Origin of the sequence: Hyphomicrobium denitrificans 1NES1, from assembly GCF_000230975.2 — a bacterium.
GTDB lineage: Bacteria > Pseudomonadota > Alphaproteobacteria > Rhizobiales > Hyphomicrobiaceae > Hyphomicrobium_B > Hyphomicrobium_B denitrificans_A.
The window spans coordinates 861,169-915,992 of record NC_021172.1; the positions used below are offsets into that span (position 1 = coordinate 861,169).

Annotated in this window: 60 protein-coding genes and 1 tRNA gene (2 of these 61 only partly in view); 30 read left to right on the plus strand and 31 right to left on the minus strand. The window is 59.9% G+C overall.

Translation table 11 applies throughout. The features are described from left to right. A protein-coding gene (locus HYPDE_RS04010; protein ID WP_015597086.1) for a hypothetical protein crosses the window boundary here: on the plus strand, positions 1-277 show its 3' end. The gene continues 935 nt to the left of window position 1, outside the view; 277 of the gene's 1,212 nt are visible here — the last part of the coding sequence; its start codon lies off the left edge, out of view; its stop codon occupies positions 275-277. 30 nt (positions 278-307) lie between these two features. On the opposite strand, the gene HYPDE_RS04015 is transcribed toward HYPDE_RS04010, so the two are convergent. Together HYPDE_RS04015 and HYPDE_RS04020 are read right to left on the minus strand one after the other, a co-directional pair. Continuing rightward, positions 308-988: an SOS response-associated peptidase gene (locus HYPDE_RS04015; protein ID WP_015597087.1), complete on the minus strand. Its 681-nt coding sequence runs from the start codon at positions 986-988 to the stop codon at positions 308-310. 281 nt (positions 989-1,269) lie between these two features. Then, on the minus strand, positions 1,270-1,674 hold the full coding sequence (locus HYPDE_RS04020; RefSeq protein ID WP_015597088.1) for a hypothetical protein: 405 nt from the start codon (positions 1,672-1,674) through the stop codon (positions 1,270-1,272). Positions 1,675-2,110: 436 nt separating this feature from the next. On the opposite strand from HYPDE_RS04020, the gene HYPDE_RS04025 reads away from it, so the two are divergent. From HYPDE_RS04025 to HYPDE_RS04035, 3 genes are all read left to right on the plus strand, one after another. Further along, positions 2,111-3,121 carry a hypothetical protein gene (locus HYPDE_RS04025; protein ID WP_144061183.1) on the plus strand — a complete coding sequence of 337 codons (1,011 nt, stop codon included), beginning with the start codon at positions 2,111-2,113 and terminating at the stop codon, positions 3,119-3,121. Positions 3,122-3,147: 26 nt separating this feature from the next. Continuing rightward, on the plus strand, positions 3,148-5,124 hold the full coding sequence (locus HYPDE_RS04030) for a hypothetical protein (RefSeq protein WP_144061184.1): 1,977 nt from the start codon (positions 3,148-3,150) through the stop codon (positions 5,122-5,124). A 404-nt stretch (positions 5,125-5,528) separates the two neighbouring features. Further along, positions 5,529-6,254, plus strand: coding sequence for a hypothetical protein (locus HYPDE_RS04035; protein WP_144061185.1), 726 nt, complete (start codon positions 5,529-5,531; stop codon positions 6,252-6,254). Positions 6,255-6,323: 69 nt separating this feature from the next. Here the strand turns inward: HYPDE_RS04035 and HYPDE_RS19045 are convergent, their stop codons facing one another. After that, positions 6,324-6,569, minus strand: a complete 246-nt coding sequence (locus tag HYPDE_RS19045; RefSeq protein ID WP_144061186.1) for a pilin — start codon at positions 6,567-6,569, stop codon at positions 6,324-6,326. A gap of 288 nt (positions 6,570-6,857) precedes the next feature. Continuing rightward, positions 6,858-7,796 carry a helix-turn-helix transcriptional regulator gene (locus tag HYPDE_RS19050; RefSeq protein ID WP_144061187.1) on the minus strand — a complete coding sequence of 313 codons (939 nt, stop codon included), beginning with the start codon at positions 7,794-7,796 and terminating at the stop codon, positions 6,858-6,860. Between the two features lie 165 nt (positions 7,797-7,961). On the opposite strand from HYPDE_RS19050, the gene HYPDE_RS04055 reads away from it, so the two are divergent. Then, complete coding sequence (locus tag HYPDE_RS04055; RefSeq protein WP_015597094.1) at positions 7,962-9,662, plus strand: ShlB/FhaC/HecB family hemolysin secretion/activation protein; 1,701 nt, start codon at positions 7,962-7,964, stop codon at positions 9,660-9,662. A 9-nt stretch (positions 9,663-9,671) separates the two neighbouring features. Continuing rightward, positions 9,672-13,814: an MBG domain-containing protein gene (locus HYPDE_RS04060; RefSeq protein WP_015597095.1), complete on the plus strand. Its 4,143-nt coding sequence runs from the start codon at positions 9,672-9,674 to the stop codon at positions 13,812-13,814. A 31-nt stretch (positions 13,815-13,845) separates the two neighbouring features. Here the strand turns inward: HYPDE_RS04060 and HYPDE_RS04065 are convergent, their stop codons facing one another. Continuing rightward, complete coding sequence (locus HYPDE_RS04065) at positions 13,846-14,301, minus strand: hypothetical protein (RefSeq protein WP_015597096.1); 456 nt, start codon at positions 14,299-14,301, stop codon at positions 13,846-13,848. Positions 14,302-14,833: 532 nt separating this feature from the next. Between HYPDE_RS04065 and HYPDE_RS19055 the strand changes: the two genes are divergently transcribed. Beyond that, positions 14,834-15,193: an HNH endonuclease gene (locus HYPDE_RS19055; RefSeq protein WP_144061188.1), complete on the plus strand. Its 360-nt coding sequence runs from the start codon at positions 14,834-14,836 to the stop codon at positions 15,191-15,193. Between the two features lie 51 nt (positions 15,194-15,244). Here the strand turns inward: HYPDE_RS19055 and HYPDE_RS04075 are convergent, their stop codons facing one another. The 9 genes from HYPDE_RS04075 to HYPDE_RS04120 form a co-directional block, all read right to left on the minus strand. Beyond that, positions 15,245-15,517, minus strand: a complete 273-nt coding sequence (locus tag HYPDE_RS04075; RefSeq protein ID WP_015597098.1) for a type II toxin-antitoxin system YafQ family toxin — start codon at positions 15,515-15,517, stop codon at positions 15,245-15,247. Next, positions 15,514-15,795 carry a type II toxin-antitoxin system RelB/DinJ family antitoxin gene (locus tag HYPDE_RS04080; protein ID WP_015597099.1) on the minus strand — a complete coding sequence of 94 codons (282 nt, stop codon included), beginning with the start codon at positions 15,793-15,795 and terminating at the stop codon, positions 15,514-15,516. Before HYPDE_RS04080 ends, HYPDE_RS04075 begins: the two co-directional genes overlap by 4 nt. A gap of 212 nt (positions 15,796-16,007) precedes the next feature. Beyond that, positions 16,008-16,553: a hypothetical protein gene (locus tag HYPDE_RS04085; RefSeq protein ID WP_144061189.1), complete on the minus strand. Its 546-nt coding sequence runs from the start codon at positions 16,551-16,553 to the stop codon at positions 16,008-16,010. Positions 16,554-16,569: 16 nt separating this feature from the next. Beyond that, positions 16,570-16,962, minus strand: a complete 393-nt coding sequence (locus tag HYPDE_RS04090; protein WP_015597101.1) for a DUF3768 domain-containing protein — start codon at positions 16,960-16,962, stop codon at positions 16,570-16,572. 54 nt (positions 16,963-17,016) lie between these two features. Beyond that, positions 17,017-17,223, minus strand: a complete 207-nt coding sequence (locus HYPDE_RS04095; protein WP_041319965.1) for a hypothetical protein — start codon at positions 17,221-17,223, stop codon at positions 17,017-17,019. 485 nt (positions 17,224-17,708) lie between these two features. Further along, positions 17,709-18,110, minus strand: a complete 402-nt coding sequence (locus tag HYPDE_RS04100) for a hypothetical protein (RefSeq protein ID WP_144061190.1) — start codon at positions 18,108-18,110, stop codon at positions 17,709-17,711. Between the two features lie 727 nt (positions 18,111-18,837). After that, positions 18,838-19,548 carry an ABC transporter ATP-binding protein gene (locus HYPDE_RS04110; protein ID WP_015597105.1) on the minus strand — a complete coding sequence of 237 codons (711 nt, stop codon included), beginning with the start codon at positions 19,546-19,548 and terminating at the stop codon, positions 18,838-18,840. A 1-nt stretch (position 19,549) separates the two neighbouring features. After that, positions 19,550-20,752: an ABC transporter permease gene (locus tag HYPDE_RS04115; protein ID WP_015597106.1), complete on the minus strand. Its 1,203-nt coding sequence runs from the start codon at positions 20,750-20,752 to the stop codon at positions 19,550-19,552. Next, the gene (locus HYPDE_RS04120; protein ID WP_244437772.1) at positions 20,749-21,876 is read right to left on the minus strand and encodes an efflux RND transporter periplasmic adaptor subunit; all 1,128 of its coding nucleotides are present in this window, start codon (positions 21,874-21,876) and stop codon (positions 20,749-20,751) included. The genes HYPDE_RS04115 and HYPDE_RS04120 overlap by 4 nt, the downstream gene beginning before the upstream one ends. Before the next feature lie 122 nt (positions 21,877-21,998). Here HYPDE_RS04120 and HYPDE_RS19550 point away from each other — a divergent pair, with 122 nt between their 5' ends. Further along, positions 21,999-22,190, plus strand: coding sequence for a hypothetical protein (locus tag HYPDE_RS19550; RefSeq protein ID WP_144061191.1), 192 nt, complete (start codon positions 21,999-22,001; stop codon positions 22,188-22,190). A 134-nt stretch (positions 22,191-22,324) separates the two neighbouring features. Here the strand turns inward: HYPDE_RS19550 and HYPDE_RS04130 are convergent, their stop codons facing one another. Then, a complete protein-coding gene (locus HYPDE_RS04130) occupies positions 22,325-22,933 on the minus strand; it encodes a TetR/AcrR family transcriptional regulator (RefSeq protein WP_015597109.1) in 609 nt (202 codons plus the stop codon). A 244-nt stretch (positions 22,934-23,177) separates the two neighbouring features. Here HYPDE_RS04130 and lexA point away from each other — a divergent pair, with 244 nt between their 5' ends. From lexA to HYPDE_RS04145, 3 genes are read left to right on the plus strand one after another with little or no spacing between them, the layout of a single operon-like run. After that, entirely contained in the window at positions 23,178-23,822 is a 645-nt protein-coding gene (lexA, locus tag HYPDE_RS04135; RefSeq protein ID WP_015597110.1) for a transcriptional repressor LexA, read from the plus strand. A 1-nt stretch (position 23,823) separates the two neighbouring features. Continuing rightward, the gene (locus HYPDE_RS04140; protein ID WP_015597111.1) at positions 23,824-24,969 is read left to right on the plus strand and encodes an SAVED domain-containing protein; all 1,146 of its coding nucleotides are present in this window, start codon (positions 23,824-23,826) and stop codon (positions 24,967-24,969) included. Continuing rightward, entirely contained in the window at positions 24,966-26,501 is a 1,536-nt protein-coding gene (locus HYPDE_RS04145) for a nucleotidyltransferase (protein ID WP_015597112.1), read from the plus strand. The genes HYPDE_RS04140 and HYPDE_RS04145 overlap by 4 nt, the downstream gene beginning before the upstream one ends. Before the next feature lie 57 nt (positions 26,502-26,558). Here HYPDE_RS04145 and HYPDE_RS19305 read toward each other — a convergent pair whose 3' ends face one another. Continuing rightward, positions 26,559-26,714, minus strand: coding sequence for a hypothetical protein (locus tag HYPDE_RS19305; protein WP_187290864.1), 156 nt, complete (start codon positions 26,712-26,714; stop codon positions 26,559-26,561). Between the two features lie 165 nt (positions 26,715-26,879). Then, positions 26,880-27,614 (minus strand): DUF2726 domain-containing protein, encoded by a 735-nt coding sequence (locus HYPDE_RS19065; RefSeq protein WP_015597114.1) that lies wholly within the window; start codon positions 27,612-27,614, stop codon positions 26,880-26,882. Between the two features lie 178 nt (positions 27,615-27,792). On the opposite strand from HYPDE_RS19065, the gene HYPDE_RS04155 reads away from it, so the two are divergent. The 3 genes from HYPDE_RS04155 to HYPDE_RS04165 all read left to right on the plus strand — a co-directional run bounded on the left by HYPDE_RS04155 (position 27,793) and on the right by HYPDE_RS04165 (position 29,371). Continuing rightward, the gene (locus HYPDE_RS04155; protein WP_015597115.1) at positions 27,793-28,176 is read left to right on the plus strand and encodes a hypothetical protein; all 384 of its coding nucleotides are present in this window, start codon (positions 27,793-27,795) and stop codon (positions 28,174-28,176) included. A 376-nt stretch (positions 28,177-28,552) separates the two neighbouring features. Then, on the plus strand, positions 28,553-28,915 hold the full coding sequence (locus HYPDE_RS04160; protein ID WP_041319970.1) for a DUF3768 domain-containing protein: 363 nt from the start codon (positions 28,553-28,555) through the stop codon (positions 28,913-28,915). Between the two features lie 111 nt (positions 28,916-29,026). After that, entirely contained in the window at positions 29,027-29,371 is a 345-nt protein-coding gene (locus HYPDE_RS04165; protein ID WP_244437773.1) for an SHOCT domain-containing protein, read from the plus strand. Between the two features lie 13 nt (positions 29,372-29,384). Here the strand turns inward: HYPDE_RS04165 and HYPDE_RS04170 are convergent, their stop codons facing one another. The 9 genes from HYPDE_RS04170 to HYPDE_RS04210 form a co-directional block, all read right to left on the minus strand. Next, positions 29,385-30,731, minus strand: a complete 1,347-nt coding sequence (locus HYPDE_RS04170) for a type IV secretory system conjugative DNA transfer family protein (protein ID WP_015597119.1) — start codon at positions 30,729-30,731, stop codon at positions 29,385-29,387. Between the two features lie 1,056 nt (positions 30,732-31,787). Next, positions 31,788-32,360 (minus strand): Fic/DOC family protein, encoded by a 573-nt coding sequence (locus tag HYPDE_RS04175; RefSeq protein ID WP_015597122.1) that lies wholly within the window; start codon positions 32,358-32,360, stop codon positions 31,788-31,790. 9 nt (positions 32,361-32,369) lie between these two features. Then, complete coding sequence (locus tag HYPDE_RS04180) at positions 32,370-32,591, minus strand: hypothetical protein (protein WP_015597123.1); 222 nt, start codon at positions 32,589-32,591, stop codon at positions 32,370-32,372. A 732-nt stretch (positions 32,592-33,323) separates the two neighbouring features. Continuing rightward, a complete protein-coding gene (locus HYPDE_RS04185; RefSeq protein WP_015597124.1) occupies positions 33,324-33,566 on the minus strand; it encodes a cysteine rich repeat-containing protein in 243 nt (80 codons plus the stop codon). Between the two features lie 62 nt (positions 33,567-33,628). After that, entirely contained in the window at positions 33,629-34,879 is a 1,251-nt protein-coding gene (locus HYPDE_RS04190; protein WP_015597125.1) for an FAD-dependent oxidoreductase, read from the minus strand. Positions 34,880-34,888: 9 nt separating this feature from the next. Then, positions 34,889-35,263: a c-type cytochrome gene (locus HYPDE_RS18445; protein WP_015597126.1), complete on the minus strand. Its 375-nt coding sequence runs from the start codon at positions 35,261-35,263 to the stop codon at positions 34,889-34,891. 178 nt (positions 35,264-35,441) lie between these two features. Continuing rightward, positions 35,442-35,846, minus strand: coding sequence for a hypothetical protein (locus HYPDE_RS04200; RefSeq protein WP_015597127.1), 405 nt, complete (start codon positions 35,844-35,846; stop codon positions 35,442-35,444). A gap of 72 nt (positions 35,847-35,918) precedes the next feature. Further along, on the minus strand, positions 35,919-36,635 hold the full coding sequence (locus HYPDE_RS04205) for a hypothetical protein (RefSeq protein ID WP_144061192.1): 717 nt from the start codon (positions 36,633-36,635) through the stop codon (positions 35,919-35,921). 195 nt (positions 36,636-36,830) lie between these two features. Then, a tRNA-Gln gene (locus HYPDE_RS04210) sits at positions 36,831-36,904 on the minus strand. Between the two features lie 274 nt (positions 36,905-37,178). Here HYPDE_RS04210 and HYPDE_RS04215 point away from each other — a divergent pair. Together HYPDE_RS04215 and HYPDE_RS04220 are read left to right on the plus strand one after the other, a co-directional pair. After that, positions 37,179-38,441, plus strand: coding sequence for a Ppx/GppA phosphatase family protein (locus HYPDE_RS04215; RefSeq protein WP_144061193.1), 1,263 nt, complete (start codon positions 37,179-37,181; stop codon positions 38,439-38,441). After that, on the plus strand, positions 38,438-39,169 hold the full coding sequence (locus HYPDE_RS04220; RefSeq protein WP_432263861.1) for an RlmE family RNA methyltransferase: 732 nt from the start codon (positions 38,438-38,440) through the stop codon (positions 39,167-39,169). The genes HYPDE_RS04215 and HYPDE_RS04220 overlap by 4 nt, the downstream gene beginning before the upstream one ends. Here the strand turns inward: HYPDE_RS04220 and HYPDE_RS04225 are convergent. Further along, complete coding sequence (locus HYPDE_RS04225) at positions 39,157-39,510, minus strand: hypothetical protein (protein WP_244437774.1); 354 nt, start codon at positions 39,508-39,510, stop codon at positions 39,157-39,159. The two genes, HYPDE_RS04220 and HYPDE_RS04225, sit on opposite strands and share 13 nt — an antisense overlap. A gap of 262 nt (positions 39,511-39,772) precedes the next feature. On the opposite strand from HYPDE_RS04225, the gene guaB reads away from it, so the two are divergent. From guaB to HYPDE_RS04245, 4 genes are all read left to right on the plus strand, one after another. Further along, complete coding sequence (guaB, locus tag HYPDE_RS04230; RefSeq protein WP_015597132.1) at positions 39,773-41,284, plus strand: IMP dehydrogenase; 1,512 nt, start codon at positions 39,773-39,775, stop codon at positions 41,282-41,284. A 36-nt stretch (positions 41,285-41,320) separates the two neighbouring features. Beyond that, positions 41,321-41,743, plus strand: a complete 423-nt coding sequence (locus HYPDE_RS04235; protein ID WP_015597133.1) for an MAPEG family protein — start codon at positions 41,321-41,323, stop codon at positions 41,741-41,743. 11 nt (positions 41,744-41,754) lie between these two features. Continuing rightward, entirely contained in the window at positions 41,755-43,050 is a 1,296-nt protein-coding gene (locus HYPDE_RS04240) for an RsmB/NOP family class I SAM-dependent RNA methyltransferase (RefSeq protein WP_015597134.1), read from the plus strand. 305 nt (positions 43,051-43,355) lie between these two features. Continuing rightward, positions 43,356-43,943: an SET domain-containing protein gene (locus HYPDE_RS04245; RefSeq protein WP_041319975.1), complete on the plus strand. Its 588-nt coding sequence runs from the start codon at positions 43,356-43,358 to the stop codon at positions 43,941-43,943. Between the two features lie 10 nt (positions 43,944-43,953). On the opposite strand, the gene HYPDE_RS04250 is transcribed toward HYPDE_RS04245, so the two are convergent. After that, positions 43,954-44,352 (minus strand): SET domain-containing protein, encoded by a 399-nt coding sequence (locus HYPDE_RS04250; protein ID WP_015597137.1) that lies wholly within the window; start codon positions 44,350-44,352, stop codon positions 43,954-43,956. Positions 44,353-44,421: 69 nt separating this feature from the next. Here HYPDE_RS04250 and HYPDE_RS04255 point away from each other — a divergent pair, with 69 nt between their 5' ends. The 3 genes from HYPDE_RS04255 (at position 44,422) to HYPDE_RS04265 (ending at position 48,128) form a co-directional block, all read left to right on the plus strand. Beyond that, complete coding sequence (locus HYPDE_RS04255) at positions 44,422-44,871, plus strand: TspO/MBR family protein (RefSeq protein ID WP_015597138.1); 450 nt, start codon at positions 44,422-44,424, stop codon at positions 44,869-44,871. 134 nt (positions 44,872-45,005) lie between these two features. After that, a complete protein-coding gene (gene guaA / locus HYPDE_RS04260) occupies positions 45,006-46,553 on the plus strand; it encodes a glutamine-hydrolyzing GMP synthase (protein WP_015597140.1) in 1,548 nt (515 codons plus the stop codon). Between the two features lie 294 nt (positions 46,554-46,847). Continuing rightward, complete coding sequence (locus tag HYPDE_RS04265) at positions 46,848-48,128, plus strand: tyrosine-type recombinase/integrase (protein ID WP_015597141.1); 1,281 nt, start codon at positions 46,848-46,850, stop codon at positions 48,126-48,128. On the opposite strand, the gene HYPDE_RS18685 is transcribed toward HYPDE_RS04265, so the two are convergent. Further along, a complete protein-coding gene (locus tag HYPDE_RS18685) occupies positions 48,058-48,354 on the minus strand; it encodes a helix-turn-helix transcriptional regulator (RefSeq protein ID WP_015597142.1) in 297 nt (98 codons plus the stop codon). The two genes, HYPDE_RS04265 and HYPDE_RS18685, sit on opposite strands and share 71 nt — an antisense overlap. Positions 48,355-48,612: 258 nt before the next feature. Further along, on the minus strand, positions 48,613-49,452 hold the full coding sequence (locus HYPDE_RS04275) for a hypothetical protein (protein ID WP_015597144.1): 840 nt from the start codon (positions 49,450-49,452) through the stop codon (positions 48,613-48,615). Positions 49,453-49,623: 171 nt separating this feature from the next. Here HYPDE_RS04275 and HYPDE_RS04280 point away from each other — a divergent pair, with 171 nt between their 5' ends. Continuing rightward, complete coding sequence (locus HYPDE_RS04280) at positions 49,624-50,628, plus strand: LysR family transcriptional regulator (RefSeq protein ID WP_015597145.1); 1,005 nt, start codon at positions 49,624-49,626, stop codon at positions 50,626-50,628. 119 nt (positions 50,629-50,747) lie between these two features. Here HYPDE_RS04280 and HYPDE_RS04285 read toward each other — a convergent pair whose 3' ends face one another. Continuing rightward, entirely contained in the window at positions 50,748-51,041 is a 294-nt protein-coding gene (locus HYPDE_RS04285) for a hypothetical protein (protein ID WP_144061194.1), read from the minus strand. Positions 51,042-51,120: 79 nt separating this feature from the next. Here HYPDE_RS04285 and HYPDE_RS04290 point away from each other — a divergent pair, with 79 nt between their 5' ends. From HYPDE_RS04290 to HYPDE_RS04315, 6 genes are all read left to right on the plus strand, one after another. Beyond that, a complete protein-coding gene (locus HYPDE_RS04290; RefSeq protein WP_144061195.1) occupies positions 51,121-51,477 on the plus strand; it encodes a hypothetical protein in 357 nt (118 codons plus the stop codon). A 128-nt stretch (positions 51,478-51,605) separates the two neighbouring features. Continuing rightward, positions 51,606-53,039, plus strand: coding sequence for a multicopper oxidase family protein (locus HYPDE_RS04295; protein ID WP_144061196.1), 1,434 nt, complete (start codon positions 51,606-51,608; stop codon positions 53,037-53,039). Further along, positions 52,970-53,728 carry a c-type cytochrome gene (locus HYPDE_RS04300; RefSeq protein ID WP_244437775.1) on the plus strand — a complete coding sequence of 253 codons (759 nt, stop codon included), beginning with the start codon at positions 52,970-52,972 and terminating at the stop codon, positions 53,726-53,728. The genes HYPDE_RS04295 and HYPDE_RS04300 overlap by 70 nt, the downstream gene beginning before the upstream one ends. Positions 53,729-53,772: 44 nt before the next feature. After that, entirely contained in the window at positions 53,773-54,231 is a 459-nt protein-coding gene (locus HYPDE_RS04305) for a DUF411 domain-containing protein (RefSeq protein WP_041320839.1), read from the plus strand. Positions 54,232-54,243: 12 nt separating this feature from the next. Then, positions 54,244-54,540: a hypothetical protein gene (locus tag HYPDE_RS04310; RefSeq protein ID WP_015597151.1), complete on the plus strand. Its 297-nt coding sequence runs from the start codon at positions 54,244-54,246 to the stop codon at positions 54,538-54,540. 1 nt (position 54,541) lies between these two features. Next, positions 54,542-54,824 carry the 5' portion of a hypothetical protein gene (locus tag HYPDE_RS04315; protein ID WP_015597152.1) on the plus strand. The gene runs 2 nt beyond the window's last position, so 283 of the gene's 285 nt are visible here — the first part of the coding sequence; the start codon lies at positions 54,542-54,544; the stop codon is cut by the window's right edge — 1 of its three bases falls inside, at position 54,824.

The following is a 54,824-nucleotide window of genomic DNA, read 5'->3' on the forward strand; positions in this document are numbered from 1 at the left end:
AATTCACGGGACCGGCGCTAAGATCGAAACCTTGCTTGAATTTGCCGTCGCGTCAGCTGAGCGGAAAGCTGGGTCGCCTTCATCTTTGCTCTTACCTGCGAGTTTTGCGAAATACCTGCGGGATCGACCTTTCGCGCACTTCGATCCGAGCGTGGGCTTGGCGCATGCGAGTTCCAGACATGCCGTAGGACATGGTATGGCTGCGCCCGCAACCTACACCAAGGTCGGCGCGCTCCAGGTACTGCTTACGCTCGATCAACTCGCTTTTGCGCTTTGAGAATCGAGAACTGCAGGCCGATTAGGGGTGCTAGATGCCCACGGCATCAAGGATCTCCGGATCATCATCGACCGGCTTGTTCACGCGCGACGAGATCGGCCACATCGTCATCGGCTCGGCAGGGTAAGGCCGTAAGAGATCACGCGGGTCCGGCTCGTCGGGCGAGAGCCAGCGGGCGTAGTCGGCCGGTCCAATGATGACGGGCATGCGATCGTGAATCGGACGCATGAGATCGTTCGCTTCCGTCGTGATAATCGTGAACGTGCGCACCCATTCCTCTGTGCTCGGCCGCTTCCAGTTCTCCCAGATGCCAGCGAGCGCGAACGGCGCGCCGCTCTTCATGCCGATAGCGTAGGGTTGCTTGTAGGCGCCCTTGATCGCCTTCCATTCGAAGAAGTTGTCGATTGGGACGAGGCAGCGACGCTTCTTGTATCCGTCGCGAAAAGAGGGGAGTGACGCGATCGTCTCGGCCTTGGCGTTGATCGGTTTGCGATCACCCTGCGGATCTTTGCACCAGTGCGGAATGAGGCCCCACCAGAGGCGGTCGAGCGAATACGCGTGCGTCTCCGGTTGTTCGCGGATCACCCAGTGCTCCTGTCCAGGCGAGCCATTGTAGCGCGGCGGAGCGACGCCTGGCACAACGTGGTCGGCGCTCGCAAGACCAAGGCCGAGCTTCTTCGCGTTGCTTTTCTGCGTGATGCGTCCGCACATGCGGCGAGATATAGAATGTCGCTCGCCTGATGCAACGGCGGGCGCCTCGCCGGCGGCGACCGCGCTCTCGCAAGCCGAGTCCTGGTCTCGGCCTGCGGCTTCGATCGAGTTCGAATATCCATCTTCCGGTCGAAGTAAACACCGAAATTGGGTGTTGCTCGTTTGTTGCCAATCACCTCTTTTGATGAGTGGCGTCCGACCCTTTGCTCATTGCACTGACCATGGGTGGAGCAACCGAGTTTGCCAATATTCCTTGGTCGAGAGTCCCCAGAAAGCAATGGCTATAATGATAGACTCTCGAAATGGACGTTATTGGGCAGATCAAAGAGATGCGGATCGAGATAGAATACGCGATGGCACTCGACGATCGGGTCCGGCAATTCATTGGCGGGGGTCGCTTTGAAGGCACCCCTTGCCGGAATCACGTCGCCGCGCTCCGCGCCGTCGCTCCACGCATAGAGTCGCCCGTCCTGCTCGACATCGTGCACGGCCATCTGCGGTGCTGCCAAGTTTGTGGCATCGGCGCGAAAGCGCCCATGTGATAGGAAAATCCTGACGGTCACAGCGGCCGTGAATGTCGAGAATGTTCCGAAACATTCAAAGCTTCCGACGGGAGGTGAATCCAGATTGGCCATGTCGAAGGGAAATGGGCGGAACAGGACGTAGAGAGAGATGAACGTGAACATGAAGAATATGGTACAGATCGCCAGTGCGCGCATAGGTGCTGGAATAACGAAAGCATATCACAGAGCGAACTCGTGCAATAGCGATGTCAAGCGACGTGCTCATTGCGTGTGACGAGTGGGTGCAACGGTGTCTTCGGAGGCAAAAAACTCCACAGCTTTATCAATAGATGAGGGGTCGGTGACGAAGCCGCCATCGAGCCCAGCTGGCGAGAGCGCATCGGGTTGTCGGCCGCCCCCCATACCGCATTCGGGAGGTACCTCATTTGCGCTGCAAATCGAGTCAGATGAACCCGCTGCTCGTCCCACGGCGCGCAAGACGGGAAGGTTTTCATTTGGTCTTTGGTTTGGTTTCGCTTTGCTTGGGATCGGCGTTGTCGTCGCTGTCATCGCCAGAGACTTGCCGCGTCAACTGATTTTGATAACCTCGACACATTCGATGGCGGATCGCGAGCCGGCCGAAAAAACGGCCGCGCCAGTATTTCCAGGCAGGACCGAATATTACGGAAATACGCCGGCTACGCATGCGTTCGGCGATGTCAGTCACGCGGTGCCGACCGCCGCATCGGAGCCTCGCGTGCAGCCTAAACTGGCACCGGCAAATGCGCCTAAAGAGCACGATTATGGCGAACCGGTTCAGGAGATGACGACCTATCTCGCCGGCCTGAAGGCGGGACGTTTCGTCTTCAATTGGGCAATCACGGGCGAGGAGGCAGCTAAGCAACTCGGCTTTACGCGATTATTCGCAAGCGGTTACGACGAGATCGCTCTGCAGGCAAAGGCGCGTGCCAAAACGCAAGGCTCAGTCAACATCGGCGACATTATCAGCGATTTCCAAGGCGTCGTCCAAGAGGAACAACGGATCGCGGAGCTGATGGTTAGCCGTAAAGAGTATGTCGCGGTCATTGCGTACTTGCGAGCGCTACAAAACGGCGACGTGGTTTTTCCGGGACCGCAGGATCTGGCGCCGACCCCGCCCGTATTGCTCGTGCAGCTGATGACGGCTTACCCCGATACTAAGTTCGATATTGACGACCCGGTATTTGCGTCCGTCTACCGCCAGACACGCGTATTCGCAAACGCGCGGATCCAGGAAGCCGGTGAGGTTTGGGCGCAGGAAATCATCGGAGAATTCCGGCGCCAGATAATCCACTCTGCATCGCAGCCGGCCGTTGTTTCGGCGCCCACCGACTGCGAGCGAGCACGTGCGGTCGGGGTTCTTACGGCAGTGGTGGCCCAATGCCCGGGCTTGCGCCTCAGTCAGACGGCCCAAGCCGTCGCTGATGCGCTCGAAGGACGGCAAGGCGCCAGTGACTGTCTGACGACGTCGCGAGACAAGCTTAAAGGCGAATTCGGCAGAAAACCGGCAAACGAGATTGCTCGCATTTGTGGGTCTCTCGAACGGCAAGTGCAGGCCGGCAAGGTCGCCAATCTCGACATTTCCCACTAAGCACGGGTGCCGATTGGAGAGATGGCATGTTGAGAACTCTGTGTTTGGCTCTCGTCGTCGGCGGTGTCGCAAGCGCTGCAGATGCAGCGGATTGTCCCTACAGCCAGACAATCAGCGATGCCTCGGGTTATGTCGGTTTGGATATCGCTTGTAGTGCCTCGTATCCTCTCGCGACCGACGCGCGTCAGGTGATCGCACATAGTCCGCAGGGTGCCTCGATGGAGTCCTATGTAGCGACGCCGCCGGGCGCGCAACAGCCGGTTCCTTCGGACGGGACCTATTTCAATGAGTTCGACAGGAAGCGCTACTACAATGGCACGACGCAAGTGGTGACGCCGCCTTCGTCCCCCACATCGTCAAGCTCATCATCGTTCCCGGGCGGGCCGGTGAAGTTGAATCCGAACGTGACGGCAAACGTCGCCCTAGGTCCAGGCGCGACGACGTCCTCTGCGCTCTCAGGCTCGGGTCCATCGGTGTCGAATCCATACCGATATCAATCTACGAGCACGTTTGCGCCGCCTGCGGCGACGTCGGGATCGGGGACTTCTACAGCGGGGTCAAATCAGTTCGCGGAGATCGCGGCCCATATTTCGGGTGTCGCTCCGCAGTACGGAGTCGGGGGCGTCGCGCTCAGTCGCGCCGCGGCTGAGCGAATGGCTTTCAAATTGGATCTCCAAGGATTGGCCTATAGGGACGGTCGCATCGTCCTGTCGGGCGCAAAGGACAACGATACGAGGTTGGACGCGGCCACTTTTCTAACCTCGCTACGGCTCGCTTGCGGGACAACAGATCCGTACTTCAGCCTCGATCCCGTCAACGGAACTGCTTGGATGAACGAGAGCACCGATGCCATGAGTACCATCTGGGAGCGGCTTAAGGACAGATTTCGTACCGAGCCGAAAGAAGACGGGTTCAGCAGCACGACGATCTCGGTCCGACGAGAGTTGCCGGAATTATGGTCGGAGCTTGCGCAAGAGTATCCCGACCTCAGAGCACGGCTCGTCTTTCATCCCGAATGGCTGCGGCAGACGCGGTTTGGCGAAATCCTTTATAAAGCGGATGTCCTGTTGAAGGAGCTGACTGCCGGAGCGGCAGTCCTTGACACAAATCGGCCTTTACGGGTGCGTGCTATTCCGGGCTATGTGGCACCGGATCTCAGGGGTGCAGCACGCAGCCTTTTCAATAGCGAGACGCGGGAGGTGCAAAGCCTCGGCGGGTTCCGTTTGTGGTTTGACCTGCTACCTCAGGCCAACGCGCCAGCGCAACCGGAAGCGGTCAGTAGCGGACGGGCTTTAGAGCGGAGCAAAAATCCCGGTCTATATGCTGTGCTCAGGGCGCGTGGATACATCGATGAAAAGCCGCCCCCCATGCCATTACAAAGGTCGGCTTTTTATGTCAGCGGGGATGTTACCGACCTGTCCGAAGTGTATCCAAAAATGTTCGTCCGTCGTCACGACAGCGTGTCCGGCGAAGATCTCCCCGGGACAAGCCCTGATCTCGATCTTTTGGCACGGGACGTAAACGCGCGCTCTGCCAAGTATGCCGATGCTTACAGTGAGCTGCGTGATCTCACAGATGTCTTTCGCGCCTATATCGCGAGTGTCAAGATCGCGCAACAAGACACCCTGATCTGCCCGAGGGTGCGGTCCATCCCGCTGTCGGAGGGCGAAAAGGTTGACACTATCCTGCCTGAGTTTCGGCCGAACGAGCTTTTCGTCACCGTGGCGCAGTACAAATCGTCGACCCGTCGGCAGCGAGTCTGGCACACCGCGAGCCAAAGTTCCGTGAGCGGCGGAATCAGCCTGCGCGGAAAGGAATTTTTTCGCGCTGCGAGCGTAGAGGCTCGGACGCCGCTAACGCGAGAAATGCACCAAGAACTCGCCGGTGGCGTGCCGTCTTCTTCTTGGACAAGCCGAACCGGGCGCCAATTCCTTGCCTTCAGCATCGACCCCCGCGAGCCGCCGCCTAAGGTCCCGATTATCGCGACCAGCGTTTTTAAGTAGTCTCGATCATAACGCGCATTGCTTCGGCTACAGGCCCAGTCGAGCAGCCGCAGGGTGACAAGGCATCGCCGCACCCGGCTCAATCGTTCTGCGCGTCTCGAAGCTTGGCGAAACTAGTTGGGGAGCCGGCATACGGCCGCGCTAACATCGTCTTGTCTCTTCAGACAATGTCCATACCCGCTGGCTGCCATGACTCGAATGGAGAAAGATCTCGCGCTTCGCCAGTTGCGATCCACCGCGTCATGCAATGTCGCAGGCGCACTGCTGACTTGCCAGGAGACACCGAAAATCGGTGTTGATCATTTCTCGGCTAAGGCTAGTAGAGGGCTGGGCTCAGAACCTGCGGGATAGACGTATCGATCTCGGACGCTAACGCAGGCCAGTGCGTTCTAATGGAGTAATACATGTACCGCGGAATGCACGTGGCCGCCTTGTTGTGCTTGATCAGTTGGCCGGCCCCGTGCCTGGGGTTCGGTAAGGAATTGCGTCCTGGGGATGCAGAGCCTGACGTTGAGCTCAATGGTGTGTCGGGCTGCTCCGTAATTCCTGGCGGGCACATCATTGGTGAGGAAATCTATCTGCGTAACTGGCACGCTCTGCTGAAGCAGGGTGCTATGCAAAAGCTTTTCGACTATGCGTTTCAGACCGCTGCAGCGGAGTGTGTTGTCACCGAAGTGGGCGTTACTGTGTATGAGAGCGGCAATTCTGTAACGCCGGTCGCTACCGGCACGTGGAAAGCTGCAACGGGCGTGTGGGACATCTCTTCGGCCCTTCCAAAATGGGTCCAATGGGAGCAGAGAGACATCGCCGCAAAAGCTGCGGCTGTAAAGGCGCAGGAGGACGCTCAACGTCAAGCGAATATCATCGCGCAGCGCAAGCAGAAGGCCCTAGCCGACTGCAAGCCAGAACCGAACTATAATGGAGGCCCTTGGTTTGCTCCTTCCTATAAGGTTTCGGCACATGACCAAGTGCAAAAAGTCGTGGCAAGTCAGCGTCTGCTTTGCGTGAAATCAGTCGACTATGTTAGCGTTGCGCCTAATCCGTTCGGCGGTAATGCGGCTCGTATTCGGATTAATGGCTACGATATGAATGGCAACCCCGGCAGCCTCGGAATGGATATTCCTTATTAGTTGGGCTTTCTTGAAGGATTGCTCTCATACGACGCTTTGCAAAATGCTTGATTATGCCTGCTTGACTCATCATTGGCCAAGTATCTGGGTGATGGTCCCGCCGATCACCGTTGCAATCACCCACGCGCCGAGAATGAGGACAGCGCCGTAGATCACGTATTTGAAGTTCTCATGCGCCTCGCCGAGCTTTTGGGCGTTGCCGCGCGCCGAGACGTACATGTAGCCGGCGATCAGAATGAAGAGCGCGACGACGATGATGCCGAGCCGCACCATCGCCTCCAAGACCCGCTGGACGAATTCCGAGATCGAACTCACACCGATAGGATTGCATAATTGCTTTTGCGGATCGCATGAGGCCGCGATTGCGCTAAGCGGCATTGCCAACGAAGCTGTAGTTAGGAGCCTGAGCATAACGTTAATGAGCACCCCAATGGCACGCGGTTGCATCGAGCGCTTGAGGCGGCGCATGCCAAGAAGGGTAGCACGCCTTATCAAAAATAATGATCGAGAGTTTGCGTGGTGTGGATAGTGAGCGCAATGCTGGAGGTATCATACATTCGCCGGGCGATATTGAAATTCTTGCCGGCGCACGTTACCGCGAGATCATCCACTATAAGGGCGCAACTCCTCTGGGTGATCGTCGATGTAGGCAAGTACGCGGCGGCGCTTCTCGGGACCACGAGATTCAGAGTTGATCGCAACCTGAGTGAAAACGTGCGGTAACACACTTTCGACACGCTCGTAGATCGACCGCCAACGCTCTTTCACGGCGTTCGCGCTTATTTTGAGTTGGGTTGCAATTTCTTGATCAATGAGGCCCTCGGTTGCGCCTAGCAGGACGCTCTGCTCGGCGCGCGTAAAGCGGCAAACTGGCCTGTTGCCAGTGAAGAGCCACGCAATCGCAGAGCCCGGGTCCCCGCGTTCAACGTCTTCTCTAGATAAACCAACGAGCACTCGCTCATCTGGTGCCGTCATTCTAAGAAAAGGCGCGAGAGTTCCTGCTGGAATCTTGCGGAGTTGAAGAAAGCCGCCGGCCAAAAACATAGGTAAAGCTGCGGCGGGCACCTCCTTCAAAATTCGATTGAGTCGGTATCCGCGATGCGAGCGAATAAGCGTCTGCTGGCCAAGCATGGACAGTTCCCGGCCGCTTGCTTCGCTCGCATCGATTGGCCGTTGGATCCAGAGCAGTGGCACGAGGCTGAGGCCACCGTTCGCATTGCCAGCCGCTATCTGAGAGTGATTAAGGAGACCAGCGACAGGATGGTTATCGTGCGCCTCGCTAAATAACGTTAACGCCAACCATGGATGTGGGTCTTGACAATAGGATAGGGCATAGCGATCATCTAAAAAGCCGGATACTCCAAAAGCTTCTAGACACCACACTGGTGACGGCGAACGCGTCGCTTCGATGCATGAGCCAAGCAAACATTCTTCGCCGATCAAACGATACAAAAGCTCAGCCAAATCGAGCGCCAGGTTTGAGGGCACCGGCCGTTCTGCAATGATCCAGGATGCGACAGTCGGAGCGTCTGCCGGCAGCATACGTCTGACGCGCCGCGAAATCCGTCTGCTTTCGACGTCCTTGTTGTGTCCAGCCATCCTCAGAACACCGAATTCATCCCCTAGCACCGAAAATCGGTGTTGCTCATCGTTTCTATACTGAATTATTGCGCGACACGCACTTGAAAAGTGGGGGAGTGAGCTGTCATGCCAAGTAGCGGCAGGCTCGCGCTGTTTTGCGTGTCCGCATTATTGGCGGCAGTGTTGCCTGAGCAGGTTTTTGCCCAAGCCGTCCCCCCGTCGGATAATGCCGGGCGCATACCGCAGCGCTTCCAGGAAGCGCCGCAGCCGAAATCCCTGCCGCGCGCCGGCGGAATCGAACTTCCGTCAACCATCGCTCCGGCCAATGCGGCGCACATCAAGCTGACGGTTCGCCGGTTCGAGATCACCGGCTCGAGCATCTACAGCGCCCGCGATTTTTCAGATCTCACGGCGCCGCTGACCGGTCATCCGATCGCGCTGTCTGAGATCTACGCCCTCGCTGCCCGCATCACCGCGCGCTATGGCGAGGATGGCTACGTCCTCTCGCGCGCCGTCGTGCCGCCGCAGTCACTGTCACCGAACGGCGCTGTCATCCGCATCGAGATTGTCGAGGGCTATGTCGACGCCGTGGTCTGGCCGGCTAGCCTTAAGCAGCGCTACCGCGATTTCTTCTCGGACTACGAAGCCCGCATCGTCGAATCGCGTCCGGCCAACATCAAAGTCATCGAGCGCTATCTGCTTCTGGCGAGCGACCTGCCAGGGTTGACATTCTCATCGACCTTCAAGCCTTCCGGTTTGCACGCGAAGGCATCGACCCTCATCGTGTCGGCAGCGACCAAGCCTGTTTCTGCGGAAGCCAGCGTCGACAACTGGGGCTCTAAGGGGCGCGGACCCTGGGAAGCGATCGTTTCCGGCACCGCCAACAACTGGTTGGGGCTGCACGAGGCGCTGTCGATGAGATACGCGACCGCCGTGCCGTCAACCAACCAGCTCCAGTATTGGGAGGGAACATGGCGGCAGGTGCTCAACTCCGAAGGTCTCACGTTCACGTTCGACGGGTCGTATAACACCGGCATTCCTGGCCTCGGAGCGCTGCAAACGATCGCGTACAACAGCGACGGCTTGTTGTTCAACGCCACGCTTGCCTATCCCATCATTCGCTCGCGCGACGAGAACCTGACCTTTTCGGGCATCGCCTTCACCGAGGATGTCAAGAGCGACGCCCTGAGTGCGCTGTTCACCGATGATCGGTTGCGCGGGTTCAGGGCGCGCGTCGACTACGATCGCGCAGACACATGGGGAGGTATCAACCTCGTCGAAGCGACAGTGAGCCAGGGGATCGAGGGTCTCGGCAGCACGAGCAACGATAACCCCTACGCATCGCGACTCGGCGGTCGCGTCGACTTTACAAAAATAGAGGCGACTATCTCCCGTGCGCAGCCACTCAATATGATCAAGCCGGGACTTTCCCTCTACGGAATGATCTACGGGCAATATGCGTTCGACCCCCTTCTCGTCGTCGAGCAATGCAGCTACGGCGGCAAAATCTTTGGCCGCGCCTTCGATCCATCGACCATTGTCGGCGACAACTGCGTCACGTCGCTCGCCGAACTGCGCTACGACCTCGCCATTCCAGATAACGTCTTCACGCGCACGCAGCTGTTCGGCTTCGTCGATCATGGTTTCGTCGACCGGATCACGACGTCGGCGCGCATTCCACATGATGAATGGGGAAGCTCGGCCGGCGGTGGGGTGCGCCTCGGATGGCAGGACAAGGTCTCGGCCTCAGTCGAGGCGGACAAAAGCATCGCCGGCGATATCGCGCACGACTGGCGCGGGCACGCCGAGCTGACGGTCAGATATTAGGGAAAAAGGATGACCATGCGCGCGACGTCCCCTTACATCCGCTTTCTGATCGGGGTTGCGACGCTTGCAGCGGGTGGAGCGTTGACGGTCGCGGCGCACGCCAATCCGGCGGGAGGGCATGTAGTCGGCGGCGCCGCGACGATCCAGGGTCAAGAAACGCCGGGCGTCATCGTCAATCAATTAAGTCAGAGCGCCATTATCGATTGGCAGTCTTTTAACATCGCACCTGGCGAGACGACGAAGTTCATTCAGCCCAATGCGGCTGCCGTGGCACTCAACCGCGTCACCGGCGACAAAAGCCCGTCGAGCATTTTCGGCTCGTTGTCGGCCAACGGCCGCATCTTCCTGGTCAATCCCGAAGGCTTCATCTTTGGCCCGAGCGCCAAGATCAACACCGCCGCCTTCCTGGCAACGACGCACGACATCACGAACGACGACTTCCTTGCTGGTCGTTACAAGTTTGGCATCCCCGGGAACCCAAAGGCGTCCATCGTCAATGAAGGCACGATCACCATCGCTGATACCGGCATCGCCGCACTGGTCGCTCCCGCCGTGCGCAACGACGGCGTCATCACTGCTCGCCTCGGCAAAGTAGCGCTGGCCTCCGCCAATGGCTTCACGCTTGATCTCTACGGCGACAATCTCATCACCTTCTCTCTCAACGACGCGATCGCTTCGCAGGTGATCGATGTTGCGACCGGCAAACCGATCAAAAGCCTCGTCAAGAACCGCGGCAAGCTCTCAGCCGAGGGCGGCACGGTCGCGATGACCGCCGTGACGGCGCGCGCTCTGGTCGACAGCGTCATCAACAATTCCGGTGTCGTCGAAGCGCAGTCGGTCGGCGTGCAGAATGGCAGGATTGTGCTGGGCGCTCAAACGGCCAAGAGCAAGCATTCGCCTGCGCGGACGCAGAAAGTGTTGGTATCCGGCACGCTCGACGTTTCGGGCAAAAGCAAAGGCGAGACCGGCGGCACCGTGCAAGTCACGGGCGAGAGCATCGCCCTCAACGGCGCGAGCATCGATGCCGGCGGAGACGCTGGCGGTGGCAAGGTCCTGATCGGTGGCGACACCGGCGGCGGGATCCCTAACCCTGCCGTTGCCGGCAACACCACGGCGGCGCTTGAACCGCAGCAAATCCCCACCGCTTCCGCAGTTGCCATTGATGCCTCGTCGACGATTGATGTTTCGGCCGTGGGCGCGGGCAATGGCGGCAAGGTCGTCGTCTGGTCCGATGACGATACTGTTTTTAACGGTGCGGCTATCTCGCGCGGCGGCACATTGTTCGGAAACGGCGGTTTTGTCGAGACGTCGAGCCACGACAAGCTCGGGTTCAGCGGCCAAGTCGATCTTGATGCCCCGAACGGCGAGCGCGGAACGCTGCTGCTCGATCCTAAGGACGTCACCATCGGCAGCTCGGGCGCGTGGGTGGTGACGCCAGCAGCTATCGAGGCGGCGCTGGCGACTTCGGACGTAATCGTCAACACCAGCGCGGCGGGGACCGACGCCGGCGACATCACCGTCGCCGAGAGCGTCAGTTGGAACAATGCCAACACGCTAACTTTGAGCGCCAACCGCAACATCACCGTTCTCAATGGCGTAACGATCTCGAACACGAGCACGGGCAATCTGGTTATGCGCGCCGACGATACCGGCAGCGGAACGGGATCCATATCGTTTCAGGGAACAGGAAAGGTTGATTACTCCGACAGCATGGGCATCGTGTCAGTCTTCTACAATCCGGCTGGGGGATACAGCTCTCCGACAGATTACACGCCCTACATCGTTATCAACGGTGCCGTATCAGGGCAGCTCACCGCCTACATGCTGGTCAACGACGTCAATGATCTGCAGGACATTCAGCAGAATCTGAGCGGTAATTACGCGCTCGGCAAGGATATCGACGCGAGCGCAACAGCGACGTGGAATGGCGGAATAGGGTTTCTGCCGATTGGGAATGGGACAAGCACGTTTCTCGGGACACTGTTTGGTCAGGGATACACGATTGACCAGCTGACGATAAATTCTTCAGGATCATATATTGGACTTTTTGGAGTTCTCGGGCCGACTAGCAAAGTTGTTCAAGTGGGTCTGTTGGACGTTGATGTCATCGCGAATACCGCATCTACAGTTACAAGTTCGCTTCCCTATGTCGGGTCGCTCGCTGGGTCGATTAACAAGGGAACGATCATCGATAGCTATGCTACTGGCAATGTTGGATCGAGTGTCGGGGGCACAGTTGGCGGGCTCGTGGCGGTCAATGGCGGAATGATCGTTGATTCATATTCCGGCGTGAACGTCAGCAACCAATCGCTTTTTGGCGGCGCTACTGGCGGGCTGGTTGGCCAAAACGCATTCAACGGAGTAATCAAAAGGTCATACGCCACGGGGAACGTTCTTGGTAACACTGCCAACGGCACCGGTGGCCTAGTTGGACTGAACAACTCGACTAACGGGGGGGCTATCGATCAGACATTTGCGACCGGTCTGGTATCGGGTAATGGGACGGGTGGACTCGTTGGAAGCGGTAGCGCATGCTATTCGTCCTCTCCTGGGTGTAGCCCTGTAGGGCCGATAACGAACTCTTATTGGGATATTCAATCTACCGGACAGGCAACCAGTATCGGATCGGTCTATGCCAATAGCGTTGGCGCTAACTATGCGGGACTTTCGACGGTACAGCTCAAATCTGGCCTACCGCAGGGGTTCAGCTCGGCCGCGTGGGGCATCAATGGTACGACAAATGCCGGCTACCCATTCCTGCTATGGCAGGCTGCTGCCGCAGCACCGGCTACCATCTTGTCCGGCGCGGCGGGCACGCCTGTCACCTTGTACTATGTCGCTAGCTCTCAGAGCGTCCAATATGGGCAGGACCTGCCGAGCCTGACAGGCACAGTGATCGGCTTTCTGCCGGGCGACAGCTTGGCGACGGCCACAACGGGAACGCTAACATTCACAACGCCGGCGACGTCATCCTCAAGCGTCGGCAATTACGCCATCACCGGCTCCGGCCTTACGCCGACCGGCAATTACGTGTTCGCGCAGGATCCAGGCAACGCAACCGCTCTTGCCATCATGCCCGCGCCTCTAACGATCAGCGCCGACAATCTGCAGAAAACGTACGGCGCAACGCTCAACTTCACCGGCCAGGAGTTCACGACCATCGGATTAGTGAACGGAGACAGCGTTTCTTCCGTGAGCTTGTCGAGTGCAGGGGCGTTGCCGACCGCAACGGTTGCGGGTGGCCCGTATCAAATCGATGCCTCGAACGCGATTGGCTCCGGGCTTGGCAATTACGCGATCACGTATGCACCGGGCTCGCTTGTTGTGAATCCGGCGCCACTCACCATCACGGCCGACAATCAATCGAAGCAATTCGGCGCTCCGTTCACGTTCAGCGGCCAGGAGTTCTCGGCGAGCGGACTTGTCAATGGCGACACAGTGAGTTCCGTATCGCTCTCAAGTCCAGGTGCTCCAGCGAATGCGACTGTCACAGGAAGCCCATACGCAATTACTGCGTCGAACGCGCAGGGATCGGGATTGGGAAATTACAGCATCAGCTATGTTGATGGAGCGTTCTCGGTGATTTCGAGTGCGCCGCCCCCGCCAACGCCAGCGATTCTTTTTCCTGTCGTGCAGGATCCAGCAGCTCAAGCGCAAATCTTATCCTTGATTTATCCACCCTATTCGACTGGAGCCGCTTCGACACCGAGCGTGGCTCCAATAGATTTTCTCTTCACCGGTGCCCAACAAAGTTATTTGGATAAACGTAACTCTATCGCGCTTGCTTACGCCTTCGACAATGAAGTCGTACAGAGCGAAATTTCCGATCTTTTGACGAAAGCGTACGCCGCCTATGGCTTTGGGCCAGTCGCGCCGACTGCAGAAGTGGTTGCAAATTTCCTACTTAAATTTAAGGCGGCCTGGAAAATCAACGCGGAGGGGCATAACGGTAATTATCTGAGAGCCCTGAATGATGGTGTTGGACTGTTTTCAGAGGTCTTTTTAGAAACGGTGGCAGCGCTGTCGGCGTCCGAAGGTGGGCCCGTGGTGTCGGCTACCGTTGTGTCTTTCGTAGACAATGGTCTCGGCGTAACAAAACTCGCTGCTGCATTTGCAACTGCCTATACATATGGATTTGTTTGGGGGCAATGACCAGGGGACAAAGCAGCATTGTCCGATGTCGTCAGTCAGAACTGAGCATACGTTCTATTTCTCTAATCGGGAGCAAGTAATTGACAGTTTTACTTGGGTATGCAAGCACCGCTACCCCATTGATTGAAATATGAGTATTGACGGTTATAAAAAGCCCCGTCATGACTATGCTGAACACTGGTGGAGGGAAAATTGGAGCATTGCCTGGAGGCGCCGGAAGCCAGGAAACTCCAAAGGACTGCTTCGCGATATCTTCTATTATTACTGCATTGCCCTGATACGTTCCTGTTAGCCTCCTAATCGAATATTCGGTATTTTTTTTGTTCTCTCTTGGCAAATCGGGTCGTTCAAATCGAAGTCCATATTTGTTAGCCAGCAACCAATATTGGTTGTCGCGTCTATAGTTCAAAGCAGTGAGGACCAGAAACAAAAAAACGCAAAACCCGATGGCCCCGACCGCCTCGATGAAATAATCACCCGGCGCCATTATCGATTATTTTAGCACATTATTCGACTGCCGTGCGTTGCTTTGTTTGTTGGATAAGACGATAGCGGGGGCGGTGATAGAATGAACTCTCTCATAAATGGCCCTTTTCGGGACAGTTGACGTTACCGAACCCGCCGCCTGTGCAAGCCAGAGAGAAAGAACTCCGCCGCACGACGTGAGAGCTAGACTCGCCTCCGAGGCCGAGCGCCTCGTTCGCAAGACGAGCTGCGGTGAGTGGGGCCGAGATGCGACAGCGCGACGAAAAATATCATCGCGCGGTACCTCCGTCATAGAGTTGCCTCAGGCACAGACTGCACTTGTTGGCGGGAAGCAGCGGAGGCCGGCCCATGCAGTGTCAGCGTCATGGATTGTCGAATTTCTTTACGGGCATCGGGTCTGGCTGTCCCAATTCCACACGCACCAAGGGTGCAACGGTGCGACGAAGACGGCCGCGCCACGGTACCCGGCCAGAGCTCTCCACCACCACACCTCGCTGGTGACAGAGGCCGAGCGCGTGAGTGTCCGTCGGGCGATGAAAAAGCGCGTTTTCGCGCGCGACCACTATCGCTGCCGCTATTGCGGTTTCGACATGACGCTGCATTTTCCGTATCCGCACTTGCACGTCCTGACCGTCGATCACGTGCGCCCGCGTTCCAAGGGCGGGAAGCATGCCTACAACAATCTCGTCACGTGCTGCCGTTGGTGCAACGGGCGCAAAACGAACCGCCCGGTCGAAGAGTTTCTGCAAGAGCTCGGACAGCCGACAGCTTCGCTCACCATCGATATCGCACACGAGATTGATGCACGGCCGCCGGTTGCGCCGAAACGCAGGTTCAGAGAGCGCTTTAAGTGGCGATCATGGGTTTCGTCGGATCAGTCCAATCGCCTTTGACCTTGGTTCGCTGACAATTGTCGGTGGTTGGGCCACCATCGCACCACTGCCTCAGCGTTCAAATAGATCGGCGTGCGTGCCGGTTCTGACGAGCGCGATTTCCGTGTCGCTTGCCTGATAGATGAGCAACCAGTCGGGTTGAATGTGGCACTCCCGAGCACCGCGCCACGCACCCTTGAGTTCATGGTCGCGGCGCGCGGCCGGCAATGCTTCGCCGCGCCGAAGTGTATCAACGACGTCGGCGAGCAAGGCTAGGTCGTAGGCGCGACGGCGGGCACGTTTCAAATCTTTTTTGCAGGCCGTCGAGATGCGGAGGGCTTTCATGCCCGGCGTTTTTGGCGCGGGCGGCTGATTCGTTCAAAGACTTCGTGGGTCGGCTTATCAAATCGCTCGCCACCACCGGCGGCGAGTTCATCCAAGGCCGCGCGCGTTTCGGCATTCGGCACGCGCACCTCAAAGGGCATGCCGTTGCGCAGGACGATCTGGTGCAACAGCATCGTCACCGCTTCGCTGGTGCTGACGCCGACTTGCGCCAGCACGCGCTCGGCGCGAACTTTGAGCCGCCGGTCGACGCGGGCATTGATGGTGGCATCCTTGGGCATGGCTGAACTCCGGAGCATTGCCGGTATTGTACTGCAATCGTTGTACAACGCAAGGCGCGCCCCTCAGCCGCGACTTTTGGCTCGTATTCTGGGCGGATGGAGGGGGATGGTGGGCAGCCCCTCCCCCCGCCCCCTGGCAGCCGGGGGCGGGAGAGTGCCGGTCGGGATGTCAGCCCTCACCGGTTTCGGTCTTCCGCTTGCGAGCGCGGCTGCTACCAGCTGGCGCGATACTCGAAGTCAATCACGGCTTCGTCCGGCTCGGCGAGCACGGCTTCGAGCTGGCGCACGGTGTCCGCAACGTCGTCGAAGTAATACTCGTCATAGTCGGTGCTGCCGAAGAAGAAGCCCGCTTGCGTCGGCAGCAGCCTCTTGGCCGTCGTCGCGTCTGCAATCACGCGGCCGTTTTCGACGATGGGTTTCTCGGCGCCGTTCTCGTAGGTGTAGCCGTTCGTCACCTGGCCGGGGACAAGTGTTGAGTGCGCCAGGACTTCCTTGCACGTGCGCAGAAGCTCGTCGAGGTCGCCGCGGCTCACGGGATAGTGCTTGCCGTCGTCCACGCCATCCTGGACGTGGGCGACGAACCAGCGGTGAATGGCGTTGGCCTTGCGCCAGTAGGCCACCTCCTCAACGATGGAGGTGATGCGCTCCGGCTTGATGTCGGCGCGGTGCGTGCCGCCCTGCTCGACGGCAACGCGATGCCGTTCCTTCTCCGTCATGAAGCTCCAATTTTTCACGTAGGAGTTTTTGCAGAGGTACATGTCAAGACCCATACGCCTAGTATTCTTCGGCGAGCATGACGGTTAAGACGCGGCGGGTTTGGGCGGGGTCGCTCGCGTCGGGAGAGGCCGTCTCGCGCTCTTCGTCGTAGCAATCGACTTTCCAATTGAGGGTGACGCCGTCGAGCGCGAAGACGCCGAAATCGTGTTCGCCCCAAGGGTCGTTGCTCTCGGTAAACTCGGAGAAGGCGCGTACTTCTTCCAGCGCCCGATTGATAAAGTCGTTGCCGTGGGCGGCGACGCCGCGGGTGATGACAAGCTCGCCGAGCGCTATCCAGGGAGCGATGAGCCCGGTTCTGGTGCGGAAGGCGTCGTTGAGTTCGCGGATGCGGGCCGTGTGCTCGTCCTGCATTTCCTGCAAGGCGTCGCGGTCGGTGTCTAACGTGGACATGGTAGAATGGTGATGAATGGTAAGGACGGCGGGGCGGTAGCCCCGCCGTTTCTGCTAGCTTTTCTTGCGCGTGGCGGCGCTCGCCGCGCGTGCCGCGAAGCGCTCTTGCGCCGCGTCCATGTGCTCGACTTCGCTCCTGACGAGCTCGGCGGCATCGCGTAGCGACACGGCGCACTGCCGGAGCGCCTCGATGCGCTTGGCGAAAGTCGGTTGGTTGTCCAGGGCTGATAATTTCGACCGGCCGCGGCTGCTGCCCGCCACGGCATACCTGTTGCATTGCCGACGGCGGCCGCGCGGTCATGAGGCGGGGAACCCAACGAGGACGCGGCTGACGCGCGCGAGCCTCGTGCTCCAAAACGAAAGGACACCCCGCGGGTGCCTTGACGGCGCGAGCCGCATGTCGGCTACCATCGAAAATGCCGTGAGCAGGCACAGCTGCGTGGGCTTCGGGGACCAATGGCAGGACGACGATAGAAGGACACGACCTGCGAGCGCGGATGCGCGAGCGAACTATCAAGTTAGTTAGTCGTTGGCGCCCGCTCTTTTGCGCCATTCGGTGCGAGGCGGTTCGGTGATATAGCAGAAAAGCACTGCTCACAACGCATTCGTTCATGGCGGCAATGCACTTAGCCGAGCAATGGCGCGCGCAGAACTCAGCACAGACATCAACCTATTTCGACTTCGCGAATATCTGACGCAAGACCTTCACACCTAGATGCAAAGAGGTCTGATGGATTGAACGCCACTTAATGGAGTAGGGGAGTAGGCCGCAATGACGGCTCGTCGGGTCTAACGCAACTCTCGAGAAAATCGTCGATGAATGTTTCGAGAGCCACCCAGTCCGTGAACCTGACATTCTCGCCCGGAGTGATGCCGCCATTCAATAAAATGCGTTGCAAGACTTGCCGCTGGAAATAATCGCATCCCGACCAGTGTAGAGCGCCGCCGACCAGCAAGGTCTTCCTCGGCAACCAACCTGTGGTCGCAATAAATCGATCGACATACTGTTGCGCTTTCTCGCGCCCATCTGTGGTGGCCGCCGGTAGGCTGACGGACACGAAGGCGGATGAGTTCTCCATCTTATTTTGCCGTTGCAGCCGGTCGGCAAGCGTCAAACGACCATCATAAGCCCATTGGATCGTGGCCAAATCTGTCGGGAATGCCTCAGTTAGAATTTTTGCCTCGAAGGAGCTTTGACCTCTCCTCAACATCCATTGCGAAAGGCGCGCACTACCGTTCTAGTTTGAAGGCTTGTTTGCCGTCTTTCAGGCCGACATACCCGTTTTCGGATCGAACCAATTTCACGCATCGCTCGGGAAGCAGTGCTCCAGGTTTAATGCATAGCCCGTCCGGGGTCGGCCGCCAGTTCGGGGATAGCTGGATGATTCCGCCCGTCATTTTCCCGGTGCCGTTCTGGAAAAGTACGAGGGTTCCGACTTGACCATCGTCTGTCGTCATTTTCCATGGGCGCCCATCTGTAATCTTGTGGGCCGGGGACGGCTCTTCCGCCCTGCTCACATTAGTCAAAGCGCATGTTGCCATGATGAGTGCGAGAAATGATACCAGCAATAAGAATCGCCTTTCTCGCACGCTTCCACGATGACTTCCTTCTAGCTTCTCCAATTGTCTGCTCCTAAGGCTGAGAATGTGTAGGAAACCGGTGCGCACTACCGCTCAGATGAGCGCGTGCCATATCAGTTGTCCTTGGTCGCGTTGTAGTGTTCTTTGGGCTCGTATTTGGCTGCTCTACTGAAAGGCGCCGGCCCGTTGCTTGCAGGATTGCGTAGCTCGCAAGCACGTTGTCGCGCTCCGCTGGATTTCCGATTTCCAGTTGCCGCAGGAGGCGGATGGCGGTGATCATGTTCGGTTGTGCTGTCAGTCAAATCCGCATCCCTCTCCTACTTCTTCATGAGTTACGCCGTCCCTGATGTGATAGATGCGCTTGAAGGTCGGGATGATCTTCTCGTCGTGCGTGACGACGATGATGGCCGTTCCAAACTTGGCGGCCATTTCGTTGAGGATTCGGATCACGGTCAGCGCCCGTACGCTGTCGAGCGGCGCGGTCGGCTCGTCGGCAAGAATAATCGGCGGCCGGTTGACCAGTCCGCGTGCAATCGCGACCCGCTGCTGTTCTCCGCCGGATAGTTGCGATGGCATTGCGGCAGCGCGATGCTCGACGTCGAGAGCGGTCAGGAGCTCACGCGCACGCTGGCGAGATTCGCTATTGGGAACACCGGCCAGCATCGGTAGCAAAGCGACATTGTCGGTGACGTCCAGAAAGGGGATGAGGTACGGCGCCTGAAAAACGAAGCCGATCTTGTCCCGCCGCAACGCGCGAAGATCGGAAATTTTCCAATCGTCGTCATAGATCACCTCGTTGCCGAGTATCATACGTCCGCCGCTCGGATCGATAACCGCTCCCAAGGCCTTGAGCAACGTGCTCTTTCCTGATCCTGATGGGCCGATCAGGCCGACTACCTCGCCGGGTGTGACCTGCATATTGATGTCTTTCAAGGCATCGACGGCGGTGTCACCACTCCCATACCGCTTCCGGAGTTTCTCGATGCGGATGCCGCCGGTTCTCATCTCATCCACCGATCGCCTCCGCGGGATCGATCTTGAGCGCTATACGGATGGCGACGACGCTAGCAAGCGCGCATATGACGGTGACGGCGATGAGCCCAATCATCGTGTCGATGGAAAGCAGAAGGACGAATTTCGGGAAAAGAGGTGCTGCGAAGGTCGCCGTGATCTTGCCGACGATGAAGCCAATCAACCCAAGTACAACCGCCTGCTGCAGGATCATGGACGCAATCGTACGATTGCGCGTGCCGATCAGTTTCAGCACGGCAATCTCGCGTATCTTATCCATCGTGAGCGTGTAGATAATGAAGGCGACGATGGCGGCGCTGACGATTGCCAGGATGCCGAGGAACATGCCGATCTGCTTGGCGGATGTCGCTATGAGTTTCCCGATCAGAATCTCTTCCATTTGGGGTCGCGTATAAACCGTCAGCCGCTTCCACCTTGCTATGTCAGTTGCAATGCGCTCGGGGTCATAGCCAGGTTTGACGTGGATCAGGACTGCGTTCACGTAAGGGTTGCTGTTTTGCGACGTGATCACCGCGTCTAGCAAGCCAGGCACCCAAGGCCGGTTGAACTCCGGATTTTCGCCGGTGCGCCGACGCTGACGGACAATGGAGTCGTTGTCCTTGAGGAATTGTGCATCCTGCGCATCCTTCAGCGGGATGAAAACCATCGGATCGCCGCCCGACGAAACCGTCCGCCGAGTGAGGCCCACGATGGTAAAATGGTTTCGTCGGATAACGATCGTGTCCCCAAGGGAAAACCCCGTAGCGACATCGGCCACCGCCTCATAGTGACTGCGCGTGATCTGCCGCCCTGCGACAAGAAATGGCGGCTGGCCCGGTATCGCCATATCTCCAGGCGCAGTGCCGACTACCATGGCCCGCACGTCCGAGTTTCCTTTTTGAACCTGCATTGTCAGATAGGTTACGTTAGCAACCCGCTCGACACCGGGGATCGCGAGGATCCCGCGATAGATGTCATCATTGATGCTTGAGGATTCCGCGTAAGGGCCGAGTGTGTTCTGCTGGACGACCCACATATCGGCGCCGCTGTTGTCGAGCAGCACCTTGCCGTCATCGACCATCCCCCGATAGACGCCGGCCATGGTGAAGGTCACCCCGATGAGCAGACCAAGCCCGACCCCCGTGAAGACGAACTTACCCCATGAATGCAGAATATCGCGCCCTGCAAGACTAATCATTTGAGTAGGTCCGCAGAGTTGTTGGCTACCCGAATGCGGCTCGTACTGGCCAATTTGGATGCGCTGTGAACAACTATCTGGTCACCGACCTTCAGGCCTTTTGTGACCTGTACGGACCCTTCCAAGTCTGCGGCGCCGAGTTGGACGACCGTAAAGCGGATTTTCCCGTCTTCGATTTTCCAGACGCCCAATTTGCCGCCAACATTCTGGATCGCAGCGTTCGGGATCGTCGGCGACGCGGCAAGCTCAGGCAGGGCGACCGATACTTCGGCCAACTCTCCGATCGAAGGAAGCGGCTCAGGAAGCGCGTCGAACTCTACCTTGGCCAGATTTTCTTCCGTCACCGCGTCAGCGAGGACTTCTACGCGCGCCACTCGTCCCGACGCGCTTTTGCCAGCGCGTGAACGCAATGCAATCGAGGCGGGCAGGTCCTGTCGCAGGCCCGTTGCCGCAATTTGATCGAACCGAGCATTGATCCAGAGATTCTTCGGATCGATCATCTCGATGACCGCTTGGCCAGCGACCATGGTCGTTCCCGGTTCGGCCTTGCGTGCTGCAATCACCCCGTCAACCGGCGCACACAGAATCAGATTTTCCCGCTGCTTGATCAGGCCGTCGCGGTCGGCGCGATTGCGTTGGAGATCCTGTTGCGCGGCAGAGAGGTTCGACCGGGCGGCCGAGAGAACAGCGTCAGCTACCTGGCTGTCCTGCCGCTTGGTTTCCACCGCGACTTCACTGACGGCGCGGGTCTTCCAGAGTTCTTCAAAACGTTTCGCCTGGGCAAGCGCGTAATCCTTACGCGCCAGCGCATCAGCCACCTGCGCCTCGGCGGTTTTTATGGATGCTTCGGCCCGACCGATCGCCGCATCGAGCGCTACGATGCGAGTATCGAGGTCCACCGGGTCCATTTCCGCCAGAACCTGGCCGGCTCGCACCCTATCGCCCACATCGACATTTATCTTGGCGATGCGGCCTGCGGTGGTGGGGCCGATCTTATAAGAGAAACGGGCCTCGACCGTGCCGATGCCGAATAGTGCGGGTGAGATTGAGCGGGCCTCGACAGCGGCGGTTGTGACAGCGACGGGTGCCAGTGGTCCAGAGCGCAGCACCACGTAGCCGAACAAGGCGGCAGTCACGGCTCCAACGCCTCCAAGCATCAATGTACGACGTTGCAATGAAGGTAGTTTCACCGGTTTACCTCCATGCATGCACGATATGATTCAAGGGCATCGGAGACGCGCCGCGAATGCTGCCGACATCCCCCGACGATCAGCGCTCGAAACACCAGATGTTGGATAGCGGCTATGAACTGGTGGGCCGTCATCCTCTTGTTGATTGTGTTTCGTATTTCCCCGCACTGCTGCGCCTCTTCGATTACGCTGGAGAGACGCTGTGCGTACCGCTGGATAAACGACTCGATCATCAGTTTGAGCGCTGAACTGCTTGTCCTGCCGAGCACACCGGGCAACATGCGTGGAATGTTCGGATGATCCGCGACATAGGCATCATCGGCTGTGAACGTAGCGCCGAGGGATCGAACTGGAGGTGCGATGGCCGAGCAATGCAGAGGAGTCATCTTGCCGCCTCGATGGCGCGTCGATACAGAGCGAACGCTCCTGGCGCACTGGCACGGAGGCGCTTGATGTCACCGGCGATGAGGGACTGCATGACAAGGCCTTGGATTGTACCGATGAAGAGTGTGACGGCCGCCTTGTCATCCAGCGTGGCAGCCAACTCGCCACGCTTCTTGCCCTCCGCGACGAGCCGTCCGAGGCGCTCGCCATAACGCCGGATCAAAGCGCGAGCCATACGCTTGGCTACGCTCTGCTCAGCGCGTTGCAGCTCTCCAAACAGCATCCGAGGCACGCCGGGATGCTCCGAGATGAACTCGATATGCGCAGTGAACGCAGCCTCCAGCGCGTCAAGCGGAGAGGCCGCAGCGGAGGTCGCCTTGTCTATGCGCATCAGCAAGCGCTCTGAAACCCATTCCATGACGGCTTGAAGAATGGCGTCCTTGGAGGGGAAGTGCCTGAATAAGGCGCCTTGGGTCACCCCCATCCGCTTGGCGATAGCTCCGGTCGTGATGTCTGTAGGATTTTGCTCCGCCGCCAAGTCGATGACGGTCTCAACCGTCACCTCACGTCGCTCCTCTGCGGAAAGGTAGGCCGATCGCGAGATCATGAGCGTCTCCAAAAGATAGTAATCAATTACTATCTATCAGCGATGCAATTCTTTTCAAGGGGGGCTACGCAAATAGGTTCACTTGTGGCGCCCATGCGCGCGAATAGGGACTGGTAATTCGAGGGATCGTGGAGATGCTGGGCGGCAGCGCGAGGATCTGCCCCCGGTACTTCCTGCTTGGTTCTGCTGTGGAAATGCGCCAGCCGCCCTTGTCCGCGGTGTACACTGGTGTACACTGCGTACGATGATCAAAAGATTCGATCCCGGCCCGCTACGTGCATCAGACCGCAAGGCTCTGACGATCATACGGAATAAGATTCTGCATACCGGATCAGCCCCGTCGCTCCGGGAGCTGGCCGCTGCCCTCGGCTTTTCGTCAGCCCGCTCGGCAGTGATGGTGGTTGAGAGGCTTACGGACGGCGGCTACGTGAAGCGGCGCGAGAGCGACAAGACATTACAATTGCTGAAAATGCCGGAGGACGCGGCTGATCGCGACTCCACCGTTGGCGTGCCGCTTGTCGGCAATGCTGCGTGCGGCACGCCGCTTCTCGCGGTTGAGAATACAGAAGCAATCATCCCTGTTTCGACGCGGATCGCGAGAGCCGGTGAGAAGTATTTTTTGCTGCGAGCAGCAGGGGATTCGATGGATGCGGTCGGAATCGATGATGGGGCGCTAGTGCTCGTGCGTCAGCAGCCGACTGCGGAAAACGGGCAAGTCGTCGTCGCGCTCGTCGACGACGAAGCCACGATTAAGGAGCTTCGCCGATCTAACGACGCGGTGGTGCTGATGCCAAAGTCGCACAACAAGAAGCACAAGCCGATCGTCTTGCGTCGAGATTTCCGCGTGCAGGGCGTGGTTGTTGCAACGTTGCCGGCACTAGAGAGCTGATATGGCGCAGGGTCCGAACAAGTCGGTTTCCACCAAGACACGTCTCATTCTATGGGCGCGAGGCGCGGGCCGCTGTTACTACTGCAACAGGGATCTGATCGGTGACCTCATCTCGCTGAGTCCTCGGCTCGTGAAAGGACTCGTCGCTCATATCGTAGCCGAAAAGCCCGACGGTCCGCGAGGTGACTCTATCCGCTCGCCTCTGCTCGTCGACAATGTCGATAATTTGATGCTGATGTGCCACGATCATCATCGTCTGATCGACGAGGAGAAGCCCGCAGAATATCCGGAGAGCCGCCTTCTTGCGATCAAGCAAGCTCACGAGCGGCGCGTCCAGGTGCAATCTGCCATCACCCAGGATAGGGCGACTCGCGTCCTGCGCTATGGAGCACGGATCGGGCTTAATGAGTCGCTGGTGGATCTCTCGGGTATGCACAACGCTGTGTTCCCCGGTCGGTATCCCGAGACGCTTGAAGCGATAGATCTCGAGATTGTCGGCTGTCAATTCTCCGACCACGAGCCGGAGTATTGGTCATATCAGCAGGAGAACCTGCGTCGGCAATTCGATAGCAAGGTGCGGGGGCGCATCGAGAAGGGCGAGCTCCGTCACGTGTCCGTGTTCGCGCTTGCACCGCAGCCTCTCCTGATCGAGCTGGGTCGTCAGCTCTGCGATATCGTGCCGGCGGATGTGTATCAAAGGCACCGCGAGCCCGCCACGTGGGCATGGCCGTCCGACGGAGCCGAGGTCCAGTTCGAATTATCCCGGCCGGCGTCGAAGCACCGCGAGATCGCCCTCAAACTCGGCGTGAGCGCGTCGATAACGGATGAGCGGATCACAGACGTGCTCGGGCGCGATGTATCGATCTGGTCGATATCGGCGGAGAACGGTCATAACGATTGCCTGAAGACGGCATCCACGCTGCGCGCCTTTCGCCAGCACATGCGCAGGATTTTTAACGACATCAAAGTGGCCCACGGCGAGAAAGCGACGATCAACGTATTCCCGGCGATGCCCGTTGCGTTGGCCGTCGAGTTGGGCCGGGTCTGGATGCCGAAGGCCGACCTGCCGATGCGCATTTTCGATCAGAACAGGTCTCGAGACCGCTTTATCAGCACTCTCGAGATTCAAGCACCGAAGGCGCCATGACCCAGATTTTCCGATACAAGATTCTCGATGATCTGCTGGAAGATCTGGCGGAAGAGCTCGACGTGCCGGCGAGCCGTTATGAAGCGGCGGAGCGTGCCTACAAGTCCGTCGGCGCCTGGCTCGAGCGACCAGAGTCCGCGCTACGCGTACTCAAACCTCGAACTTACGTTCAGGGCTCTTTCGCTCTCGGCACCGCGACGAAGCCCGTTACCGATGAGGATGATTATGACGTGGACGCCGTTTGCGAGCTCCAGCATTCGAAAGCCAGCGTTACGCAACAACAGCTGAAAGATTCGTTGGGCGAGGAACTGCGGCTTTATGCGCGTGCTCAGAGCATGAACGAGGAGCCGGAGCGCCGTAATCGATGCTGGATGCTCCCGTACGCGGATGAGGCGCAATTCCATCTCGATGTTTTGCCGTCACTTCCAGATGCTGCGACGGCACAAATTCTCTACGAACAGAGGGGGCTAACCAATCCGTGGGGCGGGTCTGCGCTCGCTATCACGGACGAGCGCCATCCCGAGTTCAGAGTGATCTCTCCACGCTGGTTGCGGAGTAATCCAAAAGGGTACGCTGCGTGGTTCCGGTCGCGGATGGCAGTCGTGTTTGATCAGCGGAGGCGAATGCTTGCTGAGCGCGCCCGCGCGAAAGTTGAGGATATTCCTGAGTACAAGGTCAAAACGCCCCTTCAGGCGGCGATCCAGATCCTGAAACGGCATCGTGACATCTGGGCACTCGACCAAGCCGATCGCAAGCCGATCTCGATCATACTCACCACGCTCGGTGCACGCGCCTATCAGCAAGAGACGTCCGTCGCGGCCGCGCTTTTCCGGCTTCTTCAGGATATGGATAAATACATCGAGCGGCGGGGCGCGGCGACGTGGATCGCAAACCCGTCGGACCCACTCGAGAATTTCGCGGACCGGTGGATTCTCGAACCGGATCGCGAGGTTGCTTTCCACGAGTGGCTGGAGCGCGCAAAGAGCGACTTCCGAACGGCTGCATCGTACTCCGACAGGGCACAGCTCATAGCCGTCCTATCGGGAGGACTCGGCGAGAGGGCAGTCCGCGTCGCCGCAGGGAAGCGTGTCGCGACGCCGGGTCTGCTTGTAACGATCTCGCGAAGCCTGAAGCAGTTATTCAACGCCCCGCATCGTGAGAAGCCGGCGTGGCCGGAAGCGCTCGCCAACAAGGTCTCCATCGCCGACGCCCGAGTCGAACAGAAGGGTTTTAGGCCCAAGAAGTTTACCAGCGATGGCGGTCCGCTTCCGAAGAATTGCTCTCTCACGTTCATCGCTCAGACGGACGTGCAGCATCCCTACAGAGTGTACTGGCAGATCGTGAACACCGGCGCAGATGCGACCCGGGCAAATGGACTGCGGGGGCAGTTCGAAGAAGGCATCATCGAACGCGGAACGCTTACCCGCAAAGAGGGCACTGAGTATGCCGGAACACATTCGATCGAATGTTTCATCGTCAAGGATGGACTCCTCGTCGCGAGAAGTCAGCCCTTCATCGTGAACATTAAATAGCGATCATTTATTCGTCAGAGGATGAGAGGGTAAAGGATCTCCGCGCCATCGCGTCTGTTATTCATGCGCGTTGAGATCGGGCGCAAGTTCATCAGCTCCGAAGTGTACGGTCCCAGATGTCATCGGCTCCTGCTCATCGGGCAGAACCCGCGAGCGCAGTCGGTCGCCGTGGGCTTCCTTGACCAGCGCGTTGCGCTTGCTGCTAACGGTCATGGGTCGTGGATGTAGCGTAGCCTTTGGTCGGACGCGGCGATGCTGGTAAGGAAAGGGGAGACGCGGGGCCGCCGTCGTGGACCAGCCACTCGACATCGTATACCAAAAGGCCTGGTCTTATGCCGTCGCCGAATCTCCGCGCAGCCGTGTGGCGGTGCACGCAGGTCAGGGTCGTTTCCCGGTAAAGCGCGCCAATGGATCCTCGGCGCCACGGCCGCCGTGCTGAAGCAGGACTCTTTTGACTTCGCCCGCCACGCCGTCCCTGTTGTAGCGCGCGGGAACCTCGAGCAGGGTAACGCCCGCGTTGGTAAGGGCCTCGCGCTTCACCGCATCGCGCAGGGCGGCGTTGCCCTGGTAATGACCATGGCCTTGGTATTCGACAACAAGGGCCGCAATGCCGAACCGGTCCACGATGACGAAATCGGCGCGTTTGCTGTTGATGGAACGGTAGGCGAGGTCGTCGTTTCCGTTTCCCCACGTTCCCCGCACCGGGCGCAAGATTTCGCCGAGGCTCGTTTGCGCCATCACGCGGAAACCGTCGTTTACCTCCCGCGCCACCTTCTCGAGAATGAGCAGCACCTGGAACTCGCCCTTGTTCAAGAGAGGCTGGGTCTCGAAACGAACCCGCGAGACGAACTCGAGCTGGTTCCTGGGGTCAGCAACGTCGCTGGCTGCTGACGGGGGCCAGCGCCGCCAGGGCGGTCTTCCGAAAACGATCTTGCGCAGCGGCCCGAGCAGGAGAAAGCCCAGGACGGCGAGGAACACCATCGTCGGGATGATCGACGCGAGATCCGTGAGGTTATCTTGAAATGACTGCATGCGGCCCGCCCATGGCACCAGGATCGGCGAGGTTAGGCCCCAATGGCAAAGAAATTCCTCAGTACTTCCGGCATTGATCACAATCCTGTTTAGGGGCCCGCAATCCGTACATGTTGCGGAAATTTAAATTGAAATCCGTTGCGATCGGATTTGTTCTATCGCCACTCCACCAGCAGGCAGATGGGATTTCAGTTCAAACCGCAACCAGGTGCGCAAACCGGGTCCGCGCCTGATCGCCTTTTGAGGGAGGTATACCCCCATGATTTCGCATGATCATGCGCCATCGATTCTCATTGTCGACAGGTCCATGTCCTGCGGGTGGCGTTTGTGCAGGTCTCTTCTCGAGAAGGGAGCTACAATCCACGTCTTCCATGCGTTCGAACCCGCCCTGCGGCTTCTCAGGTCGAAAAAGATCGACACGGCAATGATCGAGTTCGACGCCGACGAGGCGGCGTTGGAATTTTGCCGGGAAGCGGATGCGCGGTCGGTTGCGCTGGTCTTCACGCCTCTGCCGAAATCGACTATCCGCTCCAAGGCGTCACTTCAGTTCCTGTTCACGTCGGCATCTCAGGGCTTTTCACCAAGTGACGGCCGATCGCCGGCCGCCGTCCTCCCGAACGATTTCTCAACCCCGATGCAATAATCTTCCGCACCCAGCGGACGAGGCGACCATCGCCTCGAGGTTGTCGTTAGCCGCCTTTAGTTCCTGCACGGCCTTGACGATCAGCGGGGTGAAGCGATCCGAGTCGTGGTTTCGGCCTGCGGCTTCGATCGCTGGCGCCGGGAGCGAACGCCCCTCATTTGGATAGCTGTCGAGCGTTGCGCGGGCTAAGTCCGCGGCCGTCAAGGGTTCTAGCCGCTGTGCGGCCGCGCCTACGGCGCGCCCTTGACCGCGCGGCGCCCGCGCGAGGATCGGCTATCGCAATGGGTGGCGACGAAAAGAGGGGTGTATAGTGGGGACAGTCCTCCGCGCACTCCGGACTCCGAATGGTCGGGGTTCGGTAGCGCAGGAGGAATCCATGACAAGCGCAGTTCCAGGCGCGGATAACGTTAGCGCTATCCGTGCGCTTAATGATGCGTTCCGGAAAGGGGATCGGCCTGAACTTGGGCAGGTTGTCATGACGAATGGCGTGACCGAGCTAATGTCGACATCGCCGTTCGGGTTCGTGATGCTCAATGCGAAGATACGGGAATTCGACGCCTTTGATGACGCGAATGACCCGTACGGCGAGCACGACTTTGGCAGCTGCGAGCACCGAGGCCGGAAGGTGTTTTGGAAGATTGACTATTACGACAAGACGCTCGAATCCGGTTCGGAAAATCCGGCCGACCCGGCCGTCACGACACGCGTGCTCACGATCATGCTTGCCGACGAATACTAAACGGCGAGCAAAAACCTCTCCGACGTCGGCGAGGTTTTTCTTGTTATTGATCCCGCTCAAGGAGCGAAGGACGGGTGGCGTCTATTTTTTAATTCCGACAATGGCTGCAAAATGCTGAAGCTGACTAATTATATTGTGGGCTTGGTTACCTACTCGGGCGGTTCAAAAGTAGCGCTGGCACAAGTGAGTCCACCGCCTACGCCGGACGGGCAATGGCACATGATGCATGACTGGAGCACGTGGCCTGGTGGCATGTGGCTTGGTCCAATTTGGATGATCGTGTGGCTGGCAGTATTGGTCACCATCGTTATCGGTCTCGGTCGATGGCTTGGCGGTACCGATACCCATAGGCCGGTGCCAACGGCACGCGACATTCTCGATGAGCGCTATGCGCGCGGCGAGATTGATCGCGACGAATACCTGAAACGCAGGCAGGATATCGCTGGCGGGTCGTGAGTAAAGCGAGCCTTCATGAGATCGCCCCCCGGGGATGGTCAGTCAGAAATCTCCGTATCCCGGCATCGATCTTCGCGCGGCCCCGCGCGAATCTGGAGCGGCTGAGCGCGACGATGCGATGGGGCCGATGATTGATCGGCTTTGGCGGCGGCAGCATATCGAGGAGAAGAGGCGGGGAGAGGCTATCGCCTTGAAGGAAGCGGCCGCAGGCGGTGAAGTTGGCGAGCTGGATAAGCTGTTGCGATGGCGTCGTTTCGTGCATGCCGCTGCCGGTGTATTCGATCTGGGACTCGAGCGCCAAGTGGCCAGCAATCGTTTCGGCATCCTGAATGCCGACGCGGAATGAAACGAAAGAGCCGACATTGCCGAAGATCGTCGCGCGCAGCGAGCGGTCGACCTCATCGAGCTGCGCGAGGAGCTGGTGCGAGAGAATTGCGCCCAGTGCATATTTGCGGGCTTCGCTCAGGATGATCTTGAAACTGGCGCCGGCGTAAGCGGGAAACTCATCGGCATAAAGGTAGAAGGGGCGGCGGTCGTACTCGGGAATGACGGAACGGGAGAGCGCCGCCTGCGCGATGATCGACGTGAGAAGAGCGCCGAGCATGTAGGTGCTAATCTCGTCGAGGCCGGAGAGATCGGCGATGAGAATACCGCCCTCATCCATAAGGCGGCGCACGCTGAAGGAGCTTGTCGACTGCCCGAGAATGTTGCGCAAGAGCGGATTGCTCAGGAAGTGATCGAGCTTGTTCAGAATTGGAGCCGTCGCTTGGTGACGATAAGCGCGGTCGCCGGCAACGAAGCGGACGTTCCAATAATGCGCGACGACCGGATCGGTGATGCGCGCGACGACTTTCTCGCGGTAGGCGTCGTCGGTCAGAAGCCGGGGGATGCGCAGCAGGGAAGGGAACGGGGCTTCCATGAGTGCCCGGAGCGCGTTGCGCAGGATCTCCTGCGAGCGATCGGCAACGGCTTCCTCGCCGAAGATGTGCAGGAATGCGGCGACGATGTTGCCGGCGACATTTGCCTGCGCATCGCGCGGGATGCGATCAAGCACGTTAAGGCCGATCGGATGTTCGATGTCCGTCGGTTTGAAGTAGACGACGCGATGCGAACAGTCCTGCGCGGTAGGTATGAGGGACAGGACATCAGTCGCGAGTGAGCCGTGCGGATCGATGAGCGCGAGGCCGTGGCCGGCGGCGGCGTCTTGCGCGATCATGTTGGCGACGAGCGAACTCTTACCCGTTCCTGTTTGTCCGACGATGTAGAGATGACGCAGCCGCGCAGCAGACTCGAGCAGCACAGGCTCGCCGCGATGGTAGGCGACGACGATGGGCCGCGTTTGGTAGGAAGTATGGATCAAGCCGAGCCCCGAGGTCGAAAGCCCGGACGCACACTCCGGGCACTGGCTGACGAAACCTGGGTGCCAGGTTTTCTCAACCCATCGCGACTAAGGCATCGCGGACCAGCGCGGCGCGGTCCTCGAGGTTCGATTGAGCCACACACTGGTGGCCTAGCCTTCAGTGTACAAGAGAGCGTGCGACGTTCGGCAACTGCGGTGGACAAGGGTTGCGCCTTGGCGTGGCCGCTGGCGGCCGCATACGGATCGGATAGCAGTAGGAAAGCGCGGCCGTGAGGCGCGGGGGTCAAGGGTCTTCTCGAAAAGAGTAGCGTTCTAGGTCGCTACCAAGCTCGCCCTTGACGCTGCGCCGGCCGCGCTAGGATGGTTGCTATCGACATCCGTAGCATCGCCGCAGCGCTTTTATGATGCGATGCTGCGCGAGAGCGTTGCGCATTTCCCCCCACCCCCCAAGCGAGCCCGCAGGACGCGAGCGCAGCCCGCCCCAGAAACAGCGAGCGCGATGGCAGCGACCATGTTTCGTCGGCGGGTTTGTCGGAGCCCCCGGAGCGAAGCGGAGCCCGAAGGGCGAGACGAGGAGCATCGGACGCGCGGCATTTCGTGTGTTCGTTAGCCCCACTGGACTAACGCGACGCACCGCGCGTCCGATGCCCCGCAGGCGAGGGGGCGCCCGGCGCTGCCCGGCCGACCTCGTGCCGCCAGCCGAGCCCGCGATCGGCGCTCCACCGGCGCGAAAGTGAGCGCTCTGTTTGGCCAACACCGAAGAGCACACCAAACGCGGGCGAGTGCCGCCAGTTCCGTCGTTAGTGTGGTGCTGCGCAAGCTTGCACACACTCGACGGAATGGCGGCACGAGGTCGGGCGGCAGCCCGACAAAGGGGGTGGGGGGAATGCGTTGAACTGGCGTGCCTTTCGCGTCGCGAGCCCTCTCCTTCGCCCTACAAACGCGTGTAGGGGTGCGTGTAGGGGCGCCTGCGCTATCGGACGCGTTCGATACCGCGTATCGCGACGTGTCCGATAGGGAAGGAAGCCGGCCAATGGAAGTGGGATGTTCACGTACCTACGCTGCGAGCTCGGCGATGATGTCGGCAAGGACGTTCTCATTGCCGCCGAAGCTCGCGATCATCGCTTGGAGCACAGCGTCCGGATCGAGTTTGTCGAGATCGAGTGGGTGTCCGGCCTGGTGGGCCAATAACGTGAGGAAGGTGAGCTGCGTTCTGCCGTTGCCCTCGCGGAATGGATGAATGGCATTGAGCTCCGCGAGAAAATGCGCGGCGCCTTTCGCAAACGCGCGCGCTTCAAGGCGCTGCAGGTAGCGGTGTCTTTTGAGCCAGGCAAACAGGCGGGCTACCTCGCTAGCGATGTTCTCCGGATAGCAAAATAGGCTCTCGCCCTTGGCTATGCGGATCGTGCGGTATTTTCCGGCCCAGGTGTAAACGTCCTGGAAAAGGTGATGGTGGATGGCGCGATAGTGGCTTGCGGATAAGCGGCCATGCGGAAGCGGTTCTTCCGAGCGCGCGAATGTCATGGCTGTTTCGAAGCGCTCAAGCGCGCCCGCCGATGTCAGGCCAGCCTTGTTCTTGAGGACGTCCGTGCCGGGATAGCAATACGGGTCGCGTTCGGCCTCGTACATGCCCGGTGCTTATTTCTTGCCGTACTTAGCTGCGAGTTCTGTGCGGCGGCGGCTGGCCGTCATGCTTTCGGTGCGCGTGAGGTCTTCGCTCATGCTGCGCGAAAGCTTGATCCCTTCAACTGAGCTGATGCTGCCAAAGGCCTGACGACCGAGTATGAATTGGCCGGTGCGGGAATCACGTTTGACCCACTTGCCCACGCTCTTTCCGCCCTTTGAAATCGTCTTTGCCATTGTTGAACTATAGCACGTGAGCTGTCGGCGTGCATGCGGTATGTCGCGAGTGGGGGGAGCATGCGAGAGAGCAGCAAAACCCGTGTCGCAGAATATCTGTTTTGCGACATGCAAAGTCGGTTTTGTCAAGCTCTGAAGCATACTTGATGGTAGCACGAAAAATTTTGAGAACTTTTGCGTGCGGGGGTGCACCATGTGTGCAGTGGCTCAAGTTCGAGCTGGCGCTGCTACATATCTATATGACTGCCGCTACTCGATTGACGATTTGGTTTGCGCCGATACGCTGATCGCACACAGCGCTAGCGAGAAACCGCCGCCTCGTGCGGGGTTTTGATTTTGGGAACCAGGTGTGTGAGTAGTTGAGATGCACGAAGCAAGATCGTCTGACTGATCGCGCTTCCCTGGCTGGCAAGCGAAGCGATCGAGGCCACTGGCGCGGCCGCCCTTAATTTCTTCCTTGATGCATTTGGTTTTGTATTTTGCTTTAAGCGTCCCTATTTTTAAGTCTGTAAATATAGATATGGATATAAATACTATTATAGTGTCGTGTTGCTTTACGCGCTGCGTCGCGTTTCTTTACGCAGGGTGTCGCGCAAATTCACGTAAGTGTCAGGACACGCGACGGTGTGTAAGGAGTTTTGACAAGGTGTAAAGGTTCGCGACGAGGTGTAAGGAATCTTGACACCAGTGGATCGCGATTTCAGCACCGCCTTTAAGACGCGTCTAATTTCGTTACCCCTGTCCCCTACCAGGGCCTGTCGTATCGAGGGCTTTCTTGCAGGCCGCAGAGACCTTGTCCTTGTTTGCCTCGAGGCACGCGCGAACCTCGCCTTGGCCGTGTTTTTTTCCTGCGCAATACTTCGGTATGTCATCTTTGCAGGCCGTCGCGACAGGGCCGGTTTGTGCGAAGGCCGTGCTCGAAAGCAAGGTGGCGGTAATAGCAGCGACTAATCCTTTGGAAATGGTTTGGAGCATTGCACGCGTTCCTTTTCTTTGAGGGCTGGAGCCGAGGCCGAGACGGCTTCTAATTGCCAGCGTTAGAAAAAGGTATCGGCCATGAGAGCGTCAAACCATTTTCCCATGTCTTTGAAATTATCTGCCGTCCAGCCGTTGGAAGCAGCAAAGGATTTGGCGGCTGGGACCATGGATTTTGAGCCGCTGTCATACTGAAACACCGCCGTGAGCCAAGCTGCTTCCGTCTGCGTGATCGTTGAGTAGCAAGCCGAATTGGTCACCGGTGAGGGGTCTGGGTGCTGGCCTGAGAAAATGCGCAGCAGGGCGTCGGCGCAGACTTTTGCTTCCTGGTTGGCAATGTGACCGGCTTTGGGCTGCGCTGTCGCGATCGAGTCGCCGATGACGTGCACGGTCGGCGCGACAGTACTCGCGTAGCTTAGCACGTCGACGGGTGCGAAACGGCCATCGCCACCACTTACGAGACCCGTGGCTGCGACAAGCGTTGCCGCGCGTTGTCTGGGGATGAGATTGATGACGTCCCCACGGACGCTGCCGCTATTTGTCGATAGGGCCATTTGTCGGGGGTCGGCTGAAGTAATCTCGATACCGCTGCGATATTCGATGGTCTTGGCATACAGGTCTCCGAAGGCCCGAGAGAAATTCTCCTTTTCGACGATGATGTCCGGATTGGCGTCGAGCACGATCAGCTTGGCATTGGGCTTCATTGTCTTGAGCCAATCTGCAATCAGGCAGGCGCGCTCATAGGGGCCTGGGGGACATCGATAAGGCGGTTTTGGTATGGTCAGCACGACCACACCATTGGCCGGCATTTCGGTGAGTTGCTTTGCAAGCGTGGCTGTTTGCGGCCCGGCTTGCCAAGCATGGACGATCCGGCCTTCCTCGTTGAGCCCGGGCACTGGATCAAAACTGATGCCTGGCGCCATGACGACACGGTCTGCGCTGAGCTGGCCGCCCGAGGCGAGGCGGACTGTCGTGCGGATGGGGTCGACCTCAACGGCTTCGTCGATCACGACATCCACGCCGTAGCGGTTGCGCAGGGCATCGTATCCGAAGGTCAAGCTGGGTAGCGATCGCTGGCCGGTGAGAACGAGACTGCTCAGGATGCTCGAGACGTATTTCGCCTGGCGCTCGATGAGAGTCACTGCCACCGTGTCTCCCCACAGACGTAGGTACTTGGCTACGGCCGCGCCGCCCATGCCGCCGCCGATCACGATCACTCGGGCCTTGGGTTTGGCTGGTGGAAGCGCCCACGCGGGTTGGGGCAGCAGCGCAAGTGCTGCTGATGTAGTTTGAAGAAAGGTGCGGCGATCCATGGTGGCACCTCAGCGTTGGCCGGACAGCCACTGCGCAATATCGCGCAGCTGCTGGTCGGTGTAGCCTAACGCGTGCCGAGTCATGATGCCCTCGCCCTCCGCTCCCGACTGGTACTTCTCGAGCTTTCGCATGAGCTTATTCGCGGGCTTACCCACCAATGCGTCAAAACCGGCTGCCGCCTTGTTCGTACCGTGACACTGGGAACAATTTGACGCGAGGAGCCGACCCGTGGGGCTCACCTGGTTTTCGGCTGACGATGCATCGGTTATCCCCATCACTGCTACGACGCCGACCAGCATGATGCAGCGGGTGACGCGACGTCGTTCCCCTTTTCGGGAGCAATCGAAGGCCGCTATGGCCCGTCGTTTTTCGCGGACATTCATCGCAGACCTCGCGTAAGGGAACTCGCGATAACTGCTTATTGCGGCAACCACCGCTCACCTTGGATCTCAACTCAGTGGCAGGCTAGTGCTGCGTGACGCCGTCGCTTTGATAAGGATCAAGCTGAAAGCAAGTCGCATGAGAGCGACCATAGATCCCGTCGCGACATCGGTCACGCGTTCAATCTCCGAAAACCATGGCCTTCGTGACCTCAACAGTGTCGCGCCATTTCTGCGTCGACCGGAGGTAGCCGGTTTCGGGTTGAAGTTCGATGAGGTCCACGTCACGCAGGCGCTTGATCATCGCGTGAATGGACTGACGGGAGAAGCCGAGGCTCTGGCCGAGCTGCTCTTTGGAAGCGAAGCACCAGCCCGGCACCGGGCTATGCGTGCTCGAAAGCTTATGGACGCTGTCGGCCAGGCAATACTCATGAATGGAGATACCGAGCTTCTTGCGGGCTGAGTGTAGGATGAGCGTATAGCGTGCCTCTTCCGTCTGCAGGCGCTTGCGCTTCTGTTGCGCAGCGTGGCGTCGCTCTTCAACACTCTCTGCCTGTGATCTCAGGTTGATACGATTGAACGCCATAGGACGTACTTGCATTATAGCGCGGCTAACTGGCGCCAGACGGTTATCAACAGTCGGGCCATGTCTGCTTCCCTACTGCTGATGCTGTTCAGCGGAATTGTCGTTGCGCGGGGCTCCGAGCTGGAGCTGCTGCATGATCTTTTGAAGACCTTGGATCAGGACGTTCGTTTCCTTGGCGCGTTCGGCCATGGTGCTGATCTGCTCGTCTTTGACGGCCATCTGGCCCGTGAGGAGCCCGATCATTTGATCCTTCTCCTTGATGCGCTCATCCTTCTCCTCGAGGCGCCTTTCAAGCTGCTCGACAACGATTGCATGATCGCGCGCCAGATCTGGCGACAGGTCGCGACAGGTCGCGACCTGTCGCGGCTCGTCGTCGCCGTTGTGACCCGCGTCTTCTATGGGAGGGTGGCTGTCGTTGCTTGTCGCGTCCTGTCGCGACAAGTCGGGACTTGTCGCGCCAAGGCGCGACCCGTCGCGACCTGTCGCGCTCGCCAACTCGGCAATCTGCGCGATGTGCCGTGCGACGGACTCGGGGGTGATTTTGTACTGAACGCCAAACGGCGTTTCCTGGCGCAAGCAATCGAGCTCGCCGTTCTTGCAGTACCGCTGGATGCTGCGCAGCGTGCGAGGGTACCCTGCGTGGTCGTAGCTCTGCTGCGCTTGCTCGATCGACAGCACATATTGGTCGGGGCTTGTCGCGACCTGTCGCGACACGTCGGGGCTTGTCGCGGCTCCGAATTGCGGATCTGGCATTACGCGCAGTGTAGCAAGAACTTGCCGCCGCCCCATCAGTTTATCCCCATGTGCTCTCAAAACTGTCTTCAGGCAACGCTCGACTCTCCTGCCAACGGTGCGCCAGAGCTAGCGAAGTGGGGAACCCTAGAGGAGCGTATGAAAACTTTTAGGCGCGCTGCTGGTAAGACACCTACGAGACATAACGGCGATTGGCGAGAGGGAGATGGCTCGTTAAGTCATTGATGTTGTTGGCTGGGGGACTAGGATTCGAACCTAGACAGGCAGAGTCAGAGTCTGCAGTCCTACCATTAGACGATCCCCCAAAGCCGGGATCTGACGAGCCTGAGGCTTCGCCGAAGCGCGGGTCATAGCAGCAGGCTCGGGCGGCTGCAAGCTCACGGTCGCAGTCCGCGGTATTTTGACGATTTGGCCATTCCGCCGTGCAAAAGCGGAGTTCGTCGCGTGCCACGCCGCTCGGCGCTTTACGCGAGTTCGCGACCTGCTACACTCATCGCCAACAGAGGTCCAGATGATTGGCCTGAAGAGCGCGGCGGCGGTGCTGCCAGCCGTCGTGATACCAGGTTCTGGAGAGACGTTTTGAAACCAGATCACCCAGATCCTGGCACGCCGGTCGGTGCCGAGCATCTGTCGAAATCCGATGAACCCGTTGGGTCTGTTGGGCACGCGCGTCCGGATCAGAGCCGAGTTAACGGCCGTAGTCACCATATCTCGGAACGTCCTGCGGCCAGGGATATGACGGGGCTCCAATTCCCATCTCGCGCCGGGTCGCCGTCCGCGGGCTTTGCCGATCCGATCTATGGCGCTCTCGATCTTGGAACGAACAACTGCCGCTTGCTGCTCGCCCGTCCGTCACGCAGGGGCTTCCGTGTCGTCGATGCTTTTTCGCGGATCATTCGACTTGGAGAGGGCGTCAGCCAATCCGGGCGGCTTTCCGATCAGGCGATGAACCGTACGATGGAGGCGCTGAAGATTTGCGCAGGAAAGCTGCAGCGTCACCGCGTGGCGCGGGCGCGCATGGTTGCGACGCAAGCCTGCCGCGTCGCGGAGAACGGACATTCGTTCGTCGCCAACGTCAGGGACAGTTTCGGGCTCGATATCGAGGTTTTGACGCCTGAAATCGAGGCGCGTCTCGCGGTCGCTGGGTGTGCGACGCTGATCGATCCCGAAACCGAGTTCGTGCTGGTGTTCGACATCGGTGGTGGTTCGTCGGAGATTATCTGGCTCGATATGACCCGGCTTGGGTCGCGCCGTGACGTGCTGGCGGGACGTTGCGATATCGATGATGCCGTTGTCGCGTGGGAATCGCTCCCGGTTGGCGTCGTGACGCTTGCCGAGCGGTTCGATGGCCGTGCGGTGACGCTTGATAGCTTCGCCGCGATGTCGGATGCGGTAACTCAGCTCCTCGTTCCGTTCGAAGCGCTGCATCGGTTCCGCGAACGTGTTGCGGGGCGGAAGGTCCATTTTCTTGGCACGTCCGGAACGGTGACGACCATCGCGGGCGTGTTGCTCGACCTCGAACGATATGACCGCAAGCGCGTCGATGGTATCTGGCTCAACACATCGCAGATTGACGACGTAACTTCGCGTTTGCTCGGTTTGAGCTACGAGGATCGCATTCTCGAACCCTGCATCGGCCGAGAACGGGCCGATCTCGTGCTTGCCGGCTGCGCTATTCTCGATGCCATCCTGAAACTCTGGCCGGCCGAGCGGCTTCGGGTCGCGGATCGCGGACTGCGCGAAGGCATCCTGATGCGTCTTATGATGGAGGATGGCGTGTGGCGAACGGGGCGGCGACGTCGGGGTCGGTCGCGGCGTTCGGGCAACGGGCGAGCGCCGTGACAAACAATAAGAGTGGCGGAGGGAAGGGCCGCCGGCAAAGTCTGAGCGGCGGTCAACGACAGCTGCACACGTCCGTCAAGACGGCGCGCAAACGCTCGGTCTCCTCTGCGCGTTGGCTCGAGCGGCAATTGAACGACCCCTACGTTGCGGCATCGAAACGCGAGGGTCTCAGGTCGCGCGCCGCCTACAAGCTTCGTGAGATCGACGCTCGCTACAACTTTCTAAAACCTGGACAACGCGTCATCGACCTCGGTGCGGCACCCGGCGGCTGGTCGCAGGTCGCCGCCGAGCACGTCAAGGCAACCGGCGGCAAGGGACAGGTCGTTGCCATCGACTACCTGAACTTCGAGCCGATCCCGGGCGTCGAGATCATCGAAATGGATTTCACCGATCCGAAAGCGGAAGACTTGCTCAAGTCTCGTTTGCGCGGTGGAAGGGCCGATGTCGTTCTGTCGGACATGGCGGCGCCGACGGTCGGGCACGCCAAAACCGATCACCTCAGGATCATGGGGCTCGCCGAAGCGGCGGCGGCGTTCGCAGCGGATGTGTTGGAGCCTGGCGGCGTCTTTCTCTGCAAAGTGTTTCAAGGCGGGACCGAGCGCGATCTGCTCGACGCGTTGAAACGCGACTTCAAGGTGGTTCGCCACGTCAAGCCCCCGGCGAGTCGTGCGGAAAGTTCCGAGCTTTACGTTCTGGCGACAGGTTTTCGTGGACCTCAGGGCGACTGACGCGTGCGGACGAACGCGACTCGTTCGCCCGCGGTCATAGTCGCAGGAGCGGCAACGGCTGCCGCAAGCTCCAGCGCATTCGCGCACGCAATTGAGTGGCCCTGCCGGCGCTCCATCTCGTCGAACGCGGCGGAGAGTTCGAGCAGGTCTTCCATCTGGAGCCTGGGCGTGCCGAGCCTGAGGCTCAGCCGCGACTCACAATGGGCTTCAGACCATGCGAGAGCCGCTACTGGATGCTGGCGATCACTCCGCGACGGTTGCGCGCCGGGAAACGGGTCAATTGCGGCTAGCGACGTGCAGAGGACGATCAACCCGGCGCCCGCAAGGCCCAATCCGATCATTGCCCGCGCGTCAACCATATCGAATCCAAGCAGAATCCCATGGGGGCTTGCACCCCGTGCCTTCAACCTCTCAGACTCCGACGACAGGCATGTGACGACGGGAGGCGCCTATTTGGGCGCTCTCAACAATCCATTGACAGCATTACCATTTGACGCGGAACGAAGCGCTTCCAAGCCAGGAACCTTGGTGCTATAGACCGCGCGACAATGTTCCGCCCCAGGGGGCCTGAACGTGTCGCCCCCCAAAATTGGAGAAGTCAGCATGACTTCGAGCCTTTCGCTCGATTCGGGGATTGCGCTTACCTTTGACGACGTTCTGCTCGTTCCAGGTCCATCCGACGTAATGCCCGGACAGACGGATGTCTCGACCCAACTCACCAAGTCCGTACGTCTCAGCATTCCGCTCCTGTCGTCGGCGATGGACACCGTCACCGAAGCTCGCCTCGCCATCGCCATGGCGCAGGCTGGAGGCATTGGGGTTCTCCATCGCAATTTGACGATCGAAGAGCAGGCCCGACACGTCGCGCAGGTTAAAAGGTACGAAAGCGGCATCGTACTCAATCCTGTCACCATTTCTCCGCGCAAGACGCTGGGCGAAGCACTGAAGCTGATGGCCGACAACGGGGTCACCGGTGTTCCCGTCGTCGAGAGCACGACCGAAGGCCCGGACGGCAGCGCAGGAAAAGGCAGGCTCGTCGGCATCCTGACCAATCGCGACGTGCGGTTTGCGGTCAGAGTGGATCAGCCCGTCTCCGAGCTGATGACGAAGGAAAACCTGGTGACGGTGAAGCGCAGCGTATCGCAAGACGAAGCCAAGCGCCTGCTGCATCAAAATCGCATCGAAAAACTGATTGTCGTCGACGATCACGACAACTGCATCGGCCTCATCACTGTCAAGGACATCGAAAAAGCGGCGAAGTATCCGCATGCATCGAAGGATGCGCATGGCCGCCTCCGGGTCGCTGCGGCGACGACGGTCGGAGAGGACGGCTACGAACGGACCGAACGGCTGATCGACGCTGGCTGCGACGTGATTGTCGTCGATACGGCGCATGGGCATTCGGCGAAGGTGATCGATGCCGTTGCGCGCATCAAGCGGCAGTCAAACAGCGCACAGGTTGTTGCGGGCAATGTCGCGACGTCGGATGCGACGAAAGCGTTGATCGATGCGGGCGCGGATGCCGTGAAAGTCGGTATCGGGCCGGGCTCGATTTGTACGACGCGGATTGTTGCGGGCGTCGGCGTTCCGCAGCTTACCGCGGTGATGGAGTGCTCCAAGGAAGCCGCGCGCGCGGGAATCCCGGTTATCGCGGATGGCGGCATCCGGTTTTCTGGTGACATCGCAAAGGCGATCGCAGCCGGAGCGTCGTGCGTGATGATCGGCTCTCTGCTAGCCGGCACCGACGAAGCGCCGGGCGAGACCTATCTCTACCAGGGACGGACCTACAAGTCGTATCGCGGTATGGGATCGGTCGGGGCGATGGCGCGCGGTTCAGCCGACCGTTATTTCCAGGCCGAAGTTCGCGACACGCTGAAGCTTGTACCCGAGGGTATCGAGGGACAGGTTCCTTATAAGGGACCGATGGACTCGGTCGTGCATCAGCTCGTCGGAGGCCTGCGCGCCGGCATGGGCTACCTCGGTGCGAGGACGATCCCCGAGTTCCAGAAGCGAGCAAAGTTCGTGCGCATCTCGCCAGCGGGCATCCGCGAAAGCCACGCGCATGGTGTTCTGATCACGCGGGAAAGTCCGAACTATCCGGGTTCCGGCGTCTAGCGCTATTGTTCCCGGCACGCTGTTGCGGAGGTATCGATGGCCGTCACCGATTTCCTGCTACCGGTATTCGTTCTGGTGTTCCTCACGTTCATCTTGCTTTTGCGGACGGCGGTGGGACGCGTCTCCAGCCTTCGGAGCGGCGAAGTCAAGCCTGACGATATCGCGCTCGGCGAGCCGGGATGGCCGAAAACCACCACGCAGTACGGAAACGCGTTCAAGAACCAGCTTGAGCTGCCGGTGCTTTTTTATGTGTTGGTCGCGTTCATCTTGATAACCAGGGTCGGCGATTTGTTGTTGCTGGTGTTGGCGTGGATTTTCGTCATCCTGCGCCTCGCCCATGCTTACGTCCACACGACGAATAACAACGTACTCGTGCGCGGCCGCGTCTACGGCGGCGGCTTGGTCGCGTTGCTGGCGATGTGGGTGATCTTTGCCGTCAAAATCCTGACGGGCACCTGAAGGGACATCACATGAGACCTGGAGCCCGGATCGCCGCGGCGATCGAGGTTCTGGAGGCGATCCTCAATCGTTACCAGCCCGTCACCATCGCACTGACCGATTGGGGCAAGGCGCATCGCTTTGCCGGTTCCGGTGATCGCAACGCGATCGGCGGGCTTGTCTATGATGCGCTTCGGCGGCGCGCCTCGCTTGCCTGGGCGCTGGGAGAGGACAGTCCGCGCGCTCTTGCCATCGGAGCTGCACCGTCGGCTCTCGGGCTGTCGGCGGATGTTGTGATCGCAGCTTGCGACGGGTCCGAACACGCGCCACCGCCGTTGTCGGACGCAGAGCGCGCCGGACTGACGCGCGATATGAGCGCGGCGCCCGATGCCGTACGCGCCGATATTCCGGAGTGGCTTTGGCCCTCCTTTTCAGCGCAGTTCGGAGAAAATGCCGTAGCTGAAGGGGAAGCGATGGCGCGGCGGGCGCCAGCCGATCTGCGGATCAACACGCTGAAGTCGACACCGGAAAAAGTCCTGAAGGCGCTTCTCCCGTTCGGTGCGTTGCCGTGCCCGGTTTCGCCTGTCGGAGTTCGCGTCCCCGCCCCTGCCGGTGCTCAGCGGACGCCGAACCTGCAGGCCGAGGCGGCGTTTCAGGCGGGCTGGTTCGAGATTCAGGACGAGGGATCGCAGATCGCCGCACTTTTGTCCGGTGCGGGCCCGAGAAAACAGGTCCTCGACCTTTGCGCCGGCGCGGGGGGAAAGACTCTGGCGCTTGCGGCCCTGATGCAGAACACCGGGCAGCTCTACGCCTACGATGCAGACCGTTATCAGTTGAAGCCGATTTTCGAGCGGATCAAGCGCGCGGGCGTTCGCAACGTGCAGGTTCTTCGCGCGGGCGATGAGGCAGCGCTCGCGGCGCTCGGCCCGCGCTTCGACGTCGTTTTGGCAGACGCTCCGTGCACCGGTACGGGCACGTGGCGGCGGCGTCCGGATGCCAAGTGGCGGCTGAAGCCCGAAGCGCTCGCCGCGCGCCAAGCCGAGCAACGGTCGGTGCTTGGCCGCGCGGCGTCGCTGGTGAAGCCAGGCGGGCGGCTCGTGTACGTCACCTGCTCGATTTTGCCCGAGGAGAATGTCGAGCAGGTTGCGGCGTTCTTGGAAACGCATGACGCGTTTCAAGCCGTACCGACCGGCGACGCCTGGGCGGCTGCCGGTCTGCCCGGTGAAGTTCCAGCCTCGGCCGATGGCCGATCCGACTCGCTCCTGCTTACGCCTGCCCGTCACGGCACGGACGGCTTCTTCATCGCGGCCCTGACCCGGGTGGCTTAAACGAAGTTTCTGTGGATTGAGGTTTTGCTGCATCCCCGAGCGGCTACGCCGTGCGGCGTGTCCCTTATTCGTCGGCGTTCAAATTTTTTCGGCAATTTCCCATTCGAATCTGAACTTCCAGAAATAAAAAGTGAGCGGAGCTTGGGCACGTAATTGCCTATTTTTCATCGTTGACATCGCACGCAGCGAAACTATGTGATGCGGCGTTTGCCGTCAGGCTGTCGGCAAACCGAGGGATACGAGCCATGCTTCGCTTTGAGCGTCTGTGGCGTGCCCCGCTCGTTGCGGCCAATTGAGGTCAATGAATGAGCGGTAGGGCCCACTCCTTCCTCTCTCCGAAATGCGACGTCCATCCCATACCGAACCGCGGCGGCCATATGGTCGTTGCGCGGGAGGCTATCGCCAAGGGCGAGCTGATCGTCGTCTGGAGCGGTACACTCGTCACGGGTGAAGAGCTGAACGGTATGCCTCCGACGGTCCGGCGCTATTCGCTGCAGGTCGAGGAAAACCAGTATCTCGTGTCGCTATCCGACTGCGAACCGCCGGATTACGTGAACCATAGTTGCGATCCGAACTCCGGGCTTTCCGGGCAGATCACGCTGGTCGCGATGCGCGATATCCTGCCCGGCGAAGAGATCACCTACGATTACGCGATGAGTGATGGCTCGCCCTATGACGAGTTCACGTGCTCGTGCGGATCGCCCCACTGCCGCGGGCATGTCTCCGGCGAGGACTGGCGACGGTCAGAGCTTTGGCAGCGCTACGCGGGCTATTTCTCGCCATACCTGCAACGGCGGATTATGGGCGCTCAGGTTCTGAGCGTGCTTGGCGTCAGACGGCGGCGCGCGAGCCGGAAGCATGCGTCGGGAGTTTCTGTCGTTCAGGGGCAGTGAGTTCTGGTCTTTAACCGGCGGTGCCAAGCTTGGCGCTGACGTGCGCATCGAACGTACGATAGTCGCAGGTCAGCTCTTCTCCGGAGGCGATGTCGCGCGTCGCGATATCGTAGCCTTCGATGGCACCGGGTTCGTGCACTCCGGCCGTGTTAGGTTCGTCGGCGTGATTCATGAACCGGGCATTGTCCGCACAGAGAACGAACAAACCACTGGTTGCGTCGAGGTAGGCGTGATCGAGAATGTTCGAGCGGGCGGGTTCCGGCAGGTTATCGATATCGGCCTCGGTCAGCAACCGGTCATAGGCGGCCATGAACCGCCAAGTGACCTCTCCCTTCTTGATGTCCTGATCGGCAAAGAGTCCGATCCCGGCGATTGGGCTCGGCCCCAGGCGTGTCTTGACCATCAGCATGAAATAGGGTGCCTTCAGTGACCGGGGTGGCGCGGCTTCTTTAGCCGATGATCAGATAGAGAGTGGGAATTGACGAAATTCATATCGTTTTTGGTCTTTGCGGCGCTGGTGGTGCTCGCCGCCTCAACCGGGACGCACTTCCTGCCGGGTGATTGGTACGCAACCATCAACAAGCCGGTATGGACTCCGCCAAATTGGGTTTTCCCAATCGTTTGGACGATTCTTTATATCGTTATTGCTGTCGCCGGATGGCTGGTGTGGCAAGCGGTCGGATGGTCGCCCGCGATTCTTATTTGGGGCGTCGGCCTCTTTTTCAATGGCTTCTGGTCATATCTGATGTTCGGCCGCCACGATATTGCGACGGCGCTTGCCGACATTGTGCAGCTCTGGGTGACGATTCTGCTGTTCATTGTGGCGGCGTGGAATATCGAGCGGCGTGCGAGCTATCTTTATTTGCCGTACCTCGCGTGGGTTTCGTTTGATGCGGCGCTTAACTTTGCGATCTGGCAGATGAACTGAGCGTTCCGGCGCGAGATGGTATCCTGCCGCGGTGGACCGGCTTTGCCACCTTCGGCCGGGTGCTGCGTTGCGGCCGTTGCAGCCTCCTCCGTATTCGCGTAGGGGATGGCCTTGAATAAAGGGCCTCGCGAACTTTGACCGACAGCGTTCTCATCATCGATTTCGGCAGCCAAGTTACGCAGCTCATCGCGCGCCGCGTGCGCGAGGGGGGCGTCTACTCGGAAATCCATCCCTACCAGAGCGCCGCCGAAGCGTTTGCCAAGCTCAAGCCGAAAGCTGTCATTCTTTCCGGCGGTCCCGCGTCGGTGACGGAGGCGGGGTCTCCGCGCGCTCCGGATGGGGTTTTTTCGTCGGGCGTGCCGGTGCTCGGTATCTGTTACGGCCAGCAGACCATGGCGGAGCAGCTCGGCGGCAAGGTCGAGGCAGGGCACCATCGGGAGTTCGGGCGGGCGTTTCTGTCCATCGATAAGCCGAGCCCGCTGTTCGACGGATTTTGGTCGCCGGGGACGCGCCATCAAGTCTGGATGAGCCACGGTGATCGCGTGACGCGCCTGCCGGACGGATTTCAGGTTATCGCGACGAGCGAGAACGCGCCGTTCGCGGCGGTCGCCGACGAAGACCGGCATTTCTACGCCGTGCAGTTTCATCCCGAGGTGGTTCATACGCCGAATGGCGCGAAGCTGATCTCAAACTTCGTCCATAAGATTGCGGGGCTGAAGTCCGACTGGACGATGGCGGCCTACCGGCGTGTGATGATCGACAAGATCAGGGCGCAGGTCGGCAAAGGCCGGGTCATTTGCGGCCTGTCGGGTGGTGTCGACAGCGCCGTCGCGGCCGTCCTCATTCATGAGGCTATCGGCGATCAGCTCACCTGCGTGTTCGTCGATCACGGTTTGATGCGTTTGGGCGAGGCGGATGAAGTGGTCCGGCTGTTCCGCGACCACTACAACATTCCACTCGTTCACGTCGACGCTTCCGAGCAATTCCTCAATGCGCTCGCCAGGGTTTCCGATCCGGAGACGAAGCGCAAGACGATCGGCAAGCACTTTATCGATGTCTTCGAGACGGAAGCGAAGAAGATCGGCGGCGCCGATTTCCTTGCTCAAGGGACGCTTTATCCGGACGTCATCGAAAGCGTGTCGTTCACCGGCGGGCCCTCGGTGACGATCAAATCTCACCACAACGTCGGCGGCTTGCCCGAGCGCATGCACATGAAGCTCGTCGAGCCGCTGCGCGAACTTTTCAAGGACGAGGTTCGCGCGCTCGGTCGCGAGCTTGACCTGCCGGAAGCATTTGTCGGGCGCCATCCCTTCCCGGGCCCGGGGCTCGCCATCCGCATTCCGGGTGAGATCACACGCGAGAAGCTCGACATTCTGCGCCAAGCCGATGCGATCTATCTCGATGAGATCCGCAAGGCCGGTCTTTATGATGCCATCTGGCAGGCGTTCGCCGTATTGCTTCCCGTTCGTACTGTCGGCGTCATGGGCGACGGCCGGACATACGATCATGTCCTGGGACTCAGAGCAGTCACGTCCGTCGATGGAATGACGGCGGACTTCTTCCATTTCGACATGGCGTTTCTCGGCCGCGTCGCGACGCGCATCATCAACGAGGTTCGCGGCGTCAACCGCGTCGTCTACGATGTGACGTCAAAGCCTCCCGGCACGATCGAGTGGGAATGATTTTGGCCCGTCCCAGGGTATCCCGCAGTATCCCGTAAACCTACGTAAGTCACTGATAAATAATAATAACTCATTCGGCACCTTCCGGAGACCATCGGCCGGCAGAGACGGTATCTGACGGACTGCCTGACGGTCTCCTTTCTCATTGCACAATTCGAGTTGGCTCGATACCGTCAGGGTCAGAGCGCCCTCTGACGGTCTTTTTTCAGAGCTAATAGGCTGAAAGAAAAAGGATTTTCTGTCACGGGGATGCTGGAAACGGCCTGACGGTCTTTTTTAGCGGAGGCGTGCCACATGTTGACGGATGCAGCCCTTAAGTATCTGAAAGGAAAAGACAAAAATTACAAGGTGACGGACCGGGACGGCATGTATGTGCTCGTCCGGCCGTCCGGGACTCTCACCTTTCAGCTCGACTACCGCATGAACGGACGGCGTGAGACCGTCACGTTCGGCAAGTATGGTCCCGCCGGGCTGTCGCTTGCTCGGGCACGAGAGCTCTGCATCGACGCCAAGCGGGCGATCGCCGAGGGGCGATCGCCGGCGATCGAAAAGCAGCGGGAAAAGCGTCGCCTACTGGAAGCCAGGAGCTTCGGCGAATTCGGCGAGAAATGGCTGACGGCAGCGCCGATGGCGGGCAGCACGCGAGCCATGCGCCGAGCGATCTTCGAACGCGAACTGCTACCGGCGTGGCGCAACAGGCTTCTGACGGAAATCACGCCGGATGACCTGCGGGCTCATTGTGGCGCGATCGTCGAGCGAGGCGCGCCGGCGACCGCGATCCACGTTCGTGACATCGTCAAACAGATTTACGGCTTCGCAATTCTGCACGGCGAGAAGGTCGCCAACCCGGCTGACGACGTGGGCCCGGCCTCGATAGCGACCTTCGTCCCGAAAGACCGGTCGCTTTCGCCAACCGAGATCAGAATCATGCTCAAGCAGCTCGAGAAGGTGGCGACGCTGCCCACCATTAGGCTCGGCATGCGCCTCTTCTTGCAGACCATGGTGCGCAAAAGCGAGCTGCAGGACGCCGTTTGGGACGAGGTCGATTTCGAGAACGCCGTATGGACGATTCCGAAAGAGCGGATGAAGCGCTCGAAGGCACACAACGTCTACATGTCTCGCCAGGTGCTCGACATCTTCATCGCCCTAAAGACCTGTGCTGGCAATTCACGGTACGTATTGCCTTCGCGCTACGACGCCGATGCGCCGATGTCTCGCGCTACCTTCAATCGCGTCACGTATCTGGTGGTGGAGCAGGCGAAGAAGGAAGGGCTTCCGCTTGAGCCATTCACCGTCCACGACTTGCGGAGAACGGGCTCGACGCTGCTGAACGAACTGGGCTTCAACAGCGACTGGATCGAAAAATGCCTGGCGCATGAGGACGGCCGTTCGTCGCGCGGCGTCTACAATAAGGCAGAATACGAAGTGCAGCGGCGGCACATGATGCAGGAGTGGTCGAACATTGTCGACGCTTGGGTGGCGGGCCAGAAATATGCCCCTGATCTCATTCCACCGTCGATGCCGCTCTTGGAGCTCGACCCGGCGCTTTCACCGGCCGAGAGCGCCGTTGCGTAACGTCGGGGTGTTGCGCACGAGGTATGGGGGTGGATCGCCGCGACGCGAGCCATGCTTCGACTTCGCTCAGATCCCACACGACGCATCGTGGCGAGAGCGCGAAGCGTCGCGGGAACTCGCCGCGCTGTTCCATCTCGTAGATCGTACTGTCGGCGAGTGGGACCATCTCGCGCAACTGCTGGCGTCGAATGGTTCGCGGCGTCGTAACGTCGGTCTTGGACCGCATGATCCATCCCATCAAATTTCGTGTCTGGACGATTGAAACCGATTGTCGTCGGAAGATGGAAGGCATTCCGTCGAGTCATGGGGACATGGAGGGCGGCGGGACAGAGATCGGACGGATCCACGAGGGGCACTGCGGTCGGTGGCGCGCCTGGATCATGCTTCCCGGTGCACAAGCGCGCGCAGCGAGACCGACCAGCAGCACCTGCGCAGCGCGCTATGCTCAAGCATAAATTGAGAGCCCAGTCGGGGCGCGCGTCGTTTAGTGCCGCGCCACTTCCGCCCGACTGCGCCGGCGCAGCTGCCGCAGCGACAACGCGTGCAACAGGATCGAGCTCGGCACCACGAAAGCAGGGGTCAGCACACCCGGATAAGCGCCGGCACCGATGCTCGGCACATCCGGAACGATCAACTGTGTCGGACCGGGCGAGGTGATTGCGCCGAGCGTCACCGCGACGGCGAAGTCCGCGAGGCCAAGAATGTTCCAGGCGATCGCCGCCTTTCGTCCCCGAGCGGTGCCTGTCGCCGCGGCGATCGCGGCCGGCACGGCGAGCAGGCCGGTCAGCGTATCGCCGATTCCCGCCGGCAGGCCGAACACGGCGGGCAGCGTCCTATGCAGCGCGGCAACAAGAGCCCAACTGCCGAATATGCGGTAAAGCTGAAGAGCGACGAGCCAACTTGTGGGCATCGCATCAAGCAGCTGTCCCACTCGCTTCGACAGCAGCAACAGCGGCGCACCGATGATCACCGGCAGGAAGATCGCCGCCGGCAATACCGGCAAGCTCGTGCCAGTGCGGAAGAAGCCATTGATGGACGCACTCCAGGCGACGGCCATCCAAAGCGTGTATGGGATCATGACCGCCAGCCAGGTCGCGCGGCGTTGGTCGCCCGTCAGCTCGGCGCGCTCAAAACCGAGCCATAAGCCGACGCCGGTGAGCGCATAAGTCATTAGCCGGGCAGCCGTGCGCGAAACGCCGCTATCTGAGATCGTCGGCTGCCAATAGATCAGCAGTATCCACAAGAGCGTGAGCGGTGCGATCCAAAGCAAGCTTTGCCACGTGGCCCGCGGCGGAACGATACCAGCGGGAACGGCGGCGGTCATCAGCGGGTCTCCTTATGAATCCGGGTCTTCGTGGACGCCGCCTTGGACACCGCGGTCAGGATGTCGAACCGGCCGCCACGACCTAAGCAATTCGTGTCGAGACCCTGCTGAAAAGATAGAGGACGGAGAGCTAGTTTTCAGCGTCGATCTGTTCACATATGCTGTTCATTTATGAACAAGTCGCCCGGAGCATGGCAGTGGGACGATGTGCGCTTCTTTCTCGCCGTGGCGCGCACCGGGAGTCTATCGGCGGCGGCTCGCGCGCTGCGCGTCGGTCATGTCACGGTCGGCCGGCGTATTGCGCTGTTCGAGGCGCGTCTGGGCGTGAAGTTGCTCAACCGCACGCCAGACGGATTTGCTACTACGTCGGCCGGAGAGGCGGTTCTGCGCCAGTGTATCGCGATGGAGAACGCCGCCCTCGATCTCGAGCGCATTGCCGCTGGGCGCGACACGCTCGTAACGGGCTCGGTCCGAGTGACGACCACCGAAGCACTTGCCCATCAATTGGTTGCCCCGGCGATCGCCATGCTACGACAGCGCCATCACGAGCTACGCGTTGATCTAATTGCGGGTGTCCGTTCGCTCGATATCGCACGGCGCGATGCCGATCTCGCCGTGAGGTTTGCGCGGCCCTCGTCTTCGAACCTCGTGTGCCGGAAGCTCGGAGAAGTCGGCTTCTCCCTCTACGCGTCGCCACGGTATCTGGCGCGAGTGGGCATCCCCGCGCGACGCAAGGGACTTGCCGGCTGCGACCTGATAACTTTCTCAGGCGCGCCAGCCGCGACGAGCCCGTTTTTCATGGGCGAAACACTTGAGGGGTCCCGTATCGCGCTCCGCTGCGATAATCCGCTGATCCAGCTCAAGGCTGCGGTTGATGAGGTGGGTATCGCGGAGCTCGCCTGCTTTCTCGGCGACTCATCGCCGGACTTGGTGCGTGTCTGGCCTCATGAACCGCCGGCGCGCCGTACCGCATGGCTTATCGTCCATCAGGACATGCGCCGCGCGGCGCGGATCAGGGCCGTATCAGCGGCCATCGGAGACGCCTTCCGCCATCAACGAAGCATCCTGGAGGACGGAATTCGCACCCTTTCAGCGCCCATTGGAGGCACTATGCCGCGAGATCCGGCGACGCAGGTAACCGAAAAGAAGCGGCGTGCAATCATTGATCGCCGATAGCTTGGGACACTGGGTGGACTGATCTCGGCGGGCCATTGGAGCGCAAGGACCCGGCGGACCCGAAGATGGAGGTCGTGTAAGAACAAGATTCTCAATGCGAGTCATAGCCGCGGCATGCGTTATCGAGCAAAGGCATGTGCGAGATATCCTATCGGGAACAACGTCAGACCCAGAACGGCGCTTCCGAGGTCGAGGTAATGGCCGGCACTAGCTTCCAGTCCCCAGTGCATTCCCGGCATCAGCTCGAAGGCTTCGGCAATATGCGTCAGCACGACCATCATTAGACCGACCGAACCGATCAATTGGAGCCACGAAGCCAGCGATCGCCTTCGCGAAACGAGCACGATGGAGCCCGCGAACAGCAGGCATGCCGGTATCGCAATTCCGAACAATGCCAAACCATGTGAACTCATCGTCGTCTCCAAAATCCAGACTCCGGCCGCCTTCCGGGCTGCGCTTGAAATGGCCGTAGGCTGGCGTTACCTTCCTCTCATGGCGAAGTTGGTCGCCCACATGCTTCTTGCCCTCATCGTCGCCTTCGCGGTGGCGACGCCGGTAAGCGTGCGCGCCATGCCAATGGCGATGTCCGCCGACAATATGGCGGGAATGGCAGGGGATCAGCCTTGCCAGAAATGTCCTGACCAGCAGCACGGTAACACGGCTCCCGACAAGATGCCGGGGTGTCCCGCTCTCGCCTGCATAAGCGCTCCGGCGGTGCTTCCGATGCCAGCGCTCCTGCAGGAGCGCATTTCCATTCGGGCCGACCACATTTGGCCACCCGACGCGCGATTGGCCGGCGCCGATCCCGCACCCGACCCGTTCCCACCTAGACCCATCGTCCTCGACTAACCCGCCTGCCGGCTGAAGACCGGTTCGCGGGACTGAGTGGTTTGAGCCCGCGCGATGGCGCGGGATGGAACCTTGCCCTCACGCCTGCCACGAGCACGGCGGGGCAAGCCCCAAACGGACGATGTGGAATGCCATTGATTCTTCCTTCGGCCTTCAGCCGACGCCAATTCTTGCAGGCGGGCATTGCGTGTGCGTTCGCCACGCTCTCCAGGCCCGTCCACGCGGATGAGCCACCTGCTGCGCATGACGGTCTGACCACCACGCTTCGGCCCGGCAAGGCGCGCGTCCGCATGGTCGGTGAGGAATATCCCGAGACAGAGGTCTGGGCCTACAACGGGGCCGAGCCCGGTCCGGTCCTGCGAGTCCGGCAGGGCGCGCCGTTCCGGGCGAAGGTCGAGAACGGTCTCACAGAGACTACGACCGTTCACTGTCACGGCATCCGTCTGCCGAACGCCGTGGACGGTGTGCCAAACTTGACGCAGAAGCCGATCAAGCCGGGCGAGCGCTTCGACTATGCGTTCACCCCGCCCGATGCGGGCACCTTCTGGTATCACTCGCATGACGACAGCCTCATTCAGATGGGCCGTGGCTTGGCCGGCCCGCTGATCGTCGAGGAGCCGGACCCACCGCAAGTGGACCGCGAGCTGCTCTGGACGGTCCAAGACTGGCGGTTGACGGGCGACACGCAGATCGCGCCCGGCTTCAACAACCGCATGGAAGCGGCGATGGACGGGCGCGTCGGCAACACCGTCACGATCAACGGTCGCGTGCCGGACGCGGTGCGCGTTCGCGCCGGCGAGCGCATTCGCCTGCGCCTGCTCAACGCGGCGATCGCGCGCATCATGGCGCTGCGCTTCGAGGGGCATCGGCCGATGATCGTCGCGCTCGATGGCCAGCCCTGCGAGCCGCATGAGCCGCCCGATGGGCGCATCTTGCTCGGCCCCGCGATGCGGGCCGATGTGATGCTCGATATGCAAGGCGAGCCCGGACGGTCCTATCGGGTCGTGGACGATTTCTACGACCGGCTCGCTTACACACTCGTCCAACTCGAATACGACAAGGCCTCGCCGGTTCGTCCGCATCCTTCGGACGCACCGCTACGGCTGCCGGCCAACCCGGTGCCGCATCTCGATCTGAAAACGGCATCCATGCATGAAGTCCAGCTCCAGGGCGGGATGATGGGTGGCATGGGGATGGGTGGCGGCATGATGGGCATGGGCGGCAAGGCCGCCTGGGCCATCAACGGCCAATCGATGACCGGCGATGGCAGTCCCGGCATGCCGCCGCTCTTCGAGATCGCGCGCGGCCGAAGCTGCATCCTCGACATGCGCAACGACACCGCGTGGTGGCACCCGATGCATCTGCACGGCCACAGCTTCCAGGTGCTCGACCGCGACGGCAAGCCGGAGCCGCATGACGTATGGGGCGACACCGTGCTGGTCCGTCCGCGCGAGCGGGTGCGCGTCGCCTTCGTCGCCGACAATCCTGGCGATTGGATGTTTCACTGCCACGTCATGGAGCATCAGGTGGGAGGACTGATGACAATCATTCGGGTGACATGATGAGAACGATCTTCCATGTGGTCCTGGCCGCATTTGGCGCGTTGATAGGTGCCGGCGCCCTGACGCTGCCGGCGTACGCCGCAGGTGATGTGGACCAGGGTGCCAAGGCCTTCCGCGTTTGTGCCGCGTGCCACTCGCTCGGCACCGATGTCAACATGACCGGTCCGAGCCTCGCCGGCATTTGGGGACGCAAGGCGGGACGCCTCAAGAGCTTTGATCGCTATTCGCCGTCGCTCAAGTCATCCGGTGTTGTCTGGGATCAGAAGACGCTCGATGCGTGGCTGCAATCCCCTGCGGCCTTCATGCCGGGCAACAACATGAAATTCGCCGGCATTCCAGATGCGCGGCCGCGCGCCGATCTTATCGCCTTCCTGGAGGAAGCCAGCACCGGGCACATACGCTTGCCTACCGCGATGACTGCACCGCCGTTCGAGGATCTGAAAAAGCAAGGGGCCGACCATCAGGTCGAGGCGATCCGCTATTGCAGAGACACCTATCGTGTCACCACCGCGGACGGCCAAACGAGCGATTTCTGGGAAGCGAACCTCCGCTTCAAAACCGACTCCAGCGATACGGGGCCGCTCCCTGGTAAGCCGGTCATCATGCCGGCGGGAATGATGGGGGATCGCGGGTCTGTCTTCTTCGCTGCCCCCGACGAGATCAGCAAATTCATCAAGCATCAATGCTGAAGGCACCCGGACAGATGCAAAACACCAGAGGAAAGGAACCGACTATGAAACGAAGAGAATTCGTTATGCTTTTGGGGGCAGCCGCTTCAGCTCCGGCGCTGCTTGCAGTTCACGGTGCACGCGCAGCGCCGCCGATACAGGCAACGCTCTACAAGAATCCACAGTGCTCATGCTGCGAGGGTTATGCGCAATATCTCGAGAAGAACGGCTTCAAGGTCGATGTGAAGCCGACCAACGACCTTGCGGAGATCAGCCGCAAGGCCGGCGTCCCGGAAGATCTCGAAGGCTGCCATACCATGTTTGTCGGCAGCTATGTCGTCGATGGCCACGTGCCGGTGGACGTCATTCGCAAGCTGCTCGCTGAAAAGCCGGCGATAGCAGGAATTACCTTGCCGGGGATGCCGTCTGGGTCGCCCGGCATGACCGGCCCCAAGACCGAGACCTGGACGATCTATGCCGTCACCAAAGACGGCAAGCCGCCAAAAGTCTTCGCGACCGTTTAGGGAGACAAGGCAATGCAGATGGCAAGGACACTTTCCAATTCCGCGGCCCCCATCGCGCCGGCAATCGTCAAACGCCTTGGCGGCAGGCGAGTGCTGTTTGGTGTTCTCGCATTGGCCCTGATCGGTGCCGGGCTCGCCTGGCAGTGGAGCTGGCTGGTCGCGATCGGCGTTGGTCCGTTGCTGATCAGCGCGGCGCCGTGCGTCGCGATGTGCGCGCTCGGCCTGTGCATGCACCGCATCTGTAATCACGGCGGAGGCACAGCATCGAACGGAACTTCGCAGAACTCATCACCTCAGCAGGAGACCTGACATGACCGTTGCAAACAAGCTCACGATCGCGGCCTTCGCCGCAGCACTCGGCGCTCTGATTGCTCCCGCCTTCGCGCAGAACGGCTCGAACGACACGCAAGCCCGCCCCGATCACGGCATGAGCATGGGCCGTATGGGCCAAGGCATGATGGGTGGCGGTATGATGTCCGGCAGCATGATGGCGGGCTGCAGCGACATGATGCAGTCGATGAACAACAGCGGCGACGGCCGCCCGAATAGCCAGTGGCAGAAGCATCCGCCAGGGGCGTCCGATAATGGCGGCT

Excerpts from the sequence above, each read along its gene's own strand:
- HYPDE_RS04015 (WP_015597087.1), bottom strand. The coding sequence starts at position 988 with ATGTGCGGACGCATCACGCAGAAAAGCAACGCGAAGAAGCTCGGCCTT.
- HYPDE_RS04020 (WP_015597088.1), bottom strand. The coding sequence starts at position 1,674 with ATGTTCACGTTCATCTCTCTCTACGTCCTGTTCCGCCCATTTCCCTTC.
- HYPDE_RS04025 (WP_144061183.1), top strand. The coding sequence starts at position 2,111 with ATGGCGGATCGCGAGCCGGCCGAAAAAACGGCCGCGCCAGTATTTCCA.
- HYPDE_RS04030 (WP_144061184.1), top strand. The coding sequence starts at position 3,148 with ATGTTGAGAACTCTGTGTTTGGCTCTCGTCGTCGGCGGTGTCGCAAGC.
- HYPDE_RS04035 (WP_144061185.1), top strand. The coding sequence starts at position 5,529 with ATGTACCGCGGAATGCACGTGGCCGCCTTGTTGTGCTTGATCAGTTGG.
- HYPDE_RS19050 (WP_144061187.1), bottom strand. The coding sequence starts at position 7,796 with ATGCTGCCGGCAGACGCTCCGACTGTCGCATCCTGGATCATTGCAGAA.
- HYPDE_RS04055 (WP_015597094.1), top strand. The coding sequence starts at position 7,962 with ATGCCAAGTAGCGGCAGGCTCGCGCTGTTTTGCGTGTCCGCATTATTG.
- HYPDE_RS04060 (WP_015597095.1), top strand. The coding sequence starts at position 9,672 with ATGACCATGCGCGCGACGTCCCCTTACATCCGCTTTCTGATCGGGGTT.
- HYPDE_RS04065 (WP_015597096.1), bottom strand. The coding sequence starts at position 14,301 with ATGGCGCCGGGTGATTATTTCATCGAGGCGGTCGGGGCCATCGGGTTT.
- HYPDE_RS19055 (WP_144061188.1), top strand. The coding sequence starts at position 14,834 with ATGAAAAAGCGCGTTTTCGCGCGCGACCACTATCGCTGCCGCTATTGC.
- HYPDE_RS04075 (WP_015597098.1), bottom strand. The coding sequence starts at position 15,517 with ATGAAAGCCCTCCGCATCTCGACGGCCTGCAAAAAAGATTTGAAACGT.
- HYPDE_RS04080 (WP_015597099.1), bottom strand. The coding sequence starts at position 15,795 with ATGCCCAAGGATGCCACCATCAATGCCCGCGTCGACCGGCGGCTCAAA.
- HYPDE_RS04085 (WP_144061189.1), bottom strand. The coding sequence starts at position 16,553 with ATGTACCTCTGCAAAAACTCCTACGTGAAAAATTGGAGCTTCATGACG.
- HYPDE_RS04090 (WP_015597101.1), bottom strand. The coding sequence starts at position 16,962 with ATGTCCACGTTAGACACCGACCGCGACGCCTTGCAGGAAATGCAGGAC.
- HYPDE_RS04110 (WP_015597105.1), bottom strand. The coding sequence starts at position 19,548 with ATGAGAACCGGCGGCATCCGCATCGAGAAACTCCGGAAGCGGTATGGG.
- HYPDE_RS04115 (WP_015597106.1), bottom strand. The coding sequence starts at position 20,752 with ATGATTAGTCTTGCAGGGCGCGATATTCTGCATTCATGGGGTAAGTTC.
- HYPDE_RS19550 (WP_144061191.1), top strand. The coding sequence starts at position 21,999 with ATGCTGCCGACATCCCCCGACGATCAGCGCTCGAAACACCAGATGTTG.
- HYPDE_RS04130 (WP_015597109.1), bottom strand. The coding sequence starts at position 22,933 with ATGATCTCGCGATCGGCCTACCTTTCCGCAGAGGAGCGACGTGAGGTG.
- lexA (WP_015597110.1), top strand. The coding sequence starts at position 23,178 with ATGATCAAAAGATTCGATCCCGGCCCGCTACGTGCATCAGACCGCAAG.
- HYPDE_RS04140 (WP_015597111.1), top strand. The coding sequence starts at position 23,824 with ATGGCGCAGGGTCCGAACAAGTCGGTTTCCACCAAGACACGTCTCATT.
- HYPDE_RS04145 (WP_015597112.1), top strand. The coding sequence starts at position 24,966 with ATGACCCAGATTTTCCGATACAAGATTCTCGATGATCTGCTGGAAGAT.
- HYPDE_RS19305 (WP_187290864.1), bottom strand. The coding sequence starts at position 26,714 with ATGACCGTTAGCAGCAAGCGCAACGCGCTGGTCAAGGAAGCCCACGGC.
- HYPDE_RS04155 (WP_015597115.1), top strand. The coding sequence starts at position 27,793 with ATGATTTCGCATGATCATGCGCCATCGATTCTCATTGTCGACAGGTCC.
- HYPDE_RS04160 (WP_041319970.1), top strand. The coding sequence starts at position 28,553 with ATGACAAGCGCAGTTCCAGGCGCGGATAACGTTAGCGCTATCCGTGCG.
- HYPDE_RS04165 (WP_244437773.1), top strand. The coding sequence starts at position 29,027 with ATGCTGAAGCTGACTAATTATATTGTGGGCTTGGTTACCTACTCGGGC.
- HYPDE_RS04175 (WP_015597122.1), bottom strand. The coding sequence starts at position 32,360 with ATGTACGAGGCCGAACGCGACCCGTATTGCTATCCCGGCACGGACGTC.
- HYPDE_RS04180 (WP_015597123.1), bottom strand. The coding sequence starts at position 32,591 with ATGGCAAAGACGATTTCAAAGGGCGGAAAGAGCGTGGGCAAGTGGGTC.
- HYPDE_RS04185 (WP_015597124.1), bottom strand. The coding sequence starts at position 33,566 with ATGCTCCAAACCATTTCCAAAGGATTAGTCGCTGCTATTACCGCCACC.
- HYPDE_RS04190 (WP_015597125.1), bottom strand. The coding sequence starts at position 34,879 with ATGGATCGCCGCACCTTTCTTCAAACTACATCAGCAGCACTTGCGCTG.
- HYPDE_RS18445 (WP_015597126.1), bottom strand. The coding sequence starts at position 35,263 with ATGAATGTCCGCGAAAAACGACGGGCCATAGCGGCCTTCGATTGCTCC.
- HYPDE_RS04200 (WP_015597127.1), bottom strand. The coding sequence starts at position 35,846 with ATGGCGTTCAATCGTATCAACCTGAGATCACAGGCAGAGAGTGTTGAA.
- HYPDE_RS04205 (WP_144061192.1), bottom strand. The coding sequence starts at position 36,635 with ATGGGGCGGCGGCAAGTTCTTGCTACACTGCGCGTAATGCCAGATCCG.
- HYPDE_RS04225 (WP_244437774.1), bottom strand. The coding sequence starts at position 39,510 with ATGATCGGATTGGGCCTTGCGGGCGCCGGGTTGATCGTCCTCTGCACG.
- guaB (WP_015597132.1), top strand. The coding sequence starts at position 39,773 with ATGACTTCGAGCCTTTCGCTCGATTCGGGGATTGCGCTTACCTTTGAC.
- HYPDE_RS04235 (WP_015597133.1), top strand. The coding sequence starts at position 41,321 with ATGGCCGTCACCGATTTCCTGCTACCGGTATTCGTTCTGGTGTTCCTC.
- HYPDE_RS04240 (WP_015597134.1), top strand. The coding sequence starts at position 41,755 with ATGAGACCTGGAGCCCGGATCGCCGCGGCGATCGAGGTTCTGGAGGCG.
- HYPDE_RS04245 (WP_041319975.1), top strand. The coding sequence starts at position 43,356 with ATGAGCGGTAGGGCCCACTCCTTCCTCTCTCCGAAATGCGACGTCCAT.
- HYPDE_RS04250 (WP_015597137.1), bottom strand. The coding sequence starts at position 44,352 with ATGCTGATGGTCAAGACACGCCTGGGGCCGAGCCCAATCGCCGGGATC.
- HYPDE_RS04265 (WP_015597141.1), top strand. The coding sequence starts at position 46,848 with ATGTTGACGGATGCAGCCCTTAAGTATCTGAAAGGAAAAGACAAAAAT.
- HYPDE_RS18685 (WP_015597142.1), bottom strand. The coding sequence starts at position 48,354 with ATGCGGTCCAAGACCGACGTTACGACGCCGCGAACCATTCGACGCCAG.
- HYPDE_RS04275 (WP_015597144.1), bottom strand. The coding sequence starts at position 49,452 with ATGACCGCCGCCGTTCCCGCTGGTATCGTTCCGCCGCGGGCCACGTGG.
- HYPDE_RS04280 (WP_015597145.1), top strand. The coding sequence starts at position 49,624 with ATGAACAAGTCGCCCGGAGCATGGCAGTGGGACGATGTGCGCTTCTTT.
- HYPDE_RS04285 (WP_144061194.1), bottom strand. The coding sequence starts at position 51,041 with ATGAGTTCACATGGTTTGGCATTGTTCGGAATTGCGATACCGGCATGC.
- HYPDE_RS04290 (WP_144061195.1), top strand. The coding sequence starts at position 51,121 with ATGGCGAAGTTGGTCGCCCACATGCTTCTTGCCCTCATCGTCGCCTTC.
- HYPDE_RS04295 (WP_144061196.1), top strand. The coding sequence starts at position 51,606 with ATGCCATTGATTCTTCCTTCGGCCTTCAGCCGACGCCAATTCTTGCAG.
- HYPDE_RS04305 (WP_041320839.1), top strand. The coding sequence starts at position 53,773 with ATGAAACGAAGAGAATTCGTTATGCTTTTGGGGGCAGCCGCTTCAGCT.
- HYPDE_RS04310 (WP_015597151.1), top strand. The coding sequence starts at position 54,244 with ATGCAGATGGCAAGGACACTTTCCAATTCCGCGGCCCCCATCGCGCCG.